Genomic DNA, 57,671 nt, shown 5'->3' on the forward strand with positions numbered 1-57,671 from the left:
ATGGTTGGGGGCCGCATTTTTATTTTTAATTGTTGTGGTTTTCTTTATGACAAAATGGTTGAAAAAGTTGGTCAAGCCGATCAAGGAAATGGAACACGCTGCCAATCGCGTTTCGGATGGTGATTATAATATTAAGCTTCAAGTCAAGAGCCAAGACGAAATAGGGAGTTTGGCTCAAGCATTCAATGAGATGGCACAGTCCATTTATTTAGAAGAAGAAAGAAAAAAAGAATTCCTCGAAAATGTAGCACATGAGCTTAGAACACCATTGAGCTACGTTTTAGGATATACGCAGGCCATTAAGGATGGCATTGTGAAAGATGAAGAAGAAAAACAAAAATACCTTCAACTCATTTCAAGGGAAACGCAAAGGCTGCAAAAACTTTTAAGGGATTTAATGAATTTAGCTAAGTTGGACAGTGAACAAAGTGGTCTTCATAGTACGCCAATTGCCTTTGCCCAATTCATAGAAGAAGTGTTGGTTAAATATGAGCCTATTATGAAAGAAAGGCAAATCCGGTTGGAGGTTGAACTAGATCCTGACCCGATTATTATGGGTGACGAAGGAAGAGTAGAACAAGTTCTTCATAATATCCTGGATAACGCCATTACATATACGGAAACGGGGGGCACCATCTACTTAACATTGACCCAGCAAAAAGAAGAGTGTGAGCTAATCATCGGAGATACTGGAAGAGGAATACCGGCATCAGATATTCATCATGTGATGGAACGCTTTTATCGAGTGAACAAAGCACGAAGCCGATTTGATGGGGGCTCGGGGCTGGGGCTTTCCATCGTCAAGAAATTGGTTGAGCAGCAAAAAGGTAAAATTACTATAGAAAGTGAGGAACAGATAGGTACAAAAGTTAGCATAGTGCTACCGACTATAGTAGATGAATGGAATTAATAAAAAAGGGGAATGGCAATGAAAAAAATGATGATTGGAATGTGTGTAGCTTTAGCCATACTGGCTGGTTGTGGTAAAGAAGAAGAGATTCCAAAACTGCTGAATGTAGATCTAACGGTCGAACCTACTAAAGGTGAAAGGGACGAGCCAGTAACATTCAAGGCAAAAGTGACCTATGGTGAAGAAGAAGTGAAGGATGCAGATGATGTGAGTTTTGAAATATGGCTGGCAAATAGTGAGGATCATGAAAAAATAGCCGCCACCCATAAAGGAAATGGAATCTATGAATTGGAAAAGTCCTTTAATGAAGAAGGAACTTATTATGTATATGCCCATGTAACGGCCAGGGATATGCACAATATGCCTAAGAAGGAATTCATAATCGGAACTCCAAGCTCACCCGAGGAAAATGGTGGTTCCAAAAACATGGATGAGATGGATCATGAAGAAAGTGATCATTGAAAATGATTTTTTTGTCACAACTTCTCGTAGTGAAAAAAGGTTCGGTAAAACTCGAACCTTTTTTAAATTCAATTGAGTCTATCATTATTTTTCAAAAAAGAAAGAAAAAGGAACATTATAAACGTGTTTCATACGAAATATTTGTAATATAAAAGTAAAAAAAGTCATATCAATAAGGGTTTATACAAGTTGTCAACTAAAAGTTATTAGTATTCCATGGTAATGGTAATAAGTATCTTCCATTGACAAAAAAATCATGGAAAATATATGAATATGTAAGAAAAAGCAAAACATTGATAGAATAAGGTTTTTCTCTATGACTATGAAACTAGGATAATATTCCTTCCAATCAATTGTTGTTGGATAGGGCTCTGGAAATTGATGGTGCCTTTATTACAAAAAATGCATGATATGATATTTCCAGAGCCAAGACACATCAACGAATTAATGGGAGGAAATACAAATGAAAAAGAAAATGTTCATATCAGCAGCAGCTGCTGCAGCTATAATTTTTACAGGAGCGGGTGCTAGCCAAACTGAAGCGGCAAGCTGTGAAACTGTGAAACAAGTAACATATAAATCTATCAATCAGGAAGATATACAAAAAGTACTTGAACAATACTTAGCTAAGTATAATATTGCAATGCCAACTTCACACTTCGCATTCCAACAATTAGTACAGCAAGTACAATTAACACCGGAAGCAAAAGCTGAAACACCGGAAGAAGTAGCAGCCCCAGAAGCACAACCTGAAGCAACAGAAGAAGTAACAGCACCAGAAGCACAACCTGAAGCAACAGAAGAAGTAACAGCACCAGAAGCACAACCTGAAGCAACAGAAGAAGTAACAGCGCCAGAAGCAAAACCTGAGACAACAGAAGAAGTAACGACAGAGAAAACAAATGAGGAACAAAAAGAGACAAGCTCAGAATTAAGTGCTTTTGAACAAGAAGTAGTTACACTAACAAATGCTGAGCGAGCAAAACAAGGTCTAGCAGCTCTTGAAATTGATACAGAATTGAGCAAGGTAGCCCGTGCGAAGTCTCAAGATATGAAAGACAATAATTATTTTGATCATAATAGCCCCACGTACGGTTCTCCATTCGATATGATGAAACAATTCGGAATTAGCTATACATCAGCTGGAGAAAACATCGCACAAGGTCAACAAACACCAGAAGAAGTGGTTGAAGCTTGGATGAACAGCCAAGGCCACCGTGAAAATATCATGAATGCAAGCTTTACTCATATCGGTGTTGGATATGTAGAATCAGGTAACTACTGGACTCAACAATTCATCGGTAAATAATAAGTTTAATAGAATAAAAAGAGTGTACCTTGAAATTTGAGGTACACTCTTTTTTGCGTTAGTTCAGAAATGATTGCATGTAATCGTTCTAGAGGAATTAAAATTCTGAAACATCGATTTCGGAATACTGCGAATTAAAGCTTTTAGGCAGACGGATTTCTAATGTACCGTCTTTATATTGTGCAGCAGCACCTTTTTTCTTAACGAGAGCAGGCAATGTAATCACATGTCGATCCGATGCTTCTGGTATACCTTCAACGATTGATTGATTAGAAGTATGTTTCAGTTTCATTTGTTTGAGCCAGGCTTCATCCTCGATGGGTATTCTTATGAAGACAAATGAATGCGTTTCGAAAACTTCTGAATGTAAGGGGTGTTCTGAAGGCTTATTATCCTTTTGGAAAGGATTATTAGCTTGGTTCGTCATTCCTTGCATATTTTCTGGTATGACTTGTGTAAATACCTTTTCAATAAAGGTCTGTACATCACTTTGCTGCATATTCTTTAAGAAGTCCTTTTGATTTGAGTTTTTCTGGAAAGAAAAAAGTGAATTCCAAGGAAACATATTGAATTCCTTTCTCCTGCATTTCTGGTGACAGGGTTATTTTTGTTATTTTATGCAGGCTCAAACCCATGGGTTCATTTTCCGATATGTTAATTTTTAGGAAAATAACTCGTGCCTATGTATAATATAAAATAAAAATCATTTGGTAAAGAGGGATGCCTGTGGATGAAAAAGTAGCTGTTATTACGGGAGGAGCAAAGGGAATCGGTAGAAGGACTGCCTATTCCCTAGCAAGTATGGGGGCGTCAATAGTCATCACCTATCGGAAAAGTCAAAAGGAAGCAAAAGCATTGGTACAAGAATTGAGGGAAAATTACTCAGTAAAAGCATTGGCAATTGAAGGCGATGCTTCAGTTGAGAAAGATTGCAAGAGCCTGGTGGAAGTAGTTATGGATACTTTTGGAAGAATAGATTTCTTCATCCATAATGCAGGACCTTATTTGCATGAACGAAAATCCATGACCGAGTATAGCAGTGAAGAATGGAATTACATGATGAACGGTAATCTAAATGGTTTTTTCTTTATGACAAAGGAAATCATCCCTCATATGCGAAAGCGAAGATGGGGTAGGATCATCACGCTCGGTTTTGACCGTTGTGAGACGGCACCCGGCTGGATTTACCGCTCGGCTTTTGCTGCTGCAAAAAGCGGGTTGACCTCTTTAACAAGAACATTGGCATTAGAAGAAGCAACCAATGGAATCACGGTCAATATGGTCTGTCCAGGGGATATTGTAGGTGCATGGAAGGAAGCCGAGATTTTTATGGCCAAGGGGGAGAAGGATGAGTTGGTCCCGGTAGGAAGACCCGGAACAGGAGGAGACGTTGCACGAGTCATTACCTTTTTGTGCGAAAATCAATCTGATTTCATTACGGGAAGCGTCATTCCAATCACAGGCGGAAGTGATATTCTAGGTAAAATCAATAAGAAGTAATAGGATAGATAAAGATAAGAAAAGGTGAAGAAAGGATAAATCCTTTTTTCACCTTTTTAAGCGGTTTTATTGAATTTTATATGCTGAATGTATCGTAAACGAGCGGCCAGACCTATTGCTCCTAGTGCCAAACCTGAGATTAAACCGACCCAATATCCGAAAGCTCCCATTTCCGTAAACTTAGCAAATAGATAGCCTATAGGCAGTCCGAGTGCCCAATAGGAGACAAGTGACATAGCGAAAGTGACATTGACATCTTTGTATCCACGTAATACTCCCTGAATGGGTGCCTGCAGGGCATCGGATATCTGAAAGAAGATGGCATAGATCAAAAAATGGGAAGTTAGTGCAACTACAGCGTGATCTTTTGTGTAGAGAGCAGCTACAGGTTCCCGGAAGAAAAATAGGATAGCTGAACTGACGAGGGCCATCGACAGAGCCATGATTATTCCTATCTTGCTGTATTCACGGGCGTCATTATATCGTTTAGCACCAATTTCATATCCAATGACAATGGTTAGGGCCATAGATATACTAAGCGGCATCATATAAAGCAATGACGCGAAATTCATCGCAATTTGATGTGAAGCAATAGTGATCGTATCATATTTACTCATGAAGAGGGTAACGGCTGAGAAAATGCTTGTTTCGAAAAAGATGGCCAATCCGATAGGGACGCCTATCTTTAATAGGGACCGCCATTCAATCCAAGATACCCTGAAAAATTCATGGAAAACGAGATAGGAAGAGAACGGATTCATTTTCACCACGACTAAGATGGCAATGATAGCGATTAACCAATAGGTAATCGCGGTGGCATAACCAGAACCGACCCCTCCAAGTTTCGGAAAACCAAATTTTCCGTATATGAGAAGGTAATTGAACACAACATTTATCGGAAGTGCGATCAACGTAATAACCATCGAAATTCTTGTTTGACCCAGTGCATCAATGAAGGATCTTAAGGCATTGTATATGAATAATGGAACAATCCCGATTGATAGGGCAACCAGATAGTCATGCGCGACCCGGTGGACAGTTGAATCCAAATCCATGGCATTCAAAATAGGGTTTAAAACAAATGACCCGACGACTAAAACTATGACGGCTAAGGATATGGCCAAGTATATGGCCTGCATCACTGAAAAGGATACCAATTTTGTACGTCTTGATCCGATTAGCTGTGAGACGACCGGAGTCAAGGCAATCAAAATGCCACTCAATCCCGTATAGACTGGAGTCCAGAGCGAACTTCCTATCGAGACGCCGGCAACATCTTCAGTACTGTATTGGCCCGACATCATCACATCAAAAAAAGTCATGGCATAGAGACTGATTTGGGTGATGAGGATAGGTATCAAAATATAAAATAACAAACGGATCTTTTCTGACTTTTTATAAGTTTGATTCATCGATGTACCTCGGTGTATGAAATTTTTTCACAATGAAAGAATTATATCATAAAATCCCTTGAACATTTTGATTTTATTTAAGGCAAGATATAAAAAGGGACTGCCGGTATTTAGGCAGTCCCTTTTGTCAGTCATGCATGGATTGAAAATCGTTCATGTCTGCTGTATGCGAATCGGTTTGTAGGATGAATGCCTGAGAAGGGATGGCAATCTGGACATCTTCTTCTTCGAGGATATCCAAAATCTTAAAGTTGATATCTTCTTTGATGGCTAAATACTCCCCATAGTTGGTTTCGTTTGAGAAGAAATACAAATAGATGTTGAAACCCGTATGGCTGAACTCATCAAATTTCACCAGTATAGTTTCGGGATGGACTTCGGGATGGTCAGTAAGCATTTTTTCAACTCTCTTAATGACATTTTCCAACTTGTCCTTTGGCGTTGTGACATTCACGCCTAAATGAAAAGCAATCTGCCTTTTGCCCATCTTCGACCAGTTGATGATTGGTTCATTCGAAAGGGTGGCATTCGGAACCGTAACGAGAGCCTGCGCAAATGTACGAACCTTCGTACTACGAAACGTAATGTCCTCAATCGTCCCTTCGACACTTGGTGTTTTAATCCAGTCGCCGATAGTAAAAGGTTTTTCGGTAACGATAACGATTCCACCGAAGAAGTTACTGACAGTATCCTTTGCAGCAAGGGCAAAGGCTAGACCTCCTAGTCCAAGACCTGCAACAAATCCATTGACGTTAAATCCCCATTCTTCCGCAATGATGGATGCTCCCAGTGCCAAGATAATCAATTTAATGATTTTCGTTAAGAACGGCATCACGATTTGATCGACTTCCAGTCCGAATTTACTAACTAACTTAGGGAACAAGATGGTTAAAATCGAGCTGATATTGAAAATCGTCCAAAAGAACAAGAAGACAAAGACCGAACGGTATATCTTCGACCTCATAATTTCTGATGGGATGTCAATTGGAAAGTAGTGCATCGAAATGATGATTCCTATCAAAACGATGAGCCATCTTACTGGTTGCTCAATGGCTAGCATTAGGTTGGCGGCAAATTCAATTTTTCTTTTTTTTGCGATTTTAAGGAAAAATTTGAAAATATAAGTAGTGAATGCTTTCCTTAACAAAAGGACCAGAAGGAAAATAATGATAGAAATTCCTAGTTGTGTCCATGCATCAATTCCTTCAAATTGATTAAGAGATTCAGAAACTTCTTGCAATGTAATGTTCCTCCAATGTATTCTGTAGAATTGTAGAATACTAAGATTATAATATATTCAGAGTGAAAATGAAAAAATAATCGCTCATTGCATTTATTACGTTATTCTATATCATTGTTTGCATTTTCGAGTAAATATACCCTTGAAATGTGGTACTATGGATGGAAAGTGATTTTTTAAGTTTGGAAGGTGGAAATTTTGACTAAGAAAGTAGTGTTTACCGGTGGAGGTTCAGCCGGTCATGTGTCAGTTAATGCAGCAATCATCCCGGAATTTTTAAAACATGAGTGGGATGTTACTTATATCGGTTCTAAAAAAGGGATTGAAAAAGATATCATTGAAAAGGAATTTCCTGAAATTCGATATGAAACGATTTCAGTTGGTAAATTCCGGCGGTACCTTTCTGTAGAAAATGCAAAAGATCCTTTCCGTGTAATAAAGGGGATTTTTGACGCAAGAAAGATTTTAAAACGAACTAAGCCTGACTTCATTTTCTCAAAAGGTGGATTTGTTTCGGTTCCGGTCGTATTGGCAGCAAGGATGTTGAAAATCCCCATAGCGATTCATGAATCTGACTATACACCAGGGCTAGCCAATAAAATTGCCATGCCGCTTGCTTCTAAAATATTCACGACATTTGAAGAGACGGAAAAGGACTTGCCAAAAGATAAGGCCATGTACCTTGGGGCGGTACTACGTGATGGGATATTCACAGGTAAACCTTCAAAAGGCAAGACCATTTGTGGTTTCACGAATAGCAGGCCCGTATTATTGGTCATGGGCGGCAGCCTTGGAGCGGTTAAAATAAATAACTTGATAACGGATAACTTGGATCAATTATTAAAGGATTATCAAATTATTCATATTTGCGGAAAAGGTAATGTCAAGTCGGAACTTAAGCAAAGAGGGTATGCCCCATTTGAATACGTACATGAAGAACTATTCGATTTGCTAGCGTGTGCTGATGTTGTTGTATCAAGAGCAGGTTCGAATTCAATTTTTGAATTCCTCGGCCTACAAAAGCCAATGCTACTTATTCCGCTTAGTGCGGCCGCATCCCGTGGGGATCAGATTTTAAATGCTGCAAGCTTTGAAAAGCAAGGCTTCTGTAAGGTGATTCAGGAAGAGGAATTATCAGATCAAGTCTTTAACCAGGCACTTCTTGATCTAGTCAATAATTCCGACGCATACCAAACGAAAATGCGTCAAAAGCGTCCGTTCAAAACTGCGGCGGAAATGTATGAATTGTTGACGAATGTAATGAAAAGTAAAAAGTAGGTTATTATTTCCCTTCCTCAAGCATATCTTTTTTCGAAAAGAGGAGGGGGAAGGATGGCTCACCAATACTCGAAAGGATGGTTCATTCAGCAGTTAAAAACTGCAGGAATCAGTTATCATCCTATTGAACGAAGAAAGTTAGAATTGTATAAAACCTATGAGTTAAGACGTTTATATGAACTCAATAAAAACGAAAAAACATAAGGGAGCCGCAACGTATTACGTTGCGGCTCCCTTATGTTTTTTCTTGAAGTGTCTTTTAGAAATAGACCCTATAACTTTTCTTTTTGGATATATTCCTATTACACTGCAAATGCTATTTATTATTCCAAAACAATGAATGCTTTATAGTTATGGATAAAACTTTTCCCTTATGGAGTTTAAAATATGACAAAGATTAATTTTAATTCGTCACTACCGATAGTCATCCTTTCGGTAGGATTGCTGAACCACGTTATGATCATTCCTTTGGTATTGGATGTGGCAGGAAGAGATGCTTGGATATTTGCTGTTCTCACAGGTGTTTTATCTATTGGTTGGGCGTTCCTTCTGTATTGGATTTTAAAGAAGAAAAAAACGGAGCATCTTTTTCCCTGGTTGGCAAATCGAATGGGAAAACGGTTTACAAAGGTAATATGTTTCGTGCTTTCAGTATATTTGATCACGATCATCTTGACGACGGCTAAAGATATGGTTGACTGGGTCCGTACCACGTCCTTGCCAGAAACACCTTCAATCGCCATTATTATACCTTTTGCGTGTATATGTGCCGTGCTTGCGTATTCTAACCTTAAGACCATTGCCATTAATTCAGCGATTTTATTACCCATTGTGATTGTTTTAGGTATCTTTGTAGCTACTGGTAATATACCCGAAAAAAACTATGATTTTCTCTTTCCACTATTTGAGCAGGGTTATTTCTTTGGGATTAAATCAATGTACTTCATTGCAAATGGATATCTGGAGTTGATTATCGTTATATTATTTCAGCATCATCTTTCAAATGGAGAGGCCATTAAACTGAAAACGGTATTGGGGATGATGGGCATCATCACGGTATTAATCCTTGGCCCGCTTACCGGTGCCATTATTGAGTTCGGCCCAATTCTTTCTAGCGAAATGCGATATCCGGCTTATGAACAATGGCGCTTGTTGACTATCGGGAAGTACATTGCCCATACAGACTTTTTTTCCATATATCAATGGATTGCTGGCGCCTTTATTCGGGTATCAATGGCGATGTTTTTACTTCCGGATTTATTAAGAGTAAAAACAGCGAATATGAAGAAAGGGATCCTGTTGGTCCTGGCAATAATGATGATTATTATCAATGTAATTCCCTTAAGCGATATTCATTTTTATACATTCTTAAAGAACTATTATTTTCTGGGTACTTTCTTTTTGCTCATTATTCTTATTCTTTTATTTACAGTGGCAGCCAAGATGAAACCTAAACGAAAGGTGGTTCCTGATGAAACGATTCAAAAGCGCCCATGATAAACCATACTATTATACGGAAGAAGTTTTTCGAGAGCTTTTCAGGAATAGTTCGGATATTTTATTTAGGGTAATGGAAAGTGAACAGAATAAAAAAGCGAACATCCTCTTATTTTATTACCCCGGAATGGTAGATACAATTGAATTGAATAATAATGTATTGCAATACATTCACGTTATGCTGGAGCAAAAGGATGATCATGAAAAGCTCGAGCCTCCATTTCATCCTTCTTTGACTTTGACAGAGCTTTCTTGCAGTCCGATTGATAAAGAGGACATAAGTAGACGGGTATTCAGCGGGGAAATCCTTATTTTTTTCCAAGTTACACAGCAGCTTTTTGCATTACCTTTACCAGACATTCCAAACAGGAGTCCGGAGGAATCATCATTTGAAATTTCTCTTCGGGGCCCACGGGATGGGTTTGTGGAAGATCTTGCAACGAATGTGGCTCTCATACGTAAAAGGATGCGAACAGCTTCGCTATCCTATGAAGAGTTTACCATTGGGAAGAGCACCCAAACAAAAGTCGCCCTAATGTATATAGAGAACATAATAAATCCTGAACTTGTTAAGCTGGTAAGGAAAAGACTGAATGAAATTGATATTGATGTATTGATTAGTAATCAACAGCTTGAGGAGTTGATCTCAAAGGCAAATTTCAGGCTGTTCCCACTGACTCATTATACGAGTAGACCCGATTTTTGCGTGGGATCATTAAACCAAGGCAGGTTCATTGTACTTATGAATGGTTCACCCACCGTCATCATAGCACCGACAACATTATTGCTTCAGATTAAAGCGGCCGAAGATTCAAGCCTTCCTTTCATATTCGTTTCTTTAGAAAGGCTTCTACGAGTCTTTGGATTGGTGTGTTCTATATTGCTTCCAGGTTTTTGGGTGGCATTATCGGCGTATAACATAGACCAATTGCCTTTTCCTTTACTTGCAACAGTCAGTATCTCCAGATTGGGACTACCTGTCTCTGTTGCGCTTGAAATGTTTCTCATGCTAGGGTTATTCGAGTTGTTCCGTGAATCGGGAGTACGGTTACCACAAGCAGTTGGCCAGACTGTTGCAGTCGTTGGTGGTTTAATCGTCGGTGACGCAGCCATTCGTGCCGGATTGACATCTCCAACAATGCTTGTCATCGCTGCAGTCACGTCAGTGGCTTCCTACACCTTGGTTAATCAATCTTTGACAGGGGTCGTATCAATCATCCGTTTATTAATCTTAATACTTAGTTCTATTCTGGGTATTTATGGTTTACTTATTGGATTTATATTCGTCACTTTTTGGGTTTCCTCTCTCGAGTCGTTTGGAGTACCTTATATGAATGAACTTTCACCTCCAAGTCTTTCGAAAGTTTCAGATGCTTTTATAAAAATCCCATGGAATGTTAAGAAAAGAACTAAAGGCGCTCTAGACCAAACGGAAAAGGGGGAGTAAACAGTGACACGACGATTGTCGAAGCTTTTTCTCATCTTATCGGCCTTTACACTTTTAACGGGATGTTGGGATTATAAGGATATTCAGGATATCCATTACGTGACTACTTTAGGAGTGGATTATCTTGATGGCAAGTATGAGGTATATGTACAGTTGGTTGACTTATCTGGTGTAGCCAAGCAAGAAAACAAGAGTACAGAACCGGGAAAGGTGTATGTCGGGAAACATTCAGGGAAATCCATTGCCGAGGCAATAAACCATTTGTATCAGTCGGCACAACAACGATTATACCTTGGTCAAGTTTCGACCTTTGTGTTGACGGATAGGGCGTTAAAGCACAATATAAATGATATAATTGATGCCGCATTCAGATATAATTTGATTCGGTATTCAAGTAATATTTTTGCGACGAACAAGCCATTGAAGGAATTGTTTGCTATTAAAGGTTTTTTCAATTTAACGCCTTTATATTCAGAGCTGCATTTTCCAAAAGCGGTTTATGAAAACATTTCCTATATTAAACCGATTTCATTGAGAACCTTTATTTCCACTTACAGGGACGTTTCGATAACTACGATCCTTCCGACGATTTCTTTTAGTGAAAAGGATTGGACCGAGGACAAGAAAAAGCGCAGGACTTTCATGATTGACGGAGCTTTTGTCCTGTATTATAAAAAATCGTTAAATTGGTATTCCATTGATGATTTAAAAGGATTGCGCTGGGTAACGGAAGATACGAATAGAACACCACTTGAATTTAAAAAAGGTGACGGCACAAATTACATCTCATTATCCCACCCTAAAGTGAAAATCAAACCGTTCATTAAAGATAATGAAGCTAAATACAACCTGGATATACATATTAATGGGAGTATCTTGGAAATGTCAAATGCAGAACCTTTAAAGAACTTTGAAAATGTAGTTCAAGACTATATAAGAAAAGAAATTGAAAAGACATATAAAATAGGCTTAAAACGGAATGGAGATCCACTGGGTCTGGGGAGAACTCTATACCGTAAAGAATTGAAATTTTGGCAAGCTAAAGGCTTTAAGGAACCAAATGATTATTTGAAGGGAAATTCAATTGACCAAATTAACATAACAGTTAACCTGACCAACGCTGGTACACTTGATTACCATCCGTTTAAAAGTTCAAAATTGCCTGGGAATGATGGGAAATAGGCTAGGTCCTCAGTCAGAATCTTTTCATAAAAAATCCACATCGGCAAATGACGATGTGGATTTTTTATCATGCTAGAGAAAATGATTAATTAGTGGAAATAAGCATGAAATGATGATGCCGGAAAGGGCCATTGCCGCACCTGCGACCGCTCCTGTAAATTCACTTTCCTGTGTTGCTTGGGCAGTCCCAAGTCCGTGTGCAATTGTGCCATAAGCAATGCCACGGGCGAAAGGCATCGTGACGTTCAGTTTATCCATCAATTTAGGTGCGATCATCGTGCCTAAAACACCGGTTAAAATGACGAAAGCTGCAGAAATATTAGGGTTTCCGCCATAAATTTTGGTGATTTCCACGGCAATAGGAACTGTAATGGACTTAACCGCCAATCCCTGAAGGATATAAAGCGGAAGTGTTAAGGCTTTGGCGATGGTTAAGGCAAGGGTTAATGTCACGGCAAGACCCAGAACCATGCCGCTGATTGCTGGTATCGCATATTTTGCGATTATGGCTCTATTTTTATAAAGAGGAACGGCCAACGCAACAGTAGCCGGTCCTAAGAAATACGTGATGATGTCTTTGCCTGGGGTATAGTCATTGAAATCCAACCCACTTATTAGCAACGCGAGAATAATAGTGACTGTTCCAAAAAAAACAGGCGTCGTAAAAGGTGAAGGATGTGTACTGTATATTTTCCTACCGATAGCATAGGCTATGATTGTAATCATTATACTATAAAGTGTGATGAATGTTGTCACGCTGTTTAACCTCTTCTCTACGGGAGAACTTTTGGACGACCAGGGATGATACGATGAACCCGATAATCAAACTGATTAGCAGTGTTAGGGCTAAGGGAAGTCCGTATTTTAGAAAGAGCCAACCCATGGTCATTAAGCTTACAGAAATCGGAATGAAGAAAAAGGCCAGATGTTTGACTAAAAAGGTTGATGTAATATCAACCCACTCCACTTTTAAAATTTTAGTTTGTAATAAAATGAATAATATAAGCATGCCAATTACGCTTCCTGGAATGGGCAAACTGAAGAAATTGGATAAATAAATCCCTAGTTCACAAATGATAACCAACAGGAAAAGCTGGATGATAAAAAGAATGATTTTTTTCATAATTAGATCCTTTCCATGACTATTTGAATGTATTTAGTAATTGGTCAATTGTATTTATTATAGAAAAAGATTGAGTAAATTAATAGGGTATATGCTTATTCGGCCCAGAAAAATTGTACTCCATATGGCTAAAAGAGGGGGAAATGTAAATAAACATAAAAAAAGCGTCCCAAATCCGGGACGCTTCCGTTTTCTGTATATAAATGATAGGGTACCTTTTCTTTCGTAAGAAAGAGTTGGCATGCCTTTATTAAGATTAAGCTTCAAGTAATTGCTGGTCTTCATCATTATCCTGTCTAAGGATATGCAAGGTGTATAAATCCTTGGGAATTTCAAATAAATCATAAATGTCTTCCTTTTGATTTATTTGATCATAGAGAGCTTTTCTGGTTTCATTTGCCTTGATCGCATAGGGAAGCTTTTCGGCTGCTTTAATGGAACGGATATTTATTTTGCGAATCCTCATAAAAACCGTTTCCATGCCGAGCTCAAAAAATAATTCCTTGAAGAAGGCGTCTTTGGCAACGGCATTATACCCTTTACCATGAAAAGGTTTTCCAAGCCATGTACCTAGGAACCCAGCTCCGTTTTCAATATCGTATAAAGAAATACAACCAACGGGATTTTCCCATTCATCTAAGATTGTTCGTGAAATGAGCTCACCTTTTTCTTCAGCCTCAATCGTTTGCTTAGTAATGAATACATATTCTTCATATGAATCTACTTTATGGCGCACGAAAGGGAAGACATCTGGATGAGTCATGTGTTCATAAAGAGAAAAACAATCTGCAAAATCTCTCTTTTTTAACATTTCCGTCCCTCCGTTTGAGGGCAGTCCTTATGCGTAGCCGCTGCCCACCCTCGAAATTTTTTAAGTCGTTCATCAAAAAAATTCGGGGTGGGAATCGAACCCACTAGAACCGGAAACCGGTGGCGCACCATTTGCCTTCCCTATTTTTATTTTCAGAAAGTATTTAAATCTAAAGAACCTTACGAAGGTATAATACTAAAAAATAAACGGTTTGGGAATAGGTTTTTTGCCTTTTTTTTCGTCAATTTCTAACTTTTTTTTGAAGGTGGAAATTGGGAAGGTTTTGGTTAGCATTCAACTTGATTTTGAGCCCGATTGTCAGCATTTTACTAAGAAAAGTTGCTATTTTATTTTGTTAAAATCGTCCAGTGAATTGCATGAATAAAATTATCGTACCGAGTGCCCAGACATACATGGAAAATACCTTCAAAGATCGTTTCTTTAAGAAATCAATCATCCAGACTACGGCTATATATCCAAAGATTGCGGCAGCGAGGGTCCCAATCAAAAGAGCCATGAAAGGGATCCTTTCAACCTCTCCCGTGAAAATGGGTTTCATCTGAAAGACGATTCCTCCGGAAATAGCAGGGATGGAAAGTAAAAAAGAAAAATAGGCGGCTGTTGCCCGGTCAAGCCTGCAAAAAAGACCAGCTGCGATGGTCAATCCGGAACGTGATAAGGCAGGCATGATTGCAGCCGCCTGAAAGGTACCGATGATAAAGGAATCTTTTATGGAGATATCATCTAGTTTCTTATTCCCTTTATTGACTCCATCGGCCCACCATAGAATCATTCCGGTTACGAGGAATTCCCAACCAATCGTCAACCCTGTTTTTGAAAGGCTGTCAAACCAATCACTTAAAAGGAGACCGGCAATAACAGCCGGAAGCGTTCCTATTACCAGAAGAAGCGTCAATTTTGAGAATGGATTTTTCAATAAGAATATGATTTCATCTTTGTAAACGACCAATAAAGCAAGTAAAGTTCCAATGTGTAGCATAGTATCTAGAAAGATGCCAGCTTCGTCAAGATGGAAAATGTGCCTCCCCAGATATAAATGGCCTGTACTTGAAATCGGTAAAAACTCAGTTAAGCCCTGGATGATTCCAAGGATGAAGGCCTGGAATTCATTTAGCAAATATATCCCTCCATTCTTACGTGGACAATCCACTATTTAATCTGTATGCGTGGGAAGGGCCAACTTATTCGGTTTTTTATCCGTTAACGTTTTAAGATGGGGGAAAAAAGACTTACTTTTTTTAAAAAAACATGTAAGAAATGAAACTAATTGCTTTTTGAATCGTATTATTTCATATAAGAAAGGAGGAACAGAACACATGCCCACTAAAGATGAAAGAGTGTTTGCTGCCCTAATATATGTAATTAGCTTTTTTACCGCTTTTGTCGGTCCTTTAGTCATATGGTTAGTTAAGAAGGATTCATCCCAATTTGTAGATTATCACGGAAGGGAATATTTGAACTTCTTTATCTCTTATACGGTATATTCCATCGTCGCTGGTCTACTTGTAATCATATTGATTGGTGCAGTACTATTACCGGTCATAGGTATAGCTTTAGTTGTATTTACAATTATAGCTGCAGTCAGAGCTTATGAAGGGGTCGACTATCGCATTCCCTTCATATTTAGGATTTTATAAGTTTTACATCGGGGGATTCTGCTTAGGCGGATCCCTTTTTTTATGATGGAACAAGGGTCATTTACTAGCCGAGTATAATAAAAAGGAGGGGTTATCAATAAAGTATCGGCCATGAACCGAAGAGGCGAACTCATTGGTTATTATGAAGAAAACGGTACAAAGTCCCTCGTGAAGATCAATAGAATGATTTATAATTATGACAAGAATGAATGGATATCCATACAAACTTCAGCAGGGTTCTTATTCTTTTGAAATTATGAGTGGCACCGGAAAGAAGGTGGCTATCAAGTATGGTGCTGTCGAAGGATTGGGAAACGATATTCAAGGCCAATACACCTCTTCTTAGTTTCCCTTTGCGTATGGAGGAGGATTGCAAACTTGCGATCTGGGGTTTGTGTAGCCGTACATCATCATCGTTCCTTTTAGCATCAGGTTAGCATTAGGCAATTTTTTTGGCTAATAGTCTAAAGATTTGATATAATCAAATAGTAATACATAATAGAATACATAGAAAAAGGGTGAAGGTATGAGTTTACTTAATGAAATTCTAGATTATAATGAGCAATTTGTTGAAAAAGAGGAATATGTTAAGTACAAAACAGACAAATTCCCTGAAAAGAAAATGGTTATCGTCAGTTGTATGGACACTCGCCTTGTTGAGCTGTTACCAAAATCAATGAATGTCAAAAATGGTGATGTGAAAATATTGAAAACGGCCGGAGCGATTGTTTCTCATCCGTTTGGTAGCGTCATGCGTAGTATCTTGATTGCTATATATGAATTGAAGGCGGATGAAGTGTTCGTCATCCCTCATCATGATTGCGGCATGGCTTCTGTTAATGCTGATGTTACGGTAGAAAAAATGGTAGAACGTGGCATTCAAAAGGAAACAATCGATACAATCGGAGCTTCAGGCATCGATATCAAGAGTTGGCTTCGTGGATTTGATGATGTTTATGAAAGTTTAAAAAATAGTGTAGAGGTTATTAAAAGCCATCCTCTGATTCCAAAGAATGTTCCTGTCCATGGACTTATCATTTCTCCGGATAAAGGCAAATTGGAACTGGTCGTTAACGGTTATGACCACATAGAAAAATAATAAAAACAATGTACCAAAAGCTGATGGAATTATCCCATCAGCTTTTTCATTTTTAAGAGTTTCTATTTATTTTTAAATGAATATTTGTTAAAATCACGAAGTGCAGTTTGTCACTTATACAAGCGGGTGGGCGAGGGACAACATAGTAAGGATACTACATGAAGAACACAAATTTAGAAACGTTTTTTCATTTTTCCCAATATGGAACAAATGGAAAACGTGAAATTCTTGCCGGTGTGGTTAGTTATTTCACAATCGTATATATTCTCGTCGTGAATTCCCTGATTTTATCTGAAGCAGGTATACCTATTAATGGAGCTGTGATTGCAACCATTATCCTTTCCGCAGTGAGTTGTATCTTGATTGGGTTGTGGGCTAATGTACCAATAATCATCGTCCCCGGTATGGGCGTCAATGCCCTGTTCGCGTACACAATGGTTCAAGGAATGGGCTTATCCTTCCAATCGGCTCTTGGAGCTGTTTTTGTTTCGGGCCTCATTTTTGTAATCGTGGCTTTTACAAAGTTCTCGAAATTGATTAATGATTCCATTCCAGGTTCAATAAAAGACGCCATTTCTGTTGGTCTTGGTTTATTTTTGCTGTTAATCGGTTTGGAAAAGGGTGGGATTATTACAAGGGGTTCTTCATCGCTTCTTGGACTTGGTCATTTGAGTGACCCATCTGTTCTAGCAACGATTTTGACATTTTTACTTGCCATTGCTTTATTTATTAAAAATGTCCCAGGAAACTTTATGATCACGATCATCATAGGTAGCTGTATAGCTTACTTTTTTGGCACGATTGAAATCTCGAATATCCACTTTTCCGGTTTGGATACAGCCTCTTATAGTGAACTCTTTTTTTCACTGACATTTATCGAGGTGGGGCGAATTGAATTTTGGATAAGTGTTTTTGCGATGACCATGGTACTAATCTTTGAAAACATTGGTCTTGTACACGGACATGTGAACAGCATCGAACGTCCGGAGGCTTATAAGAAGTCTCTACAGGCAACGAGTGTCTCCGTTCTTCTTTCTGGCCCTATCGGTTCCAGTCCGACGGTAGCCACTGTTGAGACCGCTGCAGGCATCGCCTCAGGGGGCAGGACCGGTTTAACATCAGTCATCACGGGGTTCTTGTTTCTTCTGTCACTTTTATTTATTCCGGTAATTAAGGTGATTCCGGATAGTGCCATTGCGCCAATTTTAATCATTATCGGCATGCTCATGCTTGAAAATCTTAAGAAAATGGACTTTAGCGATTATACAGAAAGCATCCCCGCACTTTTTATCATTACCTTCATTCCATTTACCTACAGTATTGCAGATGGAATGGCTTTCGGGTTTATTCTATACCCATTCCTGAAAGTGGTCACAGGTAAGGCGAAAGAAGTTTCAGGTCCAATGTATGTTAGCGCTATACTGTTTATTATCTATTTCATAATAGGTTAATATGAATTGAAGAGTCTGTGGAGTGGGTAGCATTGCCTCCACAGGCTTTTTATTGTATGGCAACTCGGCTTTCTTGATGGAATATTCGCTTAATTGGAATTTTCCCGATGACATGTTCGAACTTATAATGCTATGATAAAGAATATTTAAAATAAAAGAACAGCATTGAGGATGTGACAGGATGTTAATTGAAGGTTTTAAAATTCATGGATCGGGCAATGATTTTTTAATTATTGATGAATTAACAACAACTCTGACCTTTACAGAGGAAGAACGCGAAAAATTAGCGAAGGTCCTTTGCAATAGAGAAAAGCTTGGAGCGGATGGCATTCTATTTGTCATGAAAAGTGAGCATGCAGATGCCAGAATGCGGGTATTTAATGCAGATGGATCAGAAGCATCCATGTGTGGTAATGGACTTCGGTGTGTGGCCAGGTATACGAATGACGTTTTAGGGCTTGATAAAATGACTGTTGAGACGATGAAAGTGAATTTACTCGTCGAAAAAACGGATGATATTTATGCGGGAATTCCAACATTCAAAGTGGAAATTTCTCCGGTCAGCTTTAAGGTCAAGGATCTTCCGCTTGCAATAGAAAAGGATCAGTTGTTAAATGAATTGCTCCCTGAGTTGCATGATTCCCTCCTATTTTCGGCATTGGCTGTCCCAAATCCACACTTGATCACCTTAGTGGATAGCGATGTATTGCAAAGTAATTTACAGGAAGAGCTTGCCACGAAAGTGAACCAACCGAATGACCTGTTTCCGGATGGGGTCAATGTCAGTTTTGTAAAAGAACTGACACCTGGGAGCATTTATGTTCGTACCTTCGAAAGAGGTGTAGGCTTCACGAATGCTTGTGGAACTGCGATGTCGGCTTCAAGTCTGGTTACTTGCTCGATTGGACTTAATTCGCTTGAACAGGAAATTTCCGTTTATAACAACGGTGGAAAAGTGAAATGTATCGTTCACCATGATGAAGAGAGTAATGCGTATTCCATTGACCTGATTGGAAATGCAACCTATGAGTTCAAAGCGTTGCTTGAAATAGACATCGATCAGCCAGAGGTTTTCACAGTGCTTGAAAAACATGAATATGAAGAGGAAACAAAATTATATGCAAAGATGCAGGATGAAGTACAAAGCTTTTTGAAAACGAAATGGTAAGGGACAAAAGGCTGTCAAATCAGTAAATTATTATAAAAAAAGAAAAACAGGTGAAGAAAAACGATTCGTTTTTCTTCACCTGTTTTATTTTTTGGACTTATAAGGCCCCTTTTGTTGTTTAAGGAAGGATAAAACCTCTAGAAATGCTGGGCCGTTATCAATCTGCCTGTAATTCTTGAAGGGGCAGCCCAACCTTTTGATCCTGTTAGGTACAGTTTCCACTGTATAATCTTCCAGTCTAAGGTTTTCATTCACTTCTTCCCATGATAAGGGAGTGGCTACCCCGGCGAAATGATTTCCACGAGGGGAATAAGGGACGATAATGGTTTTCCCTTCACTATGTTGGACAAAATCGAGATAAAGTCGATTTTGTCGATTTTTCTTCATTCTCTCTAAGGTAAAGTCATTTGGAAAGGAGCTTATTAAGTATTGACCAAGAAAATCAGTGAAAATATGTGTCTCTTTATAAGTAAAAGTATCTTCCGGTAGTGGAATATGAATCTGTAATCCCTTATTTCCTGAAGTTTTTACGAATGCTTCTATATGTAATGGAAGCAAGACTTTCTTTATTTCAAGAGCGGCATGAATCGCCAAGTTAAAATACTCAATCGAGGGAGGGTCAAGATCCAATACAATTTCATCTGGTTTAGTAGAGCCAGCTTTCTGAAATGGTGCATGGAACTCCAAGGCAAGTTGGTTGCCAAACCAAAGCAATGTTTCCAGTTCATTACATAGCATATACTCGATGTCTTCATTCAGGAACGTTTGAATCGATGCGGGCGCATACTCTGGCTTATTTTTTTGAAAAAAACGTTCAGGGTTCATTGCGCCATGAGGGTAACGAATTGTTGTCAGAAGTTTGTCGGCTAGAAAAGGCAAGAAATGAGATGACACCTCCCGTAAATATTGGAGGTATTCAACTTTTATCACCTTTCTATCCTTAAATGCCCAAATCGGTTTATCTGGTGATGTTATATGGACCGACTCCGGAAAAGTAAATTGACTGATAAGGAACCTCTCCCAAGTACATTCACTTGGTATCGTTTGCAACAGCCACTGGGAAAACTGAGGCTCCCGTAATTCATTTTCTTCATGAACATGCAGAAATTGCACTTCGATACAAATGGAAGGATGGAGGTAAAAGAACTTCGCATTCTCTTCGACGGCATTTTTTTTAATCAATTCGTGTAAAATGGTTTTATCCTGGGCACTCATGCCATTTTTGACGCTCCCAATCGGGGTAATTACACCGTCTTTATAAACGGAAATTGAAATATATCCGTTTTCTTTATGAAGAGCGGTGATAAAGCAGGGGAATACCCTCCAATTTTTCACCTTGATCCAGGAGGTTGACCGTTTTTCGTGCCATATGCTGTTGATGTTCTTGGCTACAATCCCTTCCCCATCCATGAGAATGACCTTGTTCATCGATTCATTTGCAGTATCATAGTTTCCAATCAGTTGGATTGGGCTTTCTTCATGGGGGCTAGGATTTTCTGGGAAATGAAGTTTCTTTCCTAAGCACTTCAACAAAGCTTTCCGTTCCGACAAGTTTTGTTTGGTAATGTCTTTTCCATTTAAGGTTAGTAAGTCAAACACTATGAATCGGCATGGGGAGAGGGTGGAAGCCTCGGATATCAATGTTTGGTTTCTCAAACGTCCACGCCACTGTATCTCGGAAAAGTCTGCCTTGGCTTCATTGGTTAGCCAAACTAGTTCTCCATCTAGTTGAAGGGGAAGTATACCTTCGAGGTTCAAGGTTTCTAGGAATTCACCGATTTCCGGAAAAAGAGGCAGCAACTCTTTTCCGTTCCGGCTCGTCAGCTTTGCCACTTTACTTTCTTCAATCGTTAAAATGGCCCGAAAGCCATCATATTTGACTTCATATATCCATTCCTTAGAACAAGGAGCTTCTGGATGATAGGTGGGCAACATTGGTTTTATCACATTTTTCCCTCCGTTCATTGCGTTTATTAGTATTTTCCCCATAAAATCTTAATTTTAAGAGTTGAGATATAATTTTTTTGAAAGAAATGGGAATGATAATAACAGTGAATCAATTAATCAACGATGAGGTGAGGAATTTGCATACAATATGGAAAGGCAGCATTTCTTTTGGTTTGGTGAATATCCCGATAAAGCTTCATGCGGCAACGGAAGATAAGGATATATCCTTACGAACTTTGCATAAGGAATGCCATTCACCGATAAAATACGAAAAGGTTTGTCCAGTTTGCCAGAAAGAAGTAGGCAAGGATGATATTGTTCGTGCGTTTGAGTATACAAAAGGAAAGTTTGTTGTCCTAGAAGACAATGAACTTGAGCAATTAAAAAAACAAAATGAAGATAAGGCAGTGGAAATCATTGATTTTGTTAAAATAGAGGAAATTGATCCAATCTATTTCAACCGAAGCTATTATATGTCTCCAAACGATGGCGGTACAAAAGCCTATTCTCTTTTGAGGGAAGCACTCTTGGAGTCAGGCAAGGTTGGTCTCGCTAAAATCATCATTCGTTCCAAAGAACAAATGGCTATCCTTCGGGTCGTGGATAACACATTGTTGATGGAAACCATTCATTACCCTGATGAGGTTCGTTCTGCAACCGACGTTCCTAATATTCCTGCTAATGATGCCATTGCAAAAAAAGAAATCGATACGGCCATATTATTAATTGATCAGTTGACATCGACGTTTGATCCGACTAAATACAAAGATGATTATAGAACAGCTTTGCTTGAATTGATTGAATCAAAGAAAACTGGCGAGAAAACCATTACAGCAAAATCTAAAGAACCCGTGGCCAATAATGTGACGGATTTAATGGCAGCTTTACAAGCGTCCATTGACAGGACGAAGCCGGAGAAAATGGTTGTAAAGAAAAAGACGACACGCAAAAGAGCGGAGCCTAAAAAGAAACAAGCGTAAAAAAAGCCTGAGCGAAATCTATCGCTTAGGCTTTTTTTGTTTTATCCTAGAGGTAGCGTGATAAATGAGGGAAAAGGTGGTGTCCGAGAATGCATAACTTTTTTAGCATACATATTTCAAAAAAACTTCTTTATATTGCCATGATGGCTGGTTTAATCCTAGTTTATTTTTTCATTTTTATTGAAATTGTGGAAGAACTGAAGGAAGGGGAGTTAATCGAATTTGATAAAGTCCTTATCAATTTCATCCAAGTGCCCTTTAGTGAACAATTTATCAGCTTTGTGACTACGCTCACATTTTTTGGGTCGGTGACATGGATAGTCGTACTAATTGGTATATTTGCCTTGATTTTGGCCTTATACAGAAGAAAACAGCTTGCTTTATACTTAATAATCACTTCAGCAATGGGTGGGGTATTTAATTGGGGGCTAAAATATCTTTTTCAAAGGGAAAGACCCGATATCGCTCCATTATTATCCGTTTCCGGATATAGTTTTCCTAGTGGTCACTCTATGGCTTCGGTTATCGTTTACGGAAGCATTGCAGTTGTATGTTTACGAATCGTCAAAAGTAAATATATGAACGGCATTATATGGTTTTTGGCTTTTTTGGCTTCATTGGTCATTGGATGGAGCCGCATTTATCTAGGGGTGCATTACCCGAGCGATGTTGTGGCAGGTTTTGTTGCCGGAGCTGCTTGGCTAACGATATCGGCATGGCTGTTACGATACCTGGAATATAAGGGGCGAAAAAATAGAAGCTAAGGGGAAAATGAAGGCATAAGAAAATCACCAAAATTATCAAAAAAGTGGTGTACTGTGAGGAAAGTAATGATCGCACCTATAAATTTTCATTAAAAGAAGGTCGCCTGTTCAATTTGGTAGTTACTTGTTAGGTATAAATAATTAGTAAGGATCTACAGTTTTCCACCCTTTTTAAAAGGAGACAAAAAAATTCGCCCCCTAAAGAGCGACAATGAGGAAATTAATCGTGAATCAACATATAGGCGACGGATTGTCTTTTTCGACTATATATTGTGTTCATATTCTATCATAATTAATTTGGAAATAGCAACTAAATTACTAAAACAAAGGGATTATTTTTATATCATTCTCTTTTCACATCATATTTTATACCTAGTAAAGAGGTTATTGCTTTTTTTTGGTATAATCAAATAATTGAATAGATTGAATATAAAGAATGTTTCTTTATTGCAATCTGGAAATTTAAAAGAAATGGAAGATGTCCAATGGAAAATCGTAAAATCATGTCTCTTCAAATTGGGATGCCAAAAGAGGAGGAGCTTTCGGGGGTAAAGATCAAAACGGCAATGGATAAGAAGGCCATCGACTATATCACCGTAACAAAATCAGGGATTGATAGGGATGGAGTGGGTAACAGAAAGTTCCATGGAGGGCCTGACCGTGCTCTATGTTTTTATCCCTTTGAGCATTATGATTTATGGAATCGAACATTCAATAAGCAGCTTTCCATCCCTGCATTTGGGGAGAATTTGACGATTGCTGGAATGACTGAACGTCAAACGTTTATAGGCGATATCTATCGCATTGGCGGGACCGTTATTCAGATTACACAGGGGCGTATTCCTTGCTCGACCATCTCCCACTTTAACAAAGAGCCAGAGTTTTTGAAATTGGTGATGGACACTAATCTAACTGGCTATTTTGCTAGGGTTATACAAGAAGGGGTAATTGGCCAACAAGATGATATCGTGTTATTGGATCGGCTTCAAGATAAGGTTACGGTACTTTATGCAACGGATGTCATCCTTCATAAGCGTGATGGGGAGGAGGGGGCAATGTCCTTGCTTTCCATTGAATCCTTGTCGGAAGAATGGGGAGCCTTGCTTTCTAAAAGGATGTATCGTTAAAAAGTCTGAAGAAAATGAAAAAATGATAAATATACTCTTGAAATTATCAGATGATTCATGTAAATTAAATATAAATAAATTTTGAAATGTTTAGAAAATTAAACTTAATAAATCTTATCGAGAGAGGTGAAGGGACTGGCCCGATGAAACCTCAGCAACCAGCCTAGGCAAAGGTGCTAAATCCAGCAAGCAGAGCTTGATAGATGAGGAGAATGTTTCGAAAAAAGCCTTCTTCTTTGAGAAGGTTTTTTTTCTTTACTCTCACACTCATAGAAACCGACAAAAACCATAGTGTTTTTAAGAGAGGGTGTACTAATTGGATTTTCGTAGTGAATTGAAGGAAAGAATGCTAGTTGGAGACGGCGCGATGGGTACGTTGTTGTACTCCTATGGAATCGATCAATGTTATGAGGAAATAAATTGCACCAATCCTGATAAAATTGAGTCTATACATAGGGCCTATTTAGAAGCGGGTGCAGATATTCTGCAAACCAATACATATGGTGCCAATTTCAATAAATTGAAACGGTATGGGCTGGAGGAAGAAGTCAGTCGGATCAATCGCCAAGGAGTCAGCCTTGCTAAACAAGTAGCGAAAGGGAAGGCTTATGTTTTTGGTACAATTGGGGCCCAGCGTAGTATACGTAAATCGGATTTAAGTATAGAAGAAATAAAACGGGGTTTTCGAGAACAATTATACAGTTTGCTCCTGGAAGATCCCGATGGAATTCTTCTTGAAACATTCTATGATTTTGAAGAGCTTGAAACGGTGCTTCAAATTGCTAAAAAGGAAACGGACCTGCCGATTATTGCAAATGTATCGATGCATGAACTTGGAAATCTTCAAAATGGATTTCATTTGAATGAAGCTTTTCAAAAGCTAGAGTACCTAGGTGCAGATGTCGTTGGGGTGAATTGCCGTCTGGGCCCCCATCATATGATAAGGGCACTGGAAGAAGTGAAATTGCCTATGCAGGCGTCGATTGCCATCTATCCTAATGCAAGTCTTCCAGATTATGTGGATGGGAGACTGGTCTATAAAGCGGAACCAGAATATTTCGGTTCAAGTGCACTCGAATTACGAAAACAAGGAGCAACCATTATAGGGGGTTGCTGTGGTACGACACCACTACATATACAAGCTGTGAACGAAATGATTGGCACTTTAGCGCCAGTCAAGGAAAAAATTACGAAAGCTCGACATATAGAAATTATTGAAGTGAATAACCAAAAACAAGAATTAGCTCTTCATGAAAAGGCAAAAACGGATAGAACGATCCTAGTTGAGCTTGATCCACCGAAAAAGTTAGGAATCGAAACGTTTATGGCAGGAGCTGAAGCCTTGAAAAAAGCTGGGGTGGATTCCATTACTTTAGCTGATAATTCACTTGCTTCACCAAGGATATCGAATTCGACCTTAGCCAATTTATTAAAGGCTGAATTAGGGGTGAATCCGATGGTCCATATTACGTGCAGGGACCGAAATCTTATTGGGTTACAATCCCATTTAATGGGATTGCATACGGTCGGGCTGGATGAAGTTTTAGTTATCACTGGGGATCCTTCTAAGATTGGTGATTTCCCGGGGGCAACGTCTGTCTATGATTTATCTTCATTCGATTTGATAAGTCTGGTTAAGCAATTCAATGAGGGCTACTCCTATTCCGGACAAAGTCTAGGGAAACGGGCTAATTTCAAGATTTCCGCAGCTTTTAATCCAAATGTGAAATATCTCGATAAGGCTGTTCAGAGAATGGAAAAGAAAATCGCTTGCGGTGCTCATTCGTTTTTGACACAGCCAGTTTATTCAGTAGAACAAATAGAAGAAGTCTATCAGGCGACAAAACATTTGGAAACACCGATTTTCATGGGGATAATGCCCCTTACCAGTACGAGGAATGCCGAATTCATCCATAATGAAATACCGGGGATTAAATTACCTGACAGTGTACGGAAAGCAATGGCCTCAGCGGGAGCTGATCCAGTAAAATCAAGGATTGAAGCTATAAATATAGCAAGGGAATTGGTAGACGCAGCCCAAGAGAGGTTCAAGGGAATTTACTTAATAACGCCTTTCTTACGCTATGAAATGACAGCGGAACTTACTACATATATTAAGGATCATGATCGTAAACAAACATCTGAGGTGGCAGGACATGAGTAAAAGAGAAATTAACGTGCAATTACAATCAAAGATTCTTCTTCTTGATGGAGCAATGGGCACCATGATTCAAGCTGAAGATTTAACGGCCGAGGATTTCGGTGGAGAACAATACGAAGGGTGTAATGAGTATTTATCGTTAACCCGTCCTGAAATCATTCAAACTATCCATGAAAAATATTTAGCGGCAGGTGCCGATATTATAGAGACTAATACCTTTGGTGCCACAAGCTTAGTGCTGGAAGAATATCAATTAAGCACGCTTGCATATGAACTTAATAAAGTATCGGCAGAGCTTGCCGTAAAAGCATGTGAAAAATATTCAAGTGATAATTGGCCCAGGTATGTAGCGGGTTCCATGGGACCAACGACAAAAACTTTATCTGTTACAGGTGGAACGACTTTCGATATATTGACCGATTCATATGAGGAACAGGCACTTGGCCTTATAGACGGTGGGGTAGACTTATTACTCGTGGAAACCTGTCAAGATATGCTCAATGTAAAGGCGGCCTTTTCTGGAATTAGATCGGCCATCGCTAAAACTGGCAAGGAAGTACCGATAATGATTTCAGGAACAATCGAGCCGATGGGAACGACGTTAGCCGGTCAGTCCATAGAGGCATTTTATTTATCGGTAGAGCATATGAACCCTCTGGCTGTCGGTTTGAACTGTGCGACAGGCCCAGAGTTTATGATTGACCATATCCGTACTCTAGCAGATCTATCCGACAATGCGATTAGCTGTTATCCAAATGCAGGATTGCCTGATGAAGAGGGGCATTACCATGAATCTCCCACTTCCCTAGCCGAGAAAATGAAACAATTTGCAGAAAAAGGCTGGGTCAATATCATTGGTGGCTGTTGTGGTACTACTCCTGAACACATTAAAGAGCTCTCAAGAGTTCTTAAAGATATTCAACCACGGAAATTACCTGAGGTTGCACATGGTCATGCCGTATCTGGCATCGAGCCGCTTATTTATGACGACTCAATGCGACCCCTGTTTGTCGGAGAGCGAACGAATGTCATTGGATCTCGTAAATTCAAGGAATTGATTCGTGCTAAGAAATACGAACCAGCAGCGGAGATTGCCCGGGCACAAGTTAAGAAAGGTGCGCATGTCATTGATATCTGTCTGGCAGACCCTGATGGAGATGAGTTCGGTGACATGAAAGAATTCATTGAAGAGGTCGTCAAAAAGGTAAAGGTCCCTTTAGTCATCGATACAACTGATGAAGCCGTTCTTGAACAAGCCTTGAAACATTCCCAAGGGAAATCCATCATAAACTCAATCAATCTCGAAGATGGTGAAGAGAGGTTTGAAAAAATCGTTCCACTTATTCATCAATACGGTGCGGCTGTCGTAGTAGGAACGATTGATGAAATTGGTATGGCGGTAGACGCCGAACGAAAAATAGAAGTAGCTACTCGCTCAGTGGATTTACTTGTAAACAAATACGGCCTAAAGAAAAGTGACTTGATTTTTGATCCCCTTGTATTTCCAGTCGGTACAGGAGATGAACAATATATTGGCTCCGCATTGGAAACAGTAAAAGGAATTAAAGCAATCAAGGAAAAATTCCCTGAATGTTTGACGATTCTTGGGATTTCAAATGTTTCGTTTGGCTTGCCTTCACGTGGAAGGGAAATATTGAATGCTGTTTTTCTTTATCATTGTACGAAAGCTGGACTAGATTACGCGATTGTGAATACGGAAAAACTCGAACGGTTTGCTTTAATACCAGAAGTGGAAGTGAAGCTTGCTGAAGCACTTTTATTTGATACCTCAACAGAAACACTGGCAACCTTCACTGAATTTTATCGTGGTAAAAAAGCTGAAAAGAAAGATGATGGAATTATTCTTCCATTAGATGAAAGGTTAGGTAACTACATAATCGAGGGTACAAAAGAAGGATTGATCGAGGACTTGAATGAAGCCATAGAGCGTGGTGATGCTCCACTGGAAATCATTAATGGACCATTGATGGATGGAATGAGCGAAGTGGGGCGGTTATTCAATGATAACCAACTTATTGTGGCAGAAGTGCTTCAAAGTGCCGAGGCAATGAAAGCCGCTGTTTCACATCTTGAACCGCTTATGGAAAATTCAGAGGATCATGCTAAAAAAGGGAAAATCCTTTTGGCCACTGTCAAAGGGGATGTCCATGATATCGGTAAAAACCTTGTCGATATCATTCTTTCCAATAATGGCTATGAAGTCGTGGACCTTGGAATTAAGGTTGCACCACAGCAAATCATTGAGGAAGTACGAAAGCATGAACCTACCATTATCGGTTTATCGGGACTGCTTGTAAAGTCAGCACAGCAAATGATCTTAACAGCACAGGATTTGAAACAGGCTGGGATTGACACCCCAATTTTGGTGGGTGGTGCCGCATTATCCCGTAAGTTCACCGATTTTAAAATCTCACCCGAATACGATGGGCCTGTTCTATATTCTAAGGATGCGATGGATGGTTTGGCCGTTACGAATATCCTACATGATACGAACAGAAAAATGGTATACCTAGAGGAACTGAAAAATAAACGTGAAAAGGCAAAAGCCAATGCTGCCATCGCCGCATTAATTGAAAAACCGGAACGTAAGCCAGTAAGTGCGGTTCCACTAAGGAATGTACCGGTCCAAAAACCTCATGATGTCAAAAGGCATATACTAAAAAAATATCCACTCGAAGTCATTCAGCCCTATATCAATAGACAGATGTTGATTGGACATCATCTGGGTCTAAAAGGGAAGGTGGCCGAATTACTGAAGGAGGGTAACGATAAAGCTATACAATTGAATGATTTGGTTGACGAGCTGATTGAATTCCTGAAATCCGAACCTGAATATGGATTAAATGCAGTATATCAATTTTTCCCCGCCCAAAGTGATGGTGACAAATTAGTGGTATACAATCCCGAGGATCATCAGGAAGTATTGGAAACTTTTGATTTTCCAAGGCAAGATACAAGTCCAAACCTTTGTCTGGCTGATTTTGCGAAGCCTATTTCTTCTGGCGAAATGGACTATGTTGGTTTCTTCCTGGTTACAGCAGGAAGAGGCATTAGAAAGTGGGCTGAAAAGTTCAAGAAAGAGGGAGATTTCTTAAAAAATCATGCCCTACAATCCCTTGCTCTCGAAACGGCTGAAGGATTTGCTGAAAGAATCCATCAAATGATGCGTGACGATTTGGGAATTAGCGATTCTATCGAAATGACCATGAAAGAGAGATTTGCTGCCAAGTATATTGGTCAAAGATTTTCTTTCGGGTATCCAGCCTGCCCGAATCTGGAAGACCAGGAAAAACTCTTCCGCTTATTACAGCCTCAGGATATTGGGGTAGAATTGACTGAAGGTTTCATGATGGAACCGGAGGCATCTGTTTCCGCCATAGTGTTTGCACACCCTGAAGCTAGATATTTTAATGTCGATAGATAAGTAAGGCAGCGGTTAAATCCGCTGTCTTATTGATTATGGCGAGTTAATTTCGAGAGCACATTAAGAATAGTATGGTGATAAATTCCTGATACAGAAAGTGAAGTTGTTAAAGACCATAATTCCATGCCTATATTCTAAAAAAATTTGATGCATGAAACCCCTGGAATAGTACACCTTAATGGTAAAAAGCAAGGGGGAGAATTATGAAGAAATTATTGCACTTATATACGATAGTATTCTGTTTTTCAATGATCCTAAGTGAAACACTTGCCGGACCCGTACATGCAATAATTCCGGAAGAAATAACTCCACTCGTCAAAAGTAAAGAAAACCAAAAGACAGTTTATTTAACTTTTGACGACGGGCCTTCTACGAATACAATGGATATCCTGGACATCTTAGACCGGTATCAAGTAAAGGCAACATTTTTTGTTAAAGGTAATGAAGAGCCATATGCAAAAAAATGCTATGAAGAAATGATAGGAAGAGGCCACAAAATTGCCTTACATTCCTATACACATGACTATTCAATCGTGTATCGTTCCACGAATAGTTTTTTTGAGGATTTAAATCGTCTTGAAACGATGTTAGAAAAAGATTATGGAATAAAAAGCCGAATCGTTCGTCTTCCCGGTGGATCACGAAATCGTCTGAGACAACAAGCAAGCACAAAACCAATCATTAATGGAATACTTCAGCAGCTAACGGATAAAGGGTATATATATACAGATTGGAATATAGATTCAACGGATGGAATCAGTCCTACTATAAGCGAACATCAAATCATCACATCCGTGCAAAGAGGCTTGAAAAATCAAAAACAGGCTAATATCCTGCTGCATGATATCAACAGTATGAAAAATACCGTTAAAGCGCTGCCGAAGATAATAGAAATCCTAAAAAAAGAAGGCTATATCTTTGATACGATAGATGAGACAACCCCAAAGGTTCAATTTAATTAGTGAAAGCCAAGCTCAACTATAGTAAATTAAAGGTAATTGGATTTTAATTTAAAGATCATAGTTTGGAAAGGATTTAAAGTTTTTATGATGCCATCGTTGTTTTTATCACATGGAACGCCATTATTAGCCTTGGAAGAGAATAGCTACACCGAGTTTTTAAAAGCTTATACAAAAGAAATTGAGAAGCCAACTGCAATAGTCATTCTGTCAGCCCATTGGGAAAGTGATGAACAGTTGGTTTCAGCTGTCAAGAAGCATGAAATCCTTTATGATTATATCGATTTTCCGGAAGAAATTTACCAGGTATCCTATCCCGCTTCAGGAAATTTGGAGCTTTCCGATAAGATTTTAACCCTGTTGTCACGAGTTGGCATATGGGGGGAGCTTGATGAAAGGCGTCCTCTCGATCATGGGGCATGGGGGCTGTTGCATCTCATGTATCCTAAAGTTGATATACCGATCGTTTCATTATCGATCAGTTCCGACCTACCGTTTGAAAAACAGTATGAAATCGGGAAAATGCTGGGGGCTCTCAAACGGAATAACGTCCTTATAATTGGTAGCGGTGGGATTGTGCATAATTTTAACCAGATTCAGCCAGACCTGCATGTTGCGGAGGGGTGGGCAATCCGTTTTGAAAACTGGGTGGAAGAACAGGTAGAGAAGTGGGATTTGGAATCCTTGTTTGATTATGAAAGAATAGGGCCATATAGTTCCGAGGCGGTGCCATTTAAAGGTCACTTCATTCCCTTGATCATTGCGATGGGAGCAGGAGATTCCAATAAAAAGGCAAAAATGTTGCATCGTAGTTTTCAGTATGGAAACTTAAGTTTGACAGCTTGGGAGTTTGCTTGAGTTGAAAGGGTTTTCAATCGTGCGAAATCTAGCTTGTTTGAATTAATATACGAAAATAGAAAAATCTTTTTTTAGAAAAAATAGACTTAAAAAAGATAAAAGGTCTATTTAAGACGAAATAAGGCGAATTAAACAGAATAATAGTTTGAAAAAGGGTGTATAAAGAGGTGAAACCCTTGGATATTTCGACAAAAACATGTTAATATAGCATCTGAAAACGTTTTATCCTTTAAAATTTTATTATTCAATGACCAAGTTATTTATTATAAATTATCTATTTGGGGAAATGTTAGAAGAAGGAATTTGGGGATGGATAAAACGAAATTATGAGAAAAATTTGGGGGTTTACAAAAATGACCATCAAGGATGCTAAGGCTTACGACCCATGGAAATCTTTTTCTGGTCCAAACCTTGGGTATGTCATGGAGCAATACGATTTATTTCAAGTTAATCCGGAAGAAGTAGATCCGGAACTGAAAAACTTTTTTGAGGTTGCTGGTCCTCCTTCATTTGAAGTAGAGGCAGGCACTGTAATGGAAAGTGCACCACAGACTGGTGAAGTCCTTTCAATGAAGAAAATTATGTCTGCAGTAAAATTGGCAGAAAATATTCGTGCATATGGACATCTTGCTTCAAGCATTTATCCATTGATTGAAGACAAGCCAGATACAGAGCAAATCCACTTTGAAAAATACGATTTGACGGTTGAGGATTTACGGAAAATACCGGCTGATCTTATTTGCGCGCAATCACCTGAAAACGTAAAAGACGGATACGAAGCTTTCCAATATCTTAAACAACTTTATACAAAAACAATAGCCTTTGGATTTCACCATGTAAATGACTTGGATGAAAAGCAATGGCTTACTGATATGGTCGAATCTGGTAAAATGTTCCCTGAAGTTTCAAAAGAGAAAAAAGCATTAATGCTAAAACGTCTGAATGAAGTTGAAGGATTTGAAAAGTTCCTACATCGTACATTTGTAGGGCAAAAGCGTTTCTCTATTGAGGGTCTAGATGCATTGGTTCCAGTGTTAGACGAGATGATTTCACAGACTGTCCAAAATGGAACTGGCAATGTGAATATTGCCATGGCTCACCGCGGACGTCTTAATGTCCTGGCACATGTCCTTGGAAAACCATATGAAGTGATTTTCTCTGAATTCCAACACTCACCTAATAAGGATTTAGTCCCATCAGAAGGCTCAACCGGCATTAATTATGGTTGGACTGGCGATGTTAAATACCACCTAGGTTTGGATAAACAAATTACAAAAGAAAGCGTACAGAAAGCAAGAATTACGCTTGCCAATAACCCAAGTCACTTGGAAGTAGTTGGCCCAATCGTTGAAGGTTACTCTCGTGCGGCTCAAGAAGACAGGACAGCAAAAGGCTTCCCAGTGCAAGATATTGATAAGTCGCTAGCAATCCTTATTCATGGTGATGCTGCGTTCCCAGGTGAAGGTATCGTACCTGAAACGTTTAACTTAAGCCGTCTACGCGGTTACCAAGTTGGTGGGGCAATCCACATCATCGCTAATAACACGATTGGTTTCACTACCGAAAGTGAAGATTCACGTTCAACTAGATATGCGAGTGATCTTGCAAAAGGTTTTGAAGTACCTATCGTCCACGTTAATGCTGATGATCCCGAAGCATGTATGGCTGCAGTTAATCTTGCCATCCAATATCGTGAAAAATACAAAAAAGATTTCTTGATTGACTTAATCGGTTACAGACGTTTCGGCCATAATGAAATGGATGAGCCATTGGTCACACAACCTGAAATGTATGCTTTGATTCATAAGCATCCAACAGTTAAAGAAATTTACGGTAAACAACTGATTGAATCTGGAGAGTTTACAGAAAATGAAGTGAAAGAAATGGCAAAACAAGTGAATACTAAACTTGCAGAAGCCTATGCCAAAATTTCTGGAAACAAACCGGAAGCTTCCAAAGAAGTAAATCCTCCGGGAATAATTGAAAAAGGCATTCCTACGATTGATACAGCTGTATCTAAGGAAGAACTTATTTCAATCAATGAACAACTTGTGAAATGGCCAGAAGGATTTACGCCTAATAAAAAATTAGGTAAAATCTTGTCCCGTCGTCTGGATTCGTTTGGTGAAAACGGTAAAATTGACTGGGCACATGCTGAAACGCTTGCATTTGCAACGATTTTAAATGATGCCACACCAATCCGTTTAACTGGTCAAGATTCAGAACGTGGAACATTCGCACAACGTAACATCATGCTGCATGATAGCGTGAACGGCAAAACATATTCACCGCTTCATACTCTTGAATCTGCCAAAGCATCTTTCGCTGTCCATAACAGTCCGCTTACTGAAACGGCAGTACTTGCTTATGAATATGGATATAATGTTTTTGCTCCAGAAACACTTGTACTTTGGGAAGGCCAATTCGGTGATTTCGCCAATACGGCACAAGTAATCTTTGACCAATTCATTGCGGCAGGCCGTGCAAAATGGGGTCAAAAATCTGGACTTGTTATGCTACTTCCACACGGATACGAAGGACAAGGACCAGAACATTCAAGTGCTCGCCTGGAACGTTTCCTTCAATTAGCAGCTGAAAATAACTGGACCGTTGCTAACTTAAGTTCTGCAGCTCAGTATTTCCATGTCCTTAGAAGACAAGCTAAAATACTTGATCAGGAACAAGTGCGTCCGCTTGTTATCATGACACCGAAGAGTATGCTTCGTAACCAAGTGATGGCATCTACTCCAGAAGAGTTCAGCACAGGAAGTTTTGAATCATTCATTGAAACGAAAACGCTAGGCAAAAAACCTAAAGCTGTTGAGCGCATTGTATTTGCAAGCGGTAAATTAGCTGTAGAACTACGTGATAAAGTAGCTACTGAACAAAATACCGATTGGTTGCAAATCATCAGTATCGAGGAGATTTATCCATTCCCGTTCACTGGCGTTCAAGAAGCATTGAAAAAATATACGAACCTTAAAGAAATCTACTGGGCTCAAGAAGAACCGAAAAACATGGGAGCTTGGACATTTGTTGAACCTCGCTTAAATGCGGCTGCTCCTGGAAATCTTTCTGTAACGTATATCGGTAGAAAACGTAGATCAAGCCCGGCTGAGGGAGATCCACTTGTCCATAAAAATGAACAACAACGGATTATGAGTCAAGCAATTACACGCAATAATGAGGGGGATAAATAAAATGGCTGAAGTAAAAGTGCCTGAATTAGCAGAATCAATTTCTGAAGGATCTATTGCGCAATGGTTAAAGCAACCTGGTGACCATGTTGAAAAGGGAGATTATGTCCTTGAACTGGAAACAGATAAAGTAAACGTGGAAATCATTTCTGATTACACTGGGACCCTTACTGAACTTTTAGCTGAAGAAGGCGACACTGTTCAAGTTGGACAAGCTATTGCCATCGTGGATGAAAATGGATCGGCAGCAGCACCTGCTAAGGAAGCTCCAAAAGCTGAAGAAGTGAAACAAGAACCAGCTAAAGTGGAACAAGCAGCACCTGCCAAAGAAGCTCCAAAGGCTGAAACGAAAGAAGCATCTTCCACTCAACAAGTTATTGCATCACCAGCTGCTAGAAAATTAGCTCGTGAAAAAGGAATTGACTTAACTCAAGTACCTGTTGTTGATCCACTAGGCCGTGTACGTGTACAAGACGTGGAAGCAGCAAGTAAAGCACCTGCAGCAGCTCCAAAAGCACCTGCAGCTACTAAACAAGCGGCAGCTCCTATAGAAGCCAACGATGACCGTATAGAAGTAGTGAAAATGACACGCCGTCGTCAAACCATTGCTAAACGTTTAGTTCAAGTCCAATCTGAAGCGGCAATGCTTACAACTTTCAACGAAGTCGATCTTTCTGCAGTTATGGAATTACGTAGCCGTCATAAAGAATCATTCGTTAAAGCTAATGACGTTAAACTTGGTTTCATGTCATTCTTTACAAAAGCAGTCATTGGGGCATTGAAAAAGTATCCTTTATTGAATGCTGAAATCAAAGGGGATCATATCCTTAAAAAGAACTTCTATGATATCGGTGTAGCCGTATCGACTGAAGAAGGCTTAGTTGTTCCAGTTGTAAGAGATGCTGATCGTAAAAGTTTCGCTGAAATCGAGCAAAACATTGCGGACCTAGCTGTTAAAGCACGTAACAACAAATTAGCGCTTTCAGATTTATCTGGTGGTACCTTTACCATCACAAATGGTGGTACATTCGGTTCCCTATTATCGACACCTATCTTGAATGCGCCACAAGTTGGTATTCTAGGTATGCATACTATCAAGACTCGTCCTGTTGCTGTTGGCGATCAAATCGAAAACAGACCAATGATGTACCTTGCATTATCTTATGATCACCGTATCGTTGATGGAAAAGAAGCAGTTGGTTTCCTAGTGGCAATCAAAGAAATGCTTGAAGATCCTGAACAACTTTTATTACAAAATTAATAAATCCTATAAAATGAAAAGCCCCTGTCATGGTGATGGGGGCTTTTTTTTGTAGAAAAGTTCATAGATAAAGAGATAATCATATCATCACTTGCAGGAATATGATTGGTTTTTTAATATAAATGAATGTTTTTGGATAAAAGTGAACGATAATGATTGATTAATCTGAAAAATGAAGTTATTATGGAAATATATTGGGGGTGAGGTAATTGTTGACAACCGAGAGGCATGACGTAATCCTTAAGTTGATTAAGAAAAAAGGCATTATAAAGATGCAAGAACTTGTCGATTATTTGCAAGCTTCAGAATCTACCATTCGGCGTGATTTAGTCCAACTTGAGGAACTAAAGCTTTTAAAACGTGTTCATGGTGGAGCTGCCTTGCTTCAAAGAAAAGGCATGGAACCGACAACCTTGGAGAAGCAAAACAAAGCGTTATCCGAAAAAAAGCTCCTAGCAGAGCTGGGGTCAACTTTTATCGAGAATGATGACTGTATTTATCTTGATGCAGGTACGACCATCTCTGAACTGATCCCTTATTTAAAAGATAAAAATGTAACCGTTTTAACCAACGGTCTCATGCATATACAAAAGTTGATGGAATTGGAAATAAAAACGGTTATCGTTGGTGGAACCATCAAGGCTTCCACCAATGCGGTTGTAGGTAGTACAGCTGTCGATTTTTTAAGTGATTACCGATTCGATAAATGTTTTCTAGGGATCAATGGCATTCATCCTGAATTAGGTTTGACCACACCAGATCCTGAAGAAGCGCTATTGAAAAAGACGGCAATAAGGCTTTCCAATCAAAGTTATGTGCTTGCAGATAGTTCAAAATTAAATGAAGTCACCTTCGCAAAAGTGGCAGATGTAAGTGAAGTCATTTTGCTGACGGATAGCAATAATGAAGCTGCTGTCGAACAGCTCTTGAAAAATCCCAAGATAAAGGTCGTGACGATTTAATGATTTATACCGTAACGCTCAATCCCTCAATAGATTACCTGGTCGAGGTGGAAAACTTCCAAATGGGCTTGGTGAACAGAACAAGCATGGATAAGAAATATCCGGGGGGCAAGGGAATTAATGTATCACGAGTATTGAAAGGGCTAGGAAATGATACGACTGCTTTAGGCTTTTTAGGAGGCCAAACTGGAGAATTTGTAAAAGCCTGTTTAGAAAAAGATCATATTAGGACAAATTTTACGGAAATAACTGGTGATACGAGAATCAATATAAAATTAAAAACAGGAGTGGAGACTGAAATTAATAGTCATGGTCCTGAAATATCCATGGAGAATTACCATCATTTACTTAGTTTAATTGGTGAACTCAAGCTAAATGATTGGCTCGTTTTATCTGGTAGTATTCCAACAAGCCTCCCACGTGATGTGTACGAAACGATGATGAAAGTATGTTTGGGGAGGAAAGTAAAAATGGTGGTTGATACTAGCGGGAAAGAATTATTGAATGTCGTTCAATATGAGCCTTTTCTCTTGAAGCCTAATCATCACGAATTAGCGAGTCTTTACTCGACTGAAATCAGAACTGTGAAGGATGCAAATAAGTATGGGCGGAAGTTGTTGGAAGCAGGTGCTCAAAATGTAATCGTTTCGATGGCAGGAGATGGGGCTGTACTTATCACAAGAGATAAATCTTATGCTGCAAATATACCGAAAGGAAAGGTCATCAATTCAGTGGGGGCCGGTGATTCTATGGTGGCCGGATTTATCGGGATGTATGAAAAAACGGAAGATGTTATAACCGCTTTCCAATATAGTGTCGCCGCGGGAAGTGCGACAGCTTTTTCATCGGACCTTTGCACGTTGGAATTAATGGAAAAAGTATTGCCGCAAATTAGTATCAGTGAGATAAAAGGGGGGTAACTCTATGAAAATTACAGACTTGTTAAAATTGGATACCATTCTTATAGATTTGCAAAGCGAGACAAAGCTTGGGGTGATAGAAGAATTATCCGCCAAGTTAGCACAAGCTGGACGTTTACATGATGAAGGTGGATTCAAGGCCGCCATTTTGAAACGTGAAGAGCAAAGCACGACAGGGATAGGTGAGGGAATCGCCATCCCGCATGCAAAAACGAGTGCTGTGAAAACGCCGGCCATTTGCTTTGGAAAATCAGTTTCAGGTATTCAATATGAATCGCTTGATGGGCAGCCAGCTCATTTATTTTTCATGATTGCGGCAAGTGAAGCAGCTAATCAGGTTCACTTAGAGACCCTATCTCGATTGTCTTCACTATTAATGGACGCTCAATTCAGGTCTCAATTGGTTTCTGCCACATCAGCTGAAGAAGTGTTGGAAATTATCAATAAAAAAGAACACGAAGCAGATCAAGACGAAAACGAAAATGAAGAACAGAAAGCAAGTACGACTATAGGGGCTGCAAAAATCCTGGCCGTCACTGCGTGCCCGACAGGAATTGCCCACACCTATATGGCAGCGGATGCTTTAAAGGCTAAGGCGAAAGAAATGGGTCTTGATTTCAAAGTTGAAACCAATGGATCGACAGGTGTAAAAAATAGGTTGAATCCAGCAGAAATTGCAAAGGCGGATGTCATTATTGTTGCAGCGGATAAACAAGTGGAGATGGACCGTTTTGACGGTAAGCGGGTTATCATCGTTCCCGTTGCTCAGGGGCTTAGGAAGCCGGAGGAGTTACTTAAAAGGGCTGTTAACCAGGATGCACCCATTTACAAAGGGACTAAAAAGGATAGTCGAGAAGATGAAACTTCAACAAAAGGAAAGATCGAAATTTATAAGCATCTGATGAATGGCGTAAGTAATATGCTTCCTTTTGTTGTAGGTGGAGGGATCTTAATTGCACTATCCTTCTTTTTTGGAATAGATGCATCCGATCCGACAAAACCGGAATATAATCCAATAGCCAAAGCATTAAGTGACATCGGGGGAGGTACAAGCGGGGCCTTTTTCTTTCTAGTACCAGTCCTGGCAGGCTTCATTGCCTCAAGTATCGCCGATCGCCCGGGCTTTGCCCCTGGTATGGTCGGAGGCTTGTTGGCAGCCCAGGCCAATGCTGGTTTCATAGGTGGCCTAATTGCAGGTTTTCTTGCCGGGTATGTTGTTTTAGGATTGAAGAAATTATTCTCTAATTTGCCACAGGCTTTCGAAGGGATTAAACCGGTTTTGCTTTATCCGGTGTTCGGAATGCTAATAACAGGTTTAATCATGCTATTCGTTATTAATGAACCAGTGACTGCTCTCAACCAAGGTTTGTCGAATTGGCTTCAGGGCTTATCAGGGACAAACGCCGTTCTCTTAGGGATGATTCTTGCGGGCATGATGGCTGTAGATATGGGGGGCCCTATCAATAAAGCTGCCTTTACCTTTGGTATTGCGGCTATTGAAGCACAAAGCTTCGGCCCTCATGCAGCAGTTATGGCGGGTGGGATGGTACCTCCGCTTGCCATTGCCTTTGCGACCACCTTTTTCAAAAGTAAATTTAACGATACAGAAAGAAAATCCGGATTGACAAATTACTTTATGGGGGCCTTTTTCATTACAGAGGGAGCGATTCCCTTTGCGGCCGCCGATCCGTTTAGGGTCATTATCAGTAGTGTGATTGGAGCAGCAACGGCGGGTGCTCTAACGATGGCATTCAATGTCACATTGCCGGCACCTCATGGGGGCGTGTTTGTAATACCATTAGTTAACCATCCATTTCTATATTTGTTGGCCATTTTAATAGGCTCACTCATCTCTGGACTTATCTTGGGATTCTGGAAAAGAAAACAGAACTGAAGATTGGCGGATTCAAGAATCTTGAATCCGTCTTTTCAGTTTTCCAGACTTTTTAATCGTACAAAGATTCCATATGATTCACTTTTGGGGAAGGTTGTTCCTCGGCCATATTATAGATTGGTTAAAAAGTCTTTATATGAAGAATAATAAGCCATTGATAGAGACATAAAAAAGCATGTTTCCCCTAGTTTTTGGGTAGAGAATATAAATAACATAAAAAGGAGAAGGATGACCTTGTTGAAGAAAAACACACTAAAAACCATCAAAAGAGATGATATGATAGATGTTACGACAGAAGTGCAGGCATTTGTAACGGAAAGGGGAATACAAGAAGGTATAGCGCTTGTATATTGTCCACATACTACTGCAGGCATTACAATTAATGAGAATGCGGATCCAGATGTTAAAAAAGATATGCTTAGGAGATGGGATGAGCTTTATCCATGGAATCATACGTTGGATTTACATATGGAAGGGAACACTGCTGCTCATTTAAAGTCCAGCACTGTAGGGTCGTCACAACAAGTTATTATCCATAAAGGTAGTCTGGTCCTTGGTAGATGGCAGGGTATATATTTCTGTGAATTTGATGGTCCTAGAGATCGTCATTACTTCATCAAACTGATTGAGTAAGACAAGGATATGCAGGGGGAAGCAATTTTGATAGATGTTTTGATTACAGGAAAAAAAGTACGGTTGAGGAATGTCCAACAGGACGATTTGAAAACCTTATGGAGTTTAAGGTATGGAGAAGAAAATCCTATGTGGAAAAAATGGGATACACCTTACTCAGCTAATGAAATTATGGATTATCCTACGTACATTAACAATGAGATGAAACTACGGAGATACGATCAAAAATTAGGTGTTTTCTCTGAATTATTAATAGAAAGGGAACACCAAATAATCGGGTCGGTTGTTTATTATTGGGAGAATGAACCAGCAAGATGGCTAGAAATCGGAATTACCATATATGAACCAAGATATTGGAATGGCGGTTATGGAACGGAAGCCATTAGCCTATTCATTCCTTATTTATTTCAAAATTTAACCATTGAAAGGATAGGATTGACGACGTGGTCTGGAAATGAACGAATGATGACGGTCGCTGAAAAAGTAGGAATGCAACTTGAGGGTAGAATAAGGAAATGCATTTATCACGATGGGATTTACTACGATTCCATCAAGATGGGGATGTTACGTGAAGAATGGCAAGCGAGAAACGAATGAACGATAATCACTTTTTTTAAAAAATGTAAAAAAACACCTGGATTACCTTGGGAATAATTTGACGCTGTTTTCTCTTTTTTATTCTGTTATTCTAGGGAGGTGCTTAACGAGGAGGTTAAAGGATGAAATTATCAGTTGTATTACCGATGATCATAACTCTTAGTGTCATCATACTTGGACTAGCATTCCCTTGGGAAACCACAAGCAAGGCTTCGAATGGTGCTAAAAAACATGTTATTAAACAAGGTGAATCGATATGGGATATCGCTAAGCAGCATGGAGTTCCAATTCAAACGTTAAAAGAAGTCAATAATAACAAGAATAATGTTGCTGAACCAGGCAAAACATTGATTATTCCGCATTTCATGAATGAAACCGATAAAGAATTATTAGCTAGATTGGTTCATGCTGAGGCAAAAGGTGAGCCATATAGAGGCAAGGTAGAAGTAGCAGGAGTCGTGTTAAATCGTCTTGATAGTGACGAATTCCCTGAAACAGTAAGAGAAGTGATTTATCAAAAAAATCAATTCTCTCCTGTTGATGATGGTAGCATTAACAAACCTGCTGGAGAAGATGCAGTACGGGCAGTAAATGAAGCAATAGCCATTCACGGCTATACGAATGATGCATTATATTTTTGGAATCCAAGTATATCCGACAGTGTGTGGATGGAAAAATTAGAAGTGGTTAAAATTATCGGTGGCCACCATTTTGCCATTTGATCATGAAGCCTGACCGTCTACGGTCAGGCCTTTTTCAATAAAAGAGTATTTCCTCAAAAACGTTATAGTCGAAAAGGGCTGATGAATGGAATTACTTACTTTAATGCATTCTGGAAGTAGGATATAATTGAAAAGGAAATTGAAAAAGTGGTTCAATGAATAAGGAGTTGTAAGATGGCTAATACGCACGTTTATACAAAAAAAGAGGAAGTATTCAATGCAATCACCCATGGAATTGGTGTCTTATTAAGCATTGCCGCTCTTGTTTTATTAATAATTTTCTCTGCTCATCAAGGATCGGCTTCACTCATTGTGATTTCGATCATTTATGGAGTTTCTATGCTCCTTTTATATGTAGCTTCTACTTTAGTGCATAGCTTTCCTGAGGGGAAATTGAAAGACCTTTTTGAGATTTTTGATCACTCGGCCATTTATATATTTATTGCGGGCACGTATACACCAATCATGCTGCTCGTCATTCAAGGGGCTTTAGGATGGACGCTACTGGGAGTTGTATGGGGTGTGGCAGTGGTAGGAGTCATCTTCAAGGCTTTCTTTGTTAAGAAGTTTCTTTATCTATCCACGATTTTATATATCGCAATGGGGTGGATGATTGTACTGGCATGGGGCCCGCTAACCAACACCATGCCAGCAGCAGGCATACAATTACTTATAGCCGGAGGATTACTTTATACTTTCGGTGCCATCTTTTATGTATGGCGTGGTTTTCCTTTTCACCATGCTGTATGGCATCTCTTCGTGCTTGCAGGATCTGTGGCACACTTCTTTGTAGTTTTATTTTATATTATCCCTCTATAACTAGAGGGATTATCTTTATATAAATAAATTCGTGTTTTAAATTCTACTATTTAGGTAATAGATAAGAAAAGAGACTTAGGAGGAAACCATATGAAGAAATCTTTAAAAGTACTTTCGGTCCCATTTGCTGCTATGCTTGTATTAGCAGGATGTGGAGAAGATGACGAGGTAAAGAATCCGCCGGTACAAGAAAATGAAAACCAAGCGGAAACAAATCCTGAAAAGGGAACAGAAACCAATGAAAAGCTTCCATTTACTTTCAAAGCCTTTAACCTAGAAGTTGATTATAAAGGGAATAACAATGACTATGAAGCGGAATATGATACCATGGGTGCTCAAACGGAAGCTTCTATCGATGATGAATCTAATAAACATGAAGTTCATGGTGATGAAGCGATGGAAGAATTGACGCCAATTTTAGAAAAGTTGACGTTCACCCAGGACTCTACGGATGATGAGGTCATACAAGAGGTGACTAAAGCCTTTAACTTAAAAGAGGATTACCAAGAGTTCGAATTGGAAGTTACGTATAGCGATGGAAAAACAAAGGTATATAAAGTCGTTAATAAATAAAAACAATCGTGATAGAATATATTCAAGAGTTGTCAAATCTTAATTGTTATAGTAAAATGGTGTAGGTAAACAAAGGGGTTTATCATACTTTTACTATGCTATTTAATTCGGGCTTATGGGGATAGGACCGTAGTAAATACATATAAAAAAAGAGTCTTTTTTCTAAAAAGAGTCTTTTTTTATTTTTCTGAAAAATAAAGCCCGACTTTAAACGATATAGACAGGGGGTACCAAATCCATGGTATCTACCTGTCTTTATTTTGTCTATTAGGAAATAGAGATATTTTTTTTCGGAAGCATTTTAGCTGAAGCAAGTCTAGCGCGAATGGAAACACCTAACCAGGATGCTAGGAGGGCTTTCAGGATACCTACGATTAAGAATGGTGCGAATCCACTAGCAATGGCAGCTGTCCAAGTTAATGCAGCTGCATATTTCAACCATATTGTTCCAATGGTTAATGTTATCATCATGCCAATGATATTAGCTATGAGTGCAATGGGAAATGTAAAACGGGTTTTTTCCAAAATCCAGCCGGTAATGAAAACAGTAGGGATATAAGACAATAAATAGCCACCAGTAGGACCGAAAATCTTTGCCAGTCCTCCAGACATTTCTGCAAAGACAGGCACACCAGCTGCACCAATGAATAAGTACAAAACTACCGAATAAGTACCATAACGAGCACCCAGGATCGTAGCGGCAAGTCCAACGGCCAGAGTTTGTCCTGTAATAGGCACGAGCGGGAGTGGAATGGTTAGTTGGGAAAGGATTCCGATAATAGCTGCAAATAAGGCTGTGATTATCATCATTCTTAATTTTTCATGACTCGTATTCATAGCGTTTCCTCCTAATGTAAACTAATTTATTATTTGGTTAACAAATAAAATTTTATTATAGGATGTAAATACTGTCAATATCTTTTGTTTTTTCTGAAGTTTGAAGGAAGAAAATTGGATTGCATATAAGGGGGAGTGTAAAGAATATAGGGATCTATAAGCCTGATATTTAGCTCAACTCGAACATTTATCAATATTACAGGTATAGCTGTATGTTCACCACTTTGTAAATGAGGGTGGAATCATGAAAGAGCAGACAAAATGGATTTCATCATTTGACTGCCTTCACATAGGAATAATCGGGGCCCATGTGAAGATAGTCATTCATTTACACCAGACTAGATTTATTTTTCATCTAGCTTTTTTACAGTTTCCCCTTCAATTAAGACTGGTTGGTAATGATTTTCATTGGGTAAGCCCTTCTTTCCTTGTAATTTCTTGATCAACCAATCAGCTGCATCATGACCCATTTGTTCTTGTGGGTGTGTTAAAGTCGTTAATTTGATATTAGCATTTTTCGCAATATAAGAATTGTCCTGGCCAATAATTGATAATTGTTCCGGAATGGAAATATCAAGTTGTCTGCATACATTTACTACTTCTAACCCTACCTCGTCGTTATAGCAAACAATGGCAGTCAACATGTCTCTATTTTCGTTTAAGAACCGCTTCAAGTTCTTGTGCAAGTCTAGCTTCGTTTCTGTAGTATATGAAAGCAATTGTTCGGGTTGAAAGCGTAATTTTGCTTCTCCAAGTGCTTTTATATATCCCTTCATTCGATATTTTCCTTGTAAATCATCCATTTTTGATATGAACCCAATTTGGGTGTGTCCATTGGAAATTAATTCTTTTGTCGCGAGATAGCTCGACTGCACATCATCTAGGCAAAAGAAAGGAACTTCTAATTCTTCATAATAAGCGTTAATCATGATGAATGGTACCTCTTGTTCCTTAAATGTTAGGTAGTAAGCAATGTTGGGATTGTATAGATTGCTTTTTGTAGGTTCAACAATCAAACCATCTACGCCAAAGGATAACATCATTTCCAAAGCTTTTTTTTCTTGTTCGACGTCATTATTTGTACTGGCCAATAGTAAGGAATAATTATTTTCATTTAATCTTTTTTCGATTCCCCGGATAATAGAAGGGAAAATGTAATCCGATATGTAGGTCGTGATGACACCAATCGTTTTATATTTGAAATTCCCACCAGACTTTAATTGATATTGATTACTAACATATGTCCCAGAACCTTTTTCACTTCTTAAGAATCCCTCGTTTGCTAATTCTAAAATGGACTTTCTTACAGTGTGTCGGCTAACGTTGTACATATCCTGCATAACGGACTCAGTAGGAATTTGTTCTCCTATACTATACTCACCTGTAAGGATTTTATTTTTTAAATCATCGACGATTACCTGATACTTTGGTTTCATTAAACCTCACCTCGTTTCGGTTGTTTGCATTCTTATTTATTTTCCTTTTAGATTTGTACGTACACATTTTAACATAAGCCTGAGTGGATTAAAACAAATTACCTCAGTTTGTGTATATGTTTTGGACAAAGCTATTAATACCTGATTTTTTACCATATCCTTTACTCCCTATCCCTATTCACTTAATATCCTAGATTCACTGCCTTTGAAGTGAGGATGAGGTTCAACTTAAAAGCTGTGAGTATAATTAATATTGTTTATTGACAAATGTACGTACAAAAAATATAATGGATTCATAAATGAATTCAAGCGCCTCCTGTATATTGAAAGCGCTATCGAAAGGGGGATTAACATGCAATCGAATCGATTAGAAATTATACAAGCGATTAACGAGGGTGATACTTCACTTGGAATCGAATTTGGCTCAACACGTATAAAAGCGGTGTTGATAGATAAACGTTATGAAACAATCGCATCTGGAAGTTATGAGTGGGAAAACCTTCTGGAAGATGGATTTTGGACATACAATTTAGTGGATATAATCACCGGTCTGCAAACAGCTTATAGTGAAATGAAGCAAGAAGTTGAACGAAATTACGGCATAACAATTCGGAAAATTGGATCTATTGGATTCTCTGCAATGATGCATGGTTATATGGCTTTTGACCATACAGGGGAGCTACTTGTTCCGTTTCGAACTTGGCGTAACTCAACAACTGGTGTTGCAGCAAAAGAATTAACTGATCAATTACAATTCAATATTCCTGAACGATGGAGTATTGCCCACCTTTATCAAGCAATATTAAATGAAGAGAAGCATTTGCCTCGTATTGATTGTATTACGACTTTGGCTGGATACATTCACTGGTTATTGACTGGTAATAAAGCAATTGGCATTGGGGATGCTTCAGGGATGTTCCCAATTGATGAATCAACGCATGATTACAATGAATTAATGATCAAGCGTTTTGATGAATTGATTGCTACGAAAGGTTATCCTTGGATGCTTAAAGAGATCCTTCCTAAAGTCTACGTTTCAGGCGAACAAGCGGGTGAATTAACCGAAGTGGGAGCGAAAATCCTGGATAGGTCCGGGAACTTACAACCCGGCATTCCGATTTGCCCACCAGAAGGCGATGCTGGAACGGGAATGGTTGCTACGAATAGTGTACGGAAACGTACCGGCAACGTCTCAGTGGGAACTTCCGTTTTTGCCATGATTGTACTAGAGAAAGAACTTTCAAAAGTATATCCGGAAATTGATATGGTAACTACACCAAATGGAAGTCCAGTTGGGATGGTCCATGCGAATAACTGTTCAAGTGACCTTAATGCATGGTTGGGATTGTTCCGTGAATTTTCTGATGCAATGGGACAAAAGGTTGAGACAAATAAATTATTTGAAGTAATGTTGAACAAAGCTCTGGAAGCGGATCCAGATGGTGGTGGTTTGCTTAGCTACGGTTATTTCTCAGGTGAAAATATTACAGGATTTGAAAAAGGACGACCACTATTTGTACGCTCGCCTGAGAGTCGTTTCAATTTAGCGAACTTCATGCGGACTCACCTTTTTACTGCTTTCGGTGCTTTAAATATCGGAATGGGTATTTTGACAAAGGAAGAAAATGTTGCGATTGATCGTATTTTGGCTCACGGTGGTTTATTTAAAACCCCACTTGTTGTACAAAAAATCGTTGCCGCTGCAATGAATACGCCAGTATCGGTAATGTCAACAGCAGGTGAAGGTGGACCGTGGGGAATGGCGATTCTTGCCTCATACATGTTGAATAAAAATCAAAAAGAAAGTTTAGAAGACTTCCTCGACCAAAAAGTATTCAAAGATATGGATGGGCAGGAAATTTATCCTGACCAAGTAGATATTGAAGGATATGAAACATTTATTGAAAGATACAGGAAGGGCTTAGTAATTGAGCAGGCAGCTGTTGACAATTTGATGTTATGAGTTGGAAAACTGGAGGGGTTGACGTGTTAGAACAACTGAAAGAAGAGGTATATCAAGCAAATTTGGACTTGCCTAAATATGGTCTCGTGAAATATACATGGGGAAATGCAAGTGCCATTGACCGTGAAAGTGGTTTATTTGTTATCAAACCTAGTGGTGTTGATTACGAAACAATGAAAGCCAGCGATATGGTAGTTGTCGATTTAGATGGCAATGTTGTTGAAGGAGAGCTGAGGCCTTCATCAGATACAGCGACTCACGCAGTACTTTATAAATATTACCAAGAAATCGGCGGCATTGTTCATACTCATTCAACTTGGGCGACAATCTGGGCTCAAGCAGGCCTTGATGTTCCAGCGATGGGGACTACTCACGCAGATACATTTTACGGATCGGTCCCTTGTGCGCGCTATCTAACACAAGAGGAAATTGATCGTGGGTACGAAGTGGAGACTGGGAAGGTAATCATCGAAACATTTGAAGAGCGTGGGTTGGATATTTTAGCCGTTCCTGGCGTATTACTTCATGGTCATGGACCGTTTACATGGGGTAAAGATGCAAAATCCGCTGTCATGAACAGTGTGGTCTTGGATGAAGTTTCGAAAATGAATTTATTCACAAGGGAATTAAATCATTTTGCGAAAGAATTACCACAAAATATTTTGGATAAACATTATTTACGAAAACATGGAAAAAACGCTTATTATGGTCAAAAGTAAGAGGAACTCTACCAAGTTATCAAACCAGTAGATTAAGAAAAGAGGGTTATTATGTTAACAACAGACACTAAGGAATTTTGGTTTGTCGTAGGATCACAACATCTGTATGGAGAAGATGCGTTAGCACAGGTCAAGGCTCATGCACAAACGATAACCGATGCATTAAATGAATGTGGCATGTTGCCATACCCAATTGTTTTGCAAGATCTAGCTGTTAGTGCGGATAGAATAACAAACATCATGAAAGAAGCCAATTATCGTGATGAAGTTGCCGGCGTCATTACTTGGATGCATACTTTTTCACCTGCGAAAATGTGGATTCGTGGAACAAAACTATTACAAAAACCATTGCTGCATTTAGCCACTCAATTCAATGAAAGCATTCCTTGGGCTACAATAGATATGGACTTTATGAACTTAAACCAATCCGCTCATGGTGACCGTGAATATGGTTTTATCAATGCCCGTTTGAACAAACAAAATAAAGTGGTTGTAGGTTATTGGGAACGCCCTGAAGTGCGCCGACAAATTGCACAATGGATGGACGTAGCGGTTGCTTATAACGAAAGCTTCAATATTAAGGTCGCTCGCTTCGGAGACAACATGCGAAACGTTGGGGTAACTGAAGGGGATAAAATTGAAGCACAAATCCAATTTGGATGGACAGTCGACTATTTTGGAATAGGGGACCTTGTTAAATATGTAAATGCAGTTACAGATGAAGAAATTGACGCATTATTTGCAGAATATGAAGGACTCTATGAATTTGAATATGGTACATACAGCAGGGAAGCTTGGGAAAAAAGCGTAAAGGTACAGGCAAGCTATGAAATTGCAATTAAACGTTTCCTTGATGACGGTGGTTATACGGCATTCACAACGAATTTCGAAGATTTATATGGAATGAAACAGCTTCCTGGTCTTGCCGTCCAACGTTTGATGGCGCAGGGATATGGCTTTGCGGGTGAAGGAGATTGGAAGACGGCAGCACTTGATCGCTTACTGAAAGTGATGAGCCATAACCAATCAACTGGCTTTATGGAGGATTACACATATGAATTAGCTGCCGGACAAGAATCAATCCTACAGTCACATATGCTTGAAGTCGATCCAACTTTAGCAAGCAATAAACCGAAAATGGTCGTATCTCCATTAGGTATAGGCGATCGTGAAGACCCGGCACGTTTAGTATTCGATGGTAAAGCGGGAGACGGTGTCGTTGTTTCCATGGCTGACTTTGGAACAAACTATAAACTTTTAATTAATGAAGTTTCTGCTTTTGAACCATCTGTTCCAGCACCAAACCTTCCAGTGGCCCGTGTACTTTGGGAAGTTAAGCCAAACTTCCAAGATGGAGTGAAAGCTTGGCTAGAGAATGGTGGGGGGCACCATACAGTTGTGTCATTGAATTTAACAACAGACCAAATCATAACCTATGCAAAATTAGTTGGTTTGGATTACGTAGTTATTAAGTAATGTTTTTCCCTCCTCGGGAGATTGGCTTCCGAGGAGGGAAAAATTAGATTCGTAAATCCTGAAATTATTTTGTAGGCGTGCTTTATTTTTTAGGGTAAGATGAAAGCGTTTTATTGACTGAATAATGACACAGAATTCATCCTTATAAGCAATAGTTGTAAACTATTAGGGTTTCTTAGAAAGAAATTAATACTTTTATAGTATAGGGATTTTTTGAATGTAATTTTATAACCTTTGGGAGGAAACATTAATGGTTAATGAAAAGAAAATCTCAAGTGGATTCATTTATTTTTTTGGGGCATTTGGAGGCATTCTCTTCGGTTATGATATCGGCGTTATGACGGGTGCTTTGCCTTTTTTGCAACATGATTGGAATCTTCAAAACAACCCTAGTGCTATAGGTTGGATCACCTCTTCCTTGATGTTTGGAGCTATTTTTGGTGGTGCTCTGGCTGGACAACTTTCAGATCGTTTAGGACGGCGCAAAATGATTTTAATATCTTCTATCATTTTTGCTTTTGGGTCTATTTTAGCAGGTGTATCCCCTCATAAAGGGATTCTATTTATGATTGTTGCTCGTATTTTATTAGGGATAGCTGTTGGTGCTGCCTCTGCGTTAGTCCCAGCCTATATGTCTGAAATGGCACCTGCCCGTTTACGTGGACGGTTGTCCGGAATTAATCAAACAATGATTGTTTCCGGAATGTTACTTTCGTACATTATTGCTTATCTATTGAAAGACTTACCAGGTACCATGGCATGGCGTTTGATGCTAAGTTTGGCTGCCGTACCTGCTTTGATTTTGTTTATCGGGGTGTTAAGGTTACCGGAATCACCACGCTTTTTGATTAAGAATAATAAGATTAGTGAAGCACGTAAAGTGTTGAGCTATATTCGCTCTAACAAAGAACAAATTGATTCTGAAATAAAACAAATTCAAGACACTGCCAAAGAGGAAACGAAAGTAAATCAAAAAGCGTCATGGGGAACCCTTTTAAGCAGTAAATACCGTTATCTAGTAATTGCTGGGGTCGGGGTAGCTGCGTTTCAACAATTCCAGGGAGCAAACGCAATTTTTTATTATATTCCTATGATTGTAGAAAAAGCAACAGGGCATGAAGCCAGCTCAGTATTGATGTGGCCAATTATTCAAGGGGTTATACTTGTATTAGGTTCATTATTATTCTTAATGATTGCTGATAAATTCAATCGCCGTACTTTATTAACGATAGGCGGAACTATTATGGGGCTATCCTTTATTTTGCCCGCAATATTGAATGTATTAATTCCTGATGCAAATCCGATGATGATGGTTGTTTTTTTAAGTATTTATGTTGCGCTATATTCATTCACGTGGGCGCCTTTAACATGGGTTATCGTTGGAGAAATTTTCCCACTGGCGATTCGCGGGCGTGCATCCGGGTTAGCTTCATCATTTAACTGGATTGGATCTTTCTTGGTTGGATTGCTATTCCCTATCATGACAGCAACGATTTCTCAAGAAGCCGTTTTTGCAATATTCGGTGTTATATGTTTGCTTGGTGTTCTATTTATCCGGACATGTGTTCCTGAAACTCGAGGTCATTCTTTAGAGGAAATTGAAAAAAACGGATCAATAAAACCAGCCAAGGGAGAAAGTGCTTAAATTACAACTATGAGATTTTGAGCAAGTTAAATCAGGTAGGGTAATCTGGTTATTATATTCTACAGGCACATCATAAACTCTTATGATTCCTAACTTAAGGCCGAAGTGAATACTTCGGGCTTTTGTCTTTTTACTATAAAAAAAGATATGGTGTTTTAGCTTTTAATTAAAGAAGAATTTAATAGGGTAGGAGCCGAAATAATGAAAGTATCACATAGCTCATTTGGAAAAAATATATTGCTGTTTACTATGGAAAATAATCATGGAGTAAGAATGGAAGTTACAAACTTTGGAGCAAGAATCGTCAATCTTTTTGTTCCAACGGAATCAGGTCCCAATAATATCGTATTGGGATTTGACACGATTGAAGATTACCAAAAAGAAACATATTATGGAGCTACAATCGGTAGAGTGGCAGGAAGAATAAGAAATGGTGAATTTTCAATTGGTGAATCCCGGTACAAAACATCTGTAAATCAATTGGGGAATACATTACACGGTGGCAATCCCGGGTTCGATGAAAAAATATGGGATTATGAAGTGAAGGAGAATGATGAAAGTGCGTCAATCACTTTTTCAACTCACTCACCTGATGGAGAAAATGGCTTTCCGGGGAATTTGAATGTAAGTGTGACGTATACATTGGATAACTTAAATACTTGGTCAGTGAACTATCAAGCAAAAAGTGATAAAGACACAATTTTTAATCCGACCAATCACGTCTATTTTAACTTAACAGGGCACCCTAGCAATCCAATCGATAATCATTTCTTACAAATTTTTTCTGAAGAGTTTGCGCCAGTAAATGAAGATACCACGGTAACTGGGGAAAAGCGAAGCACAATTGGCACGCCTTATGACTTTCGTACGCCAAAGGAATTACGTTCAACCTTTGATGCTATTGACGCAGAGGTTGAAAAGGTTCAAGGAATCGATCATCCATTTTTCCTTACCTCTTCAGGAATTCATCAAATTGCAGCCAAATTAATTAGTCCTGACGGGAAAATAACAGTCGAGGTATACACAGATGAACCTGCAGTTGTCATTTACACGGCAAACTTTGTGAAAGGTGTTCCACTGATGCACGGAGAAAAATTAAGTCAACATGGTGGAATAACGTTTGAAACCCAAGCTGCTCCAGGAGCGGAGGAATTTGAAGGTTTTGGAGATATTCTGCTTTTGGCAGGCGAAAGTTATACGTCCCAAACAAAGTTTAAAATCGAGGTTAGCCCCCGTTAAGTTGAAGTTTCTACCATACGTGAGGATCCGGTCCAGCAGTCGGGACTTAGGGCAATTGAGCATATAGAGGTAAAAATAATAAAGTTCACAAGAGAATATTAAACACGTGCACCTCCTGAGGACAATTAATCATAGGAGGTGCTTTATTTATGCCACGATAAAATAAAACAATTTCCCCGTACATTATTTCTATAGTATCCTCAAAATGAATATTGAAAAAAATGACGAACACTTTATATTCCTATCGAAATTGAGCAATTGTAGTAAGTAGGTCCGAATTAAGGGGTATTTATTATAAATGTGAAACCTTTCCTGCTTTCATTCGTATTAATGGTAATTAAAGTATAATATGGGTTTAAACCCTAATATATAAATGGTATCAAATGAAAAGAAAGAGGAGGTAGCGGCTAAATTAAATGATGCTCATTTTTTGTGGGGAATAAAACCTTATGTAAGGGATGAAAATATGGAGTTGTATGGAGTACCACTAGAAACCGTCTATCTATATGGATTAATTTTATCTGGAGGACTGACATTTTTAATCATTTTGTTTAATGATGTATTTTCTGGATTAGAACTTCCGGATATTTTTAATCCTACTTTGATTTTTAGTTTTTTGACGATTTTTTTTGCAAGTGGCTTTCTGTTTGAATCAGTTACAGATCTCCATGCCGGTGTGATTGTAAGCCTTTCTTTTTTACTGGCATTAACAACCGTCACATTATTGAATGTGTTTGTTTTGATTCCCGTTTCAAGGGCGGAGTCAAGCTTAACCTTTCATGATCATGATTTGAGGGGAAGGGTGGGACTTGTCTTAACGACAGTTCCGGTAGACGGGTTTGGCGAAGTGTTAATACAGAGTAATAGCGGCAGTATTTCTAAGACTGCGGCAAGTTTCAAAAATGAACAAATCGCTTCAGAAACTAAAGTCTTGATCATTGAGGTGAAAAATGGGGTTGTCTATGTCATGCCCCATTATAATTAAAGAGGGTTGAGGAGGGAATGTTTATGACAAGTTTAATATGGATCGTTATTGCTATTGTTGCTTTTTTACTTATTGCACTTATTGCTGTCTTTGTTACGAAGTACCGTACGGCTGGTCCTGATGAAGCATTAATTATTACTGGAAGTTATTTGGGGAATAAAAACGTACATGCCGATGAATCAGGAAATAAAATAAAAATTGTCCGGGGTGGAGGAGCCTTTGTCCTTCCGGTTTTCCAGCAAGCAGAACCGTTAAGCCTGCTATCGAGTAAACTGGAGGTTTCTACGCCTGAAGTATATACGGAACAAGGTGTACCAGTTATGGCAGATGGTGTATCCATCATTAAAATCGGTAGTTCCATAACGGACATAGCCACGGCTGCTGAACAATTTCTAGGAAAGACCAAGGACGATCGTGAACAGGAAGCCCGTGAAGTGCTAGAAGGACATTTAAGATCTATTCTTGGCTCCATGACCGTTGAAGAAATTTATAAAAATCGTGAAAAATTTTCACAGGAAGTTCAGCGGGTCGCTTCTCAAGATTTAGCAAAAATGGGGCTAATCATTGTGTCTTTTACAATAAAAGATGTGCGTGATAAAAACGGTTATCTTGATTCACTAGGGAAGCCAAGAATTGCCCAAGTAAAAAGGGATGCGGATATTGCAACGGCTGATGCTGAAAAAGAAACCAGGATTAAACGGGCGGAAGCTTCAAAAGAGGCCCAACGTGCTGAACTTGAGAGGGCAACGGAAATAGCGGAAGCCGAAAAAATCAATAAGTTAAAGGTTGCAGAGTTTCGCCGGGAGCAGGACATTGCTAAAGCACGTGCAGACCAAGCATATGATCTTGAAACAGCCCGTTCAAAGCAAGATGTAATGGAACACGAAATGCAAATCAGGATTATTGAACGGCAAAAGCAAATTGAGCTTGAAGAAAAAGAAATTCTTCGCCGAGAAAAGCAATATGATTCCGAAGTGAAGAAAAAAGCGGATGCTGACCGTTATTCGGTGGAGCAAGCGGCTTCGGCAAATAAGATGAAACAAATAACTGAAGCTGATGCAGATAAGTACAAAATTGAAGCAATGGCAAAAGCGGAAGCGGAACGTATCCGGTTGGATGGACTTGCCAAAGCCGATGCACAAAGGGCCCAGGGGACAACAGATGCCGATATCATCCGTTTAAAAGGGGTGGCAGAGGCCGAAGCAAAACAGAAGATTGCTGAAGCATTTGAACAGTTTGGTCAAGCGGCCGTGATGGATATGATCCTGAAAATGCTCCCGGAGTATGCAAAACAAATAGCTTCTCCACTGGGTAACATTGATAAAATAACGGTAGTGGATACGGGTGGGAATGGTGTAAATGGGGGTGCTAACAAAGTGACCTCTTACGCGACGAACCTCATGTCCACACTACAAGAGTCCTTAAAGGAATCTTCAGGCATTGATGTGAAAGACTTACTGGATAACTTTTCAGGTAAGCGAAATATATACCCGCCCACGGTGAATCAAGAAAATGTAGACATGAATGCGACGATCGGTGCAGGGAAAGAAGAATTGGAGAAGACTATTTTATAAAATAGGGTAAGCAGAAAAGGATAGGAAACACTCGGTGGGGATAATTGTGAAATTTCAATGTAAAGAAAAATTTGAATTTAAACTAAAATTTATTGGTTCATCCTACTATTTGATGGTAAATTCCTGGTATACACAGTATTAGAGTTAGCCATTTAATATGTAGTAAAATAAGGGTTCCATTTAAATGTTAAATAGTAGCACCTCCTGGGTACGATGATTAAAGGAGGTGCTTTATCTATTCCAAAAAATACATGGAGAAGTTTGAATGACATAACCAATTTATAATCAGATCACCATTCATACGAAGGAAATCATGGATGATTTTCTCCTTGAATTACTTTTTTTGAAAATAAAATGGTAACCCCCTTAATAGGTCCTTTGTGATAGGTACGAATCAAGATTTATTTGTGAAAATTGTGAAACGGAGAAACAGGAAGTACCAGCAGAATTTTTAAAATAACACTAATTTTTTGTGGAAGGTTTAAGGGATGAAAGTATGAATATATATATTGGGAGTGGTTTGTATGGGAGCATGAGCTATTATAGTGAAAAAATATTAGTATACTATTCCTTGTGTTTTTGAAATAGTAAGGGGAAATGAGATTAATGCACTTGCTTGAGTGATTTTTGGGAGCTCTAGAAGAGCCCCTTTATACAATTACCCAAGTAATTGTTAAAATCATTATCTCGCAGTATAGCCTCCATCAACGATTAGCGAAGTTCCTGTTACAAAATCATTTTCACATAAGAAAATAATGGCATGAGCAATTTCCTCCGGTTTTCCAAGTCTTCCAATCGGGTGTTTAGCGATAAGCTCCTTATAGGAAAGATTATTAGCTTCCCTATTTACGGTTCCGGACTCGAGGAAACCGGGACTTATGGCATTGACCCTAATATTTTTATCAGCGTATTCGAGTGCAAGAGTCTTGGTTAAATTTAATACTGCTCCTTTACTAGCTGTGTAAGCAAACGTTTCAGGAAGGCCGACAGTACTTAAGATAGAAGCAGTATTTACTATGCAACCACCCCCAGTTTTTAGCATTTCACGAATGACATGTTTTGCCGCAAAAAATACACCGTGTTGGTTCACTGATATAATTTTATTATATTGCTCAAAAGTGAGTGTATGCGTTGGATTTAACCCGCCAATCCCAGCATTATTTATTAAGATATCGACTTTTCCATATCTATTTACCGTTTCTGTTACTAGATTTTCAACGGATTTTTCTTCAGCAACATTAACCTTTATAAATAGAACTTCTGCTCCATTCTTTTTCAACTCTTGTTCGGCAAATACTCCCGGGGGCTCATTTAAATCAGAGATTACTACTGTGACCCCTTGTTCTATCAATGCTTTTACAGTTGCAAGTCCAATTCCTGAAGCTCCCCCCGTTACGATAGCTACTTTTTTGTCCAGTTTCCCCATACTACCATCTCCTAATATTTGTTATATTAAAAGTATCATAACGTCAAAAAAAATAACAGAAAATTAAAAAGATTCTAATTTTACTTGATTTATAGTTTTTAATATTCTAAGTTAGTCAGTAGAAAGAATCTTTTAAAGAGGGGGAAGTTGATATGGTTCATAATTATTCAACTACAGCCATTGTTACAGGTGCTGCTGGAGGAATTGGAAAGGCTTTAATCAAACGGCTGGCAAAACGAGAATTAAATTTAGTGCTTGTGGACTTGGCAGAAGAAATGCTTCAAGAAATTGTGTTTGAGACTGGATTAGAGAAAGCAAACGTTCTAGTTGTAAAAGCAGATGTATCTAGAGAACAAGATGTTAAAATGTTTGTTCAAAAAACAGTTGAGAAATTTGGAAGGATAGACTACTTTGCAAATAATGCTGGGATTGAAGGACCAAGAGGGGTAATTGAAAACCTAGCAGTAGAGGATTTAGATTTAGTATATAAAGTAAATGTAAGAGGGGTATTTCTTGGACTACAATATGTCATTCCCGTAATGAAAAAACAGGAATCAGGTGCAATCCTCAATACTTCTTCACTTGCAGGTCTAATGGGGGTACCTGGAAGTTCAGCGTATAATATGTCTAAGCATGCAGTTATAGGGTTAACGCGCTCCGTGGCTAAAGAATCAGCACCATATGGAATTCGAGTAAACGCTGTATGTCCTGGTACGATAAATACACAGATGATGAGGAGGATTGAGGAGATTTCCGGTAATGTAAGGAAACAAAAAACGTTTAATGAGATGGCCACACCTTTAGGAAGGTATGGGGAACCAGAAGAAGTAGCAGCTGTAATGAATTTTCTTTTATCGGAGGAATCATCTTTCGTAACAGGATCATTATATACCGTTGATGGCGGGATGTTAGACCAGTAAAAACAGTCGTTTGAAATTAGAAGGGTAAAAGTATTTAGAACGTTATAATGTTTCATGTTTAAGAAATGTAGCCGAGTCAAGGAAT

Annotated in this window: 49 protein-coding genes and 1 riboswitch (1 of these 50 cut by a window edge); of the genes, 38 read left to right on the forward strand and 11 right to left on the reverse strand. The window is 39.0% G+C overall.

Features of this window, described 5'->3' with window-relative positions:
* From ACIQXU_RS08615 to ACIQXU_RS08625, 3 genes are all read left to right on the forward strand, one after another.
* Positions 1 to 910, forward strand: the 3' portion of a protein-coding gene (locus tag ACIQXU_RS08615) for a sensor histidine kinase (protein WP_402988233.1). 503 nt of this gene lie to the left of the window's left edge; 910 of the gene's 1,413 nt are visible here — the last part of the coding sequence; its start codon lies beyond the left edge, outside the window; the stop codon is at positions 908 to 910.
* A gap of 18 nt (positions 911 to 928) precedes the next feature.
* The gene (locus ACIQXU_RS08620; protein ID WP_402868922.1) at positions 929 to 1,372 is read left to right on the forward strand and encodes a FixH family protein; all 444 of its coding nucleotides are present in this window, start codon (positions 929 to 931) and stop codon (positions 1,370 to 1,372) included.
* Positions 1,373 to 1,835: 463 nt separating this feature from the next.
* Positions 1,836 to 2,681 carry a CAP domain-containing protein gene (locus tag ACIQXU_RS08625; RefSeq protein ID WP_402988238.1) on the forward strand — a complete coding sequence of 282 codons (846 nt, stop codon included), beginning with the start codon at positions 1,836 to 1,838 and terminating at the stop codon, positions 2,679 to 2,681.
* 97 nt (positions 2,682 to 2,778) lie between these two features.
* Here ACIQXU_RS08625 and ACIQXU_RS08630 read toward each other — a convergent pair whose 3' ends face one another.
* Entirely contained in the window at positions 2,779 to 3,246 is a 468-nt protein-coding gene (locus tag ACIQXU_RS08630; RefSeq protein ID WP_402956879.1) for an Hsp20/alpha crystallin family protein, read from the reverse strand.
* 161 nt (positions 3,247 to 3,407) lie between these two features.
* On the opposite strand from ACIQXU_RS08630, the gene ACIQXU_RS08635 reads away from it, so the two are divergent.
* Complete coding sequence (locus ACIQXU_RS08635) at positions 3,408 to 4,181, forward strand: SDR family oxidoreductase (RefSeq protein WP_402868917.1); 774 nt, start codon at positions 3,408 to 3,410, stop codon at positions 4,179 to 4,181.
* 56 nt (positions 4,182 to 4,237) lie between these two features.
* Here ACIQXU_RS08635 and ACIQXU_RS08640 read toward each other — a convergent pair whose 3' ends face one another.
* Together ACIQXU_RS08640 and ACIQXU_RS08645 are read right to left on the reverse strand one after the other, a co-directional pair.
* Positions 4,238 to 5,593, reverse strand: coding sequence for an MATE family efflux transporter (locus ACIQXU_RS08640; RefSeq protein WP_402956883.1), 1,356 nt, complete (start codon positions 5,591 to 5,593; stop codon positions 4,238 to 4,240).
* 127 nt (positions 5,594 to 5,720) lie between these two features.
* Positions 5,721 to 6,833, reverse strand: coding sequence for a mechanosensitive ion channel family protein (locus ACIQXU_RS08645; protein WP_402868914.1), 1,113 nt, complete (start codon positions 6,831 to 6,833; stop codon positions 5,721 to 5,723).
* 189 nt (positions 6,834 to 7,022) lie between these two features.
* Here ACIQXU_RS08645 and ACIQXU_RS08650 point away from each other — a divergent pair, with 189 nt between their 5' ends.
* From ACIQXU_RS08650 to ACIQXU_RS08670, 5 genes are all read left to right on the forward strand, one after another.
* Positions 7,023 to 8,111: an undecaprenyldiphospho-muramoylpentapeptide beta-N-acetylglucosaminyltransferase gene (locus tag ACIQXU_RS08650; RefSeq protein ID WP_402988243.1), complete on the forward strand. Its 1,089-nt coding sequence runs from the start codon at positions 7,023 to 7,025 to the stop codon at positions 8,109 to 8,111.
* 54 nt (positions 8,112 to 8,165) lie between these two features.
* Positions 8,166 to 8,315 carry a YflJ family protein gene (locus ACIQXU_RS08655; RefSeq protein ID WP_402988248.1) on the forward strand — a complete coding sequence of 50 codons (150 nt, stop codon included), beginning with the start codon at positions 8,166 to 8,168 and terminating at the stop codon, positions 8,313 to 8,315.
* A 183-nt stretch (positions 8,316 to 8,498) separates the two neighbouring features.
* Positions 8,499 to 9,608, forward strand: coding sequence for an endospore germination permease (locus tag ACIQXU_RS08660; RefSeq protein WP_402988254.1), 1,110 nt, complete (start codon positions 8,499 to 8,501; stop codon positions 9,606 to 9,608).
* Entirely contained in the window at positions 9,583 to 11,055 is a 1,473-nt protein-coding gene (locus tag ACIQXU_RS08665) for a spore germination protein (protein WP_402988258.1), read from the forward strand. The genes ACIQXU_RS08660 and ACIQXU_RS08665 overlap by 26 nt, the downstream gene beginning before the upstream one ends.
* 3 nt (positions 11,056 to 11,058) lie before the next feature.
* Positions 11,059 to 12,237 (forward strand): Ger(x)C family spore germination protein, encoded by a 1,179-nt coding sequence (locus ACIQXU_RS08670; RefSeq protein WP_402988262.1) that lies wholly within the window; start codon positions 11,059 to 11,061, stop codon positions 12,235 to 12,237.
* A 72-nt stretch (positions 12,238 to 12,309) separates the two neighbouring features.
* On the opposite strand, the gene ACIQXU_RS08675 is transcribed toward ACIQXU_RS08670, so the two are convergent.
* From ACIQXU_RS08675 to ACIQXU_RS08690, 4 genes are all read right to left on the reverse strand, one after another.
* Positions 12,310 to 12,993 (reverse strand): LrgB family protein, encoded by a 684-nt coding sequence (locus ACIQXU_RS08675; protein WP_402868905.1) that lies wholly within the window; start codon positions 12,991 to 12,993, stop codon positions 12,310 to 12,312.
* The gene (locus tag ACIQXU_RS08680) at positions 12,968 to 13,360 is read right to left on the reverse strand and encodes a CidA/LrgA family protein (RefSeq protein WP_402868903.1); all 393 of its coding nucleotides are present in this window, start codon (positions 13,358 to 13,360) and stop codon (positions 12,968 to 12,970) included. The genes ACIQXU_RS08675 and ACIQXU_RS08680 overlap by 26 nt, the downstream gene beginning before the upstream one ends.
* Before the next feature lie 256 nt (positions 13,361 to 13,616).
* Positions 13,617 to 14,171, reverse strand: coding sequence for a GNAT family N-acetyltransferase (locus ACIQXU_RS08685; RefSeq protein WP_402956901.1), 555 nt, complete (start codon positions 14,169 to 14,171; stop codon positions 13,617 to 13,619).
* A gap of 355 nt (positions 14,172 to 14,526) precedes the next feature.
* Positions 14,527 to 15,309, reverse strand: a complete 783-nt coding sequence (locus ACIQXU_RS08690) for an undecaprenyl-diphosphate phosphatase (protein ID WP_402956903.1) — start codon at positions 15,307 to 15,309, stop codon at positions 14,527 to 14,529.
* 199 nt (positions 15,310 to 15,508) lie between these two features.
* Between ACIQXU_RS08690 and ACIQXU_RS08695 the strand changes: the two genes are divergently transcribed.
* The 4 genes from ACIQXU_RS08695 (at position 15,509) to dapF (ending at position 19,547) form a co-directional block, all read left to right on the forward strand.
* The gene (locus ACIQXU_RS08695) at positions 15,509 to 15,829 is read left to right on the forward strand and encodes a DUF4870 domain-containing protein (protein ID WP_402868896.1); all 321 of its coding nucleotides are present in this window, start codon (positions 15,509 to 15,511) and stop codon (positions 15,827 to 15,829) included.
* Between the two features lie 526 nt (positions 15,830 to 16,355).
* The gene (locus ACIQXU_RS08700; RefSeq protein ID WP_402868892.1) at positions 16,356 to 16,928 is read left to right on the forward strand and encodes a beta-class carbonic anhydrase; all 573 of its coding nucleotides are present in this window, start codon (positions 16,356 to 16,358) and stop codon (positions 16,926 to 16,928) included.
* 158 nt (positions 16,929 to 17,086) lie between these two features.
* Positions 17,087 to 18,379 carry an NCS2 family permease gene (locus tag ACIQXU_RS08705; RefSeq protein ID WP_402988265.1) on the forward strand — a complete coding sequence of 431 codons (1,293 nt, stop codon included), beginning with the start codon at positions 17,087 to 17,089 and terminating at the stop codon, positions 18,377 to 18,379.
* Positions 18,380 to 18,560: 181 nt separating this feature from the next.
* Positions 18,561 to 19,547, forward strand: coding sequence for a diaminopimelate epimerase (gene dapF, locus ACIQXU_RS08710; RefSeq protein WP_402988268.1), 987 nt, complete (start codon positions 18,561 to 18,563; stop codon positions 19,545 to 19,547).
* 84 nt (positions 19,548 to 19,631) lie between these two features.
* Here dapF and ligD read toward each other — a convergent pair whose 3' ends face one another.
* Complete coding sequence (gene ligD / locus ACIQXU_RS08715; protein WP_402988271.1) at positions 19,632 to 21,494, reverse strand: DNA ligase D; 1,863 nt, start codon at positions 21,492 to 21,494, stop codon at positions 19,632 to 19,634.
* Between the two features lie 137 nt (positions 21,495 to 21,631).
* Here ligD and ku point away from each other — a divergent pair, with 137 nt between their 5' ends.
* The 17 genes from ku (at position 21,632) to ACIQXU_RS08800 (ending at position 43,366) form a co-directional block, all read left to right on the forward strand.
* On the forward strand, positions 21,632 to 22,474 hold the full coding sequence (ku, locus tag ACIQXU_RS08720; protein ID WP_402868883.1) for a non-homologous end joining protein Ku: 843 nt from the start codon (positions 21,632 to 21,634) through the stop codon (positions 22,472 to 22,474).
* 89 nt (positions 22,475 to 22,563) lie between these two features.
* Entirely contained in the window at positions 22,564 to 23,238 is a 675-nt protein-coding gene (locus ACIQXU_RS08725) for a phosphatase PAP2 family protein (RefSeq protein ID WP_402868881.1), read from the forward strand.
* Positions 23,239 to 23,723: 485 nt separating this feature from the next.
* A complete protein-coding gene (locus ACIQXU_RS08730) occupies positions 23,724 to 24,365 on the forward strand; it encodes an MOSC domain-containing protein (protein WP_402988274.1) in 642 nt (213 codons plus the stop codon).
* Positions 24,366 to 24,476: 111 nt separating this feature from the next.
* Positions 24,477 to 24,575, forward strand: a riboswitch (SAM riboswitch).
* Between the two features lie 106 nt (positions 24,576 to 24,681).
* Entirely contained in the window at positions 24,682 to 26,529 is a 1,848-nt protein-coding gene (locus ACIQXU_RS08735; protein ID WP_402956911.1) for a bifunctional homocysteine S-methyltransferase/methylenetetrahydrofolate reductase, read from the forward strand.
* A complete protein-coding gene (gene metH, locus ACIQXU_RS08740; protein ID WP_402988277.1) occupies positions 26,522 to 29,971 on the forward strand; it encodes a methionine synthase in 3,450 nt (1,149 codons plus the stop codon). Before ACIQXU_RS08735 ends, metH begins: the two co-directional genes overlap by 8 nt.
* 203 nt (positions 29,972 to 30,174) lie before the next feature.
* Entirely contained in the window at positions 30,175 to 30,933 is a 759-nt protein-coding gene (locus tag ACIQXU_RS08745) for a polysaccharide deacetylase family protein (protein WP_402868874.1), read from the forward strand.
* A gap of 84 nt (positions 30,934 to 31,017) precedes the next feature.
* The gene (locus ACIQXU_RS08750) at positions 31,018 to 31,788 is read left to right on the forward strand and encodes a dioxygenase family protein (RefSeq protein ID WP_402956915.1); all 771 of its coding nucleotides are present in this window, start codon (positions 31,018 to 31,020) and stop codon (positions 31,786 to 31,788) included.
* A gap of 353 nt (positions 31,789 to 32,141) precedes the next feature.
* Positions 32,142 to 34,988, forward strand: a complete 2,847-nt coding sequence (locus ACIQXU_RS08755; protein WP_402988280.1) for a 2-oxoglutarate dehydrogenase E1 component — start codon at positions 32,142 to 32,144, stop codon at positions 34,986 to 34,988.
* Position 34,989: 1 nt separating this feature from the next.
* Positions 34,990 to 36,246, forward strand: coding sequence for a 2-oxoglutarate dehydrogenase complex dihydrolipoyllysine-residue succinyltransferase (gene odhB / locus ACIQXU_RS08760; RefSeq protein ID WP_402988282.1), 1,257 nt, complete (start codon positions 34,990 to 34,992; stop codon positions 36,244 to 36,246).
* 209 nt (positions 36,247 to 36,455) lie between these two features.
* Entirely contained in the window at positions 36,456 to 37,208 is a 753-nt protein-coding gene (locus ACIQXU_RS08765) for a DeoR/GlpR family DNA-binding transcription regulator (protein WP_402988285.1), read from the forward strand.
* Positions 37,208 to 38,128 carry a 1-phosphofructokinase gene (pfkB, locus tag ACIQXU_RS08770; protein ID WP_402988288.1) on the forward strand — a complete coding sequence of 307 codons (921 nt, stop codon included), beginning with the start codon at positions 37,208 to 37,210 and terminating at the stop codon, positions 38,126 to 38,128. The genes ACIQXU_RS08765 and pfkB overlap by 1 nt, the downstream gene beginning before the upstream one ends.
* A 4-nt stretch (positions 38,129 to 38,132) precedes the next feature.
* Complete coding sequence (locus tag ACIQXU_RS08775; RefSeq protein WP_402988290.1) at positions 38,133 to 40,022, forward strand: PTS fructose transporter subunit IIABC; 1,890 nt, start codon at positions 38,133 to 38,135, stop codon at positions 40,020 to 40,022.
* Positions 40,023 to 40,250: 228 nt separating this feature from the next.
* On the forward strand, positions 40,251 to 40,655 hold the full coding sequence (locus ACIQXU_RS08780; protein ID WP_402868860.1) for a secondary thiamine-phosphate synthase enzyme YjbQ: 405 nt from the start codon (positions 40,251 to 40,253) through the stop codon (positions 40,653 to 40,655).
* Between the two features lie 27 nt (positions 40,656 to 40,682).
* On the forward strand, positions 40,683 to 41,252 hold the full coding sequence (locus tag ACIQXU_RS08785; RefSeq protein WP_402988293.1) for a GNAT family N-acetyltransferase: 570 nt from the start codon (positions 40,683 to 40,685) through the stop codon (positions 41,250 to 41,252).
* A gap of 122 nt (positions 41,253 to 41,374) precedes the next feature.
* Positions 41,375 to 41,974, forward strand: coding sequence for a cell wall hydrolase (locus ACIQXU_RS08790; RefSeq protein ID WP_402988296.1), 600 nt, complete (start codon positions 41,375 to 41,377; stop codon positions 41,972 to 41,974).
* A gap of 174 nt (positions 41,975 to 42,148) precedes the next feature.
* Entirely contained in the window at positions 42,149 to 42,793 is a 645-nt protein-coding gene (gene trhA, locus ACIQXU_RS08795; protein ID WP_402868854.1) for a PAQR family membrane homeostasis protein TrhA, read from the forward strand.
* 90 nt (positions 42,794 to 42,883) lie between these two features.
* Positions 42,884 to 43,366: a YusW family protein gene (locus tag ACIQXU_RS08800; protein WP_402956929.1), complete on the forward strand. Its 483-nt coding sequence runs from the start codon at positions 42,884 to 42,886 to the stop codon at positions 43,364 to 43,366.
* A gap of 267 nt (positions 43,367 to 43,633) precedes the next feature.
* Here ACIQXU_RS08800 and ACIQXU_RS08805 read toward each other — a convergent pair whose 3' ends face one another.
* Positions 43,634 to 44,203 carry a biotin transporter BioY gene (locus ACIQXU_RS08805; protein ID WP_402868850.1) on the reverse strand — a complete coding sequence of 190 codons (570 nt, stop codon included), beginning with the start codon at positions 44,201 to 44,203 and terminating at the stop codon, positions 43,634 to 43,636.
* 344 nt (positions 44,204 to 44,547) lie between these two features.
* Positions 44,548 to 45,639 (reverse strand): GntR family transcriptional regulator, encoded by a 1,092-nt coding sequence (locus ACIQXU_RS08810; RefSeq protein ID WP_402988298.1) that lies wholly within the window; start codon positions 45,637 to 45,639, stop codon positions 44,548 to 44,550.
* A 352-nt stretch (positions 45,640 to 45,991) separates the two neighbouring features.
* Between ACIQXU_RS08810 and ACIQXU_RS08815 the strand changes: the two genes are divergently transcribed.
* The 7 genes from ACIQXU_RS08815 to ACIQXU_RS08845 all read left to right on the forward strand — a co-directional run bounded on the left by ACIQXU_RS08815 (position 45,992) and on the right by ACIQXU_RS08845 (position 55,240).
* Positions 45,992 to 47,602 carry a xylulokinase gene (locus ACIQXU_RS08815; RefSeq protein WP_402988301.1) on the forward strand — a complete coding sequence of 537 codons (1,611 nt, stop codon included), beginning with the start codon at positions 45,992 to 45,994 and terminating at the stop codon, positions 47,600 to 47,602.
* Between the two features lie 23 nt (positions 47,603 to 47,625).
* Entirely contained in the window at positions 47,626 to 48,321 is a 696-nt protein-coding gene (locus ACIQXU_RS08820; RefSeq protein ID WP_402956933.1) for an L-ribulose-5-phosphate 4-epimerase, read from the forward strand.
* Between the two features lie 51 nt (positions 48,322 to 48,372).
* The gene (gene araA / locus ACIQXU_RS08825) at positions 48,373 to 49,797 is read left to right on the forward strand and encodes an L-arabinose isomerase (protein WP_402988304.1); all 1,425 of its coding nucleotides are present in this window, start codon (positions 48,373 to 48,375) and stop codon (positions 49,795 to 49,797) included.
* Between the two features lie 250 nt (positions 49,798 to 50,047).
* Positions 50,048 to 51,442 (forward strand): sugar porter family MFS transporter, encoded by a 1,395-nt coding sequence (locus ACIQXU_RS08830; protein ID WP_402988307.1) that lies wholly within the window; start codon positions 50,048 to 50,050, stop codon positions 51,440 to 51,442.
* A gap of 201 nt (positions 51,443 to 51,643) precedes the next feature.
* Positions 51,644 to 52,681, forward strand: a complete 1,038-nt coding sequence (locus tag ACIQXU_RS08835; protein WP_402988310.1) for an aldose epimerase family protein — start codon at positions 51,644 to 51,646, stop codon at positions 52,679 to 52,681.
* A 466-nt stretch (positions 52,682 to 53,147) separates the two neighbouring features.
* On the forward strand, positions 53,148 to 53,666 hold the full coding sequence (locus tag ACIQXU_RS08840; protein WP_402988312.1) for an NfeD family membrane protein: 519 nt from the start codon (positions 53,148 to 53,150) through the stop codon (positions 53,664 to 53,666).
* 23 nt (positions 53,667 to 53,689) lie between these two features.
* Entirely contained in the window at positions 53,690 to 55,240 is a 1,551-nt protein-coding gene (locus ACIQXU_RS08845) for a flotillin lipid rafts scaffold protein FloT (protein ID WP_402988316.1), read from the forward strand.
* Positions 55,241 to 55,922: 682 nt separating this feature from the next.
* Here ACIQXU_RS08845 and ACIQXU_RS08850 read toward each other — a convergent pair.
* Positions 55,923 to 56,666 (reverse strand): SDR family NAD(P)-dependent oxidoreductase, encoded by a 744-nt coding sequence (locus tag ACIQXU_RS08850; protein ID WP_402868834.1) that lies wholly within the window; start codon positions 56,664 to 56,666, stop codon positions 55,923 to 55,925.
* A gap of 152 nt (positions 56,667 to 56,818) precedes the next feature.
* Between ACIQXU_RS08850 and ACIQXU_RS08855 the strand changes: the two genes are divergently transcribed.
* On the forward strand, positions 56,819 to 57,586 hold the full coding sequence (locus ACIQXU_RS08855; RefSeq protein WP_402988323.1) for an SDR family NAD(P)-dependent oxidoreductase: 768 nt from the start codon (positions 56,819 to 56,821) through the stop codon (positions 57,584 to 57,586).
* Positions 57,587 to 57,671 lie beyond the last annotated feature (85 nt).

The sequence above is a fragment of the Peribacillus sp. NPDC097284 genome, from assembly GCF_044761765.1.
Classification (GTDB): domain Bacteria; phylum Bacillota; class Bacilli; order Bacillales; family DSM-1321; genus Peribacillus.

What these genes read in the sequence shown, in the direction of transcription:
- trhA (WP_402868854.1), top strand. Translation starts at nt 42,149, where the DNA reads ATGGCTAATACGCACGTTTATACAAAAAAAGAGGAAGTATTCAATGCA.
- ACIQXU_RS08630 (WP_402956879.1), bottom strand. Translation starts at nt 3,246, where the DNA reads ATGTTTCCTTGGAATTCACTTTTTTCTTTCCAGAAAAACTCAAATCAA.
- ACIQXU_RS08845 (WP_402988316.1), top strand. Translation starts at nt 53,690, where the DNA reads ATGACAAGTTTAATATGGATCGTTATTGCTATTGTTGCTTTTTTACTT.
- dapF (WP_402988268.1), top strand. Translation starts at nt 18,561, where the DNA reads ATGTTAATTGAAGGTTTTAAAATTCATGGATCGGGCAATGATTTTTTA.
- ACIQXU_RS08745 (WP_402868874.1), top strand. Translation starts at nt 30,175, where the DNA reads ATGAAGAAATTATTGCACTTATATACGATAGTATTCTGTTTTTCAATG.
- ACIQXU_RS08805 (WP_402868850.1), bottom strand. Translation starts at nt 44,203, where the DNA reads ATGAATACGAGTCATGAAAAATTAAGAATGATGATAATCACAGCCTTA.
- ACIQXU_RS08725 (WP_402868881.1), top strand. Translation starts at nt 22,564, where the DNA reads ATGCATAACTTTTTTAGCATACATATTTCAAAAAAACTTCTTTATATT.
- ACIQXU_RS08840 (WP_402988312.1), top strand. Translation starts at nt 53,148, where the DNA reads ATGGAGTTGTATGGAGTACCACTAGAAACCGTCTATCTATATGGATTA.
- pfkB (WP_402988288.1), top strand. Translation starts at nt 37,208, where the DNA reads ATGATTTATACCGTAACGCTCAATCCCTCAATAGATTACCTGGTCGAG.
- ACIQXU_RS08665 (WP_402988258.1), top strand. Translation starts at nt 9,583, where the DNA reads ATGAAACGATTCAAAAGCGCCCATGATAAACCATACTATTATACGGAA.
- ACIQXU_RS08680 (WP_402868903.1), bottom strand. Translation starts at nt 13,360, where the DNA reads ATGAAAAAAATCATTCTTTTTATCATCCAGCTTTTCCTGTTGGTTATC.
- ACIQXU_RS08830 (WP_402988307.1), top strand. Translation starts at nt 50,048, where the DNA reads ATGGTTAATGAAAAGAAAATCTCAAGTGGATTCATTTATTTTTTTGGG.
- ACIQXU_RS08810 (WP_402988298.1), bottom strand. Translation starts at nt 45,639, where the DNA reads ATGAAACCAAAGTATCAGGTAATCGTCGATGATTTAAAAAATAAAATC.
- ACIQXU_RS08855 (WP_402988323.1), top strand. Translation starts at nt 56,819, where the DNA reads ATGGTTCATAATTATTCAACTACAGCCATTGTTACAGGTGCTGCTGGA.
- ACIQXU_RS08755 (WP_402988280.1), top strand. Translation starts at nt 32,142, where the DNA reads ATGACCATCAAGGATGCTAAGGCTTACGACCCATGGAAATCTTTTTCT.
- ACIQXU_RS08730 (WP_402988274.1), top strand. Translation starts at nt 23,724, where the DNA reads ATGGAAAATCGTAAAATCATGTCTCTTCAAATTGGGATGCCAAAAGAG.
- ACIQXU_RS08660 (WP_402988254.1), top strand. Translation starts at nt 8,499, where the DNA reads ATGACAAAGATTAATTTTAATTCGTCACTACCGATAGTCATCCTTTCG.
- ACIQXU_RS08780 (WP_402868860.1), top strand. Translation starts at nt 40,251, where the DNA reads ATGACCTTGTTGAAGAAAAACACACTAAAAACCATCAAAAGAGATGAT.
- araA (WP_402988304.1), top strand. Translation starts at nt 48,373, where the DNA reads ATGTTAACAACAGACACTAAGGAATTTTGGTTTGTCGTAGGATCACAA.
- ACIQXU_RS08850 (WP_402868834.1), bottom strand. Translation starts at nt 56,666, where the DNA reads ATGGGGAAACTGGACAAAAAAGTAGCTATCGTAACGGGGGGAGCTTCA.
- ACIQXU_RS08685 (WP_402956901.1), bottom strand. Translation starts at nt 14,171, where the DNA reads ATGTTAAAAAAGAGAGATTTTGCAGATTGTTTTTCTCTTTATGAACAC.
- ACIQXU_RS08815 (WP_402988301.1), top strand. Translation starts at nt 45,992, where the DNA reads ATGCAATCGAATCGATTAGAAATTATACAAGCGATTAACGAGGGTGAT.
- ACIQXU_RS08750 (WP_402956915.1), top strand. Translation starts at nt 31,018, where the DNA reads ATGATGCCATCGTTGTTTTTATCACATGGAACGCCATTATTAGCCTTG.
- odhB (WP_402988282.1), top strand. Translation starts at nt 34,990, where the DNA reads ATGGCTGAAGTAAAAGTGCCTGAATTAGCAGAATCAATTTCTGAAGGA.
- ACIQXU_RS08700 (WP_402868892.1), top strand. Translation starts at nt 16,356, where the DNA reads ATGAGTTTACTTAATGAAATTCTAGATTATAATGAGCAATTTGTTGAA.
- ACIQXU_RS08775 (WP_402988290.1), top strand. Translation starts at nt 38,133, where the DNA reads ATGAAAATTACAGACTTGTTAAAATTGGATACCATTCTTATAGATTTG.
- ACIQXU_RS08790 (WP_402988296.1), top strand. Translation starts at nt 41,375, where the DNA reads ATGAAATTATCAGTTGTATTACCGATGATCATAACTCTTAGTGTCATC.
- ACIQXU_RS08640 (WP_402956883.1), bottom strand. Translation starts at nt 5,593, where the DNA reads ATGAATCAAACTTATAAAAAGTCAGAAAAGATCCGTTTGTTATTTTAT.
- ACIQXU_RS08620 (WP_402868922.1), top strand. Translation starts at nt 929, where the DNA reads ATGAAAAAAATGATGATTGGAATGTGTGTAGCTTTAGCCATACTGGCT.
- metH (WP_402988277.1), top strand. Translation starts at nt 26,522, where the DNA reads ATGAGTAAAAGAGAAATTAACGTGCAATTACAATCAAAGATTCTTCTT.
- ACIQXU_RS08655 (WP_402988248.1), top strand. Translation starts at nt 8,166, where the DNA reads ATGGCTCACCAATACTCGAAAGGATGGTTCATTCAGCAGTTAAAAACT.
- ACIQXU_RS08835 (WP_402988310.1), top strand. Translation starts at nt 51,644, where the DNA reads ATGAAAGTATCACATAGCTCATTTGGAAAAAATATATTGCTGTTTACT.
- ACIQXU_RS08625 (WP_402988238.1), top strand. Translation starts at nt 1,836, where the DNA reads ATGAAAAAGAAAATGTTCATATCAGCAGCAGCTGCTGCAGCTATAATT.
- ACIQXU_RS08800 (WP_402956929.1), top strand. Translation starts at nt 42,884, where the DNA reads ATGAAGAAATCTTTAAAAGTACTTTCGGTCCCATTTGCTGCTATGCTT.
- ACIQXU_RS08705 (WP_402988265.1), top strand. Translation starts at nt 17,087, where the DNA reads ATGAAGAACACAAATTTAGAAACGTTTTTTCATTTTTCCCAATATGGA.
- ACIQXU_RS08695 (WP_402868896.1), top strand. Translation starts at nt 15,509, where the DNA reads ATGCCCACTAAAGATGAAAGAGTGTTTGCTGCCCTAATATATGTAATT.